The sequence below is a fragment of the Streptomyces sp. NPDC041796 genome (assembly GCF_055590785.1).
In genome coordinates this window covers 1-42,928 of sequence record NZ_JBVJAH010000026.1, presented here as the reverse complement: position 1 = coordinate 42,928, position 42,928 = coordinate 1, and the positions used below count along the sequence as shown (strand labels likewise).

Genomic DNA, 42,928 nt, shown 5'->3' with positions numbered 1-42,928 from the left:
GAGCATGAGCGCGGAGGGGCGAGCGTTGGTGCCGGTAGGGGAGGCAGGGGGGCTGCGGTGGGAGGGGCGCGGCGGAACCATGAACGCCGGCCGCGGGGGGGGGGGGGGGGGGGGGCCCCCCCCCCACGGCGGTCACTGGTCGGAGTAGCTGAAGTCCCCCACCGTCCAGGCGCTCACGTCCTTGATGGCGATCCGGTACATCCCGCCCGTCTCGGGGATGCCCACCTGGCCCTGGAGGATCCTGGCGACATGGAAGTGCAGATGGGTGGGCGTCCCGGCCGGCACCGAACCGGCGCCGCCGGGCGGCGCGAAGGTACCGGCGAACGGACCGAGCCGGTCCGAGTCCCTCAGGACCTCGGCGACCCGCTGCCGCCACACCGTCTCGGGCGCCAGCCGGCCCGTGATGACGGCCCCGTGGACCACGACGGTGAGGGACATCTGAGTGGTTTGCTCCGACTCCACCGTGGCGGCGATGTCAACGAGCAGTTCATCAGGGTTCGACATGGGCGCTGATTCTAGATCCCGGGGCGCTCCCGTGGACCGAGGAGGTCGTCACCGCGCACCGCCGCCCAGCAGAGCAGCCGCCGTCTCCAGGGGGGTGAGGACGGCCACGGGCGTGGCCGCGGGGTCGTGGCAGGTGAAGCCGAGCCGGGTCAGCGCCCTGGTCACCTCCTGGGAGGTGAAGTCGCGGCGGTCCTGCTTGGTGATCACTTCCCCGACCTGCTTGACAGGGTAGGTCCGGCGTCCGACGGTCACGGACGGGCCCGTGACGGGTTCGGGCCGGACGCCCTTCATCGCCTCCTGCACGTCGCTCTTGAACAGGTCGAAGGGGAAGTGGGCGATGACGCAGCGCATGGGGCCTCGGCAGGGTGGGAGGGACGGTCAGGGGGTGAGGGCCAGGACGCCCAGGGTGTAGCCGTGCTCGTCGACCACGGGCGACACGTCCAGGGTCCGCATCCGCATGGCCGCCTCGGCGTCGTTCAGGTGCGCGGCGGAGCAGGTGAACGGCCCCCGGTCGAGGGGGATGTCACGCAGCCGGGTGCGGTCGCTGTACCAGGAGCCGCCCCGGTGGGCGGCGAGCTGCGCCCGGGTGACCAGGCCCGAACAGCGGCCCGCCTCGTCCTGGACGAGCAGGTGATCGACGCGGGCGCTGATCAGTACGGACAGGGCCACGTCGACCATCATGTGGTCGTCGACCTGCGGGCCGGGCGCGTCCATGGCGTCACGCGCGGTGAGGCCCGTGCCGGGTGCTTCTCGGAGCCGTGTCCGAATCGGCGTCACATGCTGCTCCTCTTCGATTGTTCGACCATCGGGGACGGGGCGGTGACTACGCGGCGGTGCCGGAGGGTGCGCTGCGGCCCCACCGGGAGGGCCGGCGGCGACGCCCGCGCGCGGAGGCGCCGGAGCCCTTGGGCCGCTCGGCGGCCGGAGCGGTGATGACGACGGGTACGCCGGAGGGCGCCTGGGCGCCGGTGATGCGGTTCAGTTCGGCCTCGCCGGAGCGGACCCGGGTCACCCGGGCGGTGATGCCGGCGTCGGCCATCAGGCGTTCCATGCCGCGGCGTTGACCGGGGAGCACCAGGGTGACGACGGTGCCGGACTCACCGGCGCGGGCGGTGCGGCCGCCGCGGTGCAGGTAGTCCTTGTGGTCGGTGGGCGGGTCGACGTTGACGACGAGGTCGAGGTCGTCGACGTGGATGCCGCGGGCGGCCACGTTGGTGGCCACCAGGACCGTGACGTGCCCGCTCTTGAACCGGTCGAGGGTGCGGGTGCGCTGGGGCTGGGACTTGCCGCCGTGCAGGGCGGAGGCCCGCACACCGACGGCCAGGAGGTCCTTGGTGAGCCGGTCCACCGCGTGCTTGGTGTCCAGGAACATGATCACCCGTCCGTCGCGGGCGGCGATCTCCGTGGTGGTGGCGTGCTTGTCGGCGCCGTGCACGTGCAGCACGTGGTGCTCCATCGTGGTGACCGCCCCCGCGGAGGGGTCGACGGAGTGGACGACCGGATCGGTCAGGTACCGGCGGACCAGGGTGTCCACGTTCCGGTCGAGGGTGGCGGAGAAGAGCATGCGCTGGCCGTCGGGCCGCACCTGGTCGAGCAGATGGGTGACCTGCGGCATGAAGCCCATGTCGGTCATCTGGTCCGCCTCGTCCAGGACGGTGATGGCGACCTGGTCCAGTCGGCAGTCGCCCCGGTCGACGAGGTCCTTGAGCCGGCCGGGTGTCGCGACGACGACCTCGCTCCCGCCGCGCAGGGCGCCGGCCTGGCGGCCGATGGACATTCCGCCGACGACCGTGGCCAGCCGCAGGTGCAGCGACCGGGCGTAGGGGGTGAGCGCGTCGGTGACCTGCTGGGCCAGTTCCCGGGTGGGTACGAGCACCAGGGCGAGCGGCGTGCGCGGCTCGGCGCGCTTCCCCGCGGTGCGGGCCAGCAGGGCGAGGCCGAAGGCGAGCGTCTTGCCGGATCCGGTGCGCCCGCGGCCCAGTACGTCCCGGCCGGCCAGCGAGTTCGGCAGGGTCGCCGCCTGGATGGGGAACGGCACGGTCATGCCTTCGGAGCGGAGCGCGGCCAGCAGCCGGTGGGGCAGGCCGAGATCGGCGAACGCCTCGACGGGCGGCAGCGGCGCGGTGCCCCCGACCGGGAGGGCGAACTCGCCGTGGAGCGGGGCGGGTCGGCGTGCGGGCCCGCCGCCGGCGGCGCGGCGGTTGCCGGGCGCCCTGACGGCGGCGCCTCGGCGCGAGCGGTGGGAGCTGTCGTTGGTGCGCGCAGTGCGGTTCATGCGGAACCTTCCTCGATGCGGAACGTATCGAGGAATTCCTCCCGGCAGCCGGGAGGCCGCATGAGGATTCGCAAGAACGATCCGGGAAAAAGACGAAAAAAAATCCGGGCCGACAGGGGGGCCGGTTCGTCTTGGCCCGTCGTTCCTCCGACGGGCGGAAAAAGAGACGAGCCGGGGCCCGCACCCCATGGTGCGGGCCCCGGCTGCGTCGTTACGCGTCAGCGTCAGGCGGGAACGATGTTCTCGGCCTGCGGGCCCTTCTGGCCCTGCGTGACGTCGAAGTTCACCTTCTGGCCTTCCTGAAGCTCGCGGAAGCCGGAGGCGGCGATGTTCGAGTAGTGGGCGAACACGTCAGCGCCGCCGCCGTCCTGCTCGATGAAGCCGAAGCCCTTTTCCGCGTTGAACCACTTCACGGTGCCAGATGCCATATTGAATCTCCCTTTGGGGCAGTGCCCGGAGTACGCACCTTGCGAACCCGGAGTCGCTGGGATGATTTCCCCTCCGGAAAACACCGGAAATGAACTGTGAAAGTCTCTGGGAACCACAACTGCAACTGACATCACCGTAGCACGGGATCAGCGGACGAGGGCGATACGTTTTTCTGCCCGGCGTGGCGGGCGGGAAAAAACTGACCGCGCATTTCCTGTATTTCTGCAACGGCGGCAAGAGATATTCGCCGCCCGGCGTCGGCGGTCAGCGGCCGTCGTCCGTGGCGGAGGCTTCGGCGCGGCGGCGCATCTCCTCGTTGAGGCGCAGGGCCTCTTCGAGCTGGTCCTCCAGGATGATGATGCGGCAGGCGGCCTCGACCGGAGTGCCCTGGTCGACGAGCTCACGGGCCCGCGCGGCGAGGCGAAGCTGGTAGCGAGAGTAGCGGCGGTGGCCGCCCTCCGAGCGCAACGGGGTGATGAGCCGGGCCTCGCCGATGGCGCGGAGGAAGGCGGGAGTGGTGCCCAGCATGGCGGCGGCGCGCCCCATGGTGTAGGCGGGGTAGTCGTCGTCGTCGAGGCTGTCGACGACGGTGGGCTTCTCAGAGGGCATAGCACCTTCGTTTCGGGGACGCGTCGAGGGGCCCGGGTGTACTTCCACACCCGGGCCCCGAGGGGTTCCAACACCATCTACCGGTCCGCTCGCGGGACCGGCTCTCTGTATTCCGCAACGGCGCCCGGGAGGGCGGGGATGCGGGATCCTGAATACGCGACCGTGGACCACCTGCCGTTCGGGGTCTGCGGTACCCGGGCGGCGTGCGTGCCCGGGCGATCCTGGACGGTGTCGTCTCCTTGTCTCTCCGGGGCGGGCCCTGGCTCTGCCGAGGGCCCGTGGCCAACGTGTACGGAGGAAACCCTACGCCCCGCGACAGCGAAAATCTACCTTCGCCGGATACGTTTTTCTGTCGTCGCCGAGGGGGTGGTAGTCGTCGGTCAGCGCGCCGCGCCCAGCTCCGCCACGACAGCGTCCGTGAACGGCGGCCACGCCTCGATCGCCCACGGCCCGAAAGGCCGGTCGGTCAGGGCGACGCAGGCCGCACGGGCATCCGGGTCGATCCACAGGAACGTGCCCGACTGGCCGAAGTGACCGAACGTACGGGGGGACGAGGAGCCGCCCGTCCAGTGCGGGGACTTGCCGTCCCGGATCTCGAAGCCGAGCCCCCAGTCGTTCGGCCGCTGGTGCCCGTACCCGGGCAGGATGCCGGTCAGCCCCGGGTGGACGACCGACATGGCCTCCAGCACCGTGCGCGGGTCCAGCAGCCGGGGCGCCTGGACCTCGGCCGCGAACCGCACCAGGTCGTCCACCGTCGACACCGCGTCCTTCGCGGGCGAACCGTCCAGCGTCGTGTCCTTCATGCCCAGCGGCTCCAGCACCGCCTGGCGCAGGTACTCCGCGAACGGGATACCCGTGACCTTCGTGAGGTGGTCGCCCAGCACCTCGAACCCGGCGTTCGAGTAGATCCGCCGCGTACCCGGCGCCGCCATGACCCGGTGCTCGTCGAAGGCCAGCCCCGACGTATGGGCGAGCAGGTGCCGCACCGTGGACCCCTCGGGCCCGGCCGGCTCGTCGAGCTCGACCGCCCCCTCCTCGTACGCCACGAGCACGGCGTACGCGGCGAGCGGCTTGGTCACCGACGCCAGCGCGAACCGCCGGCCCGTGGGGCCGTGCGCCCCCACGACGGTGCCGTCCGCCCGTACCACGGCCGCCGCCGCCGTCTCCACCGGCCAGTTCTCGATCATCGCCACGCTTCGCATGCGTACGAGCGTATCCCCGGGCCCCACCGGAACCTCCCCGGGGAAGGGCTTGCTTGGAGTGCACTCCAAGGTCCTAGCGTGGAGGCCATGACGGTGATCGAGAGCACTCCCGTACCGACCGAGCGCCTCGCCGCCTGCGCATCCGCTCCGCCACCCCACCCGCGTCCCGACGGGCAGGACCGCTACACGATCAGCGAGGTGTCGGCCTGGACCGGACTCACCGCGCACACCCTGCGCTGGTACGAGCGGATCGGGCTGATGCCGCACGTCGACCGGTCCCACACCGGTCAGCGCCGCTTCACCAACCGGGACCTGGACTGGCTCGCCTTCGTCGGCAAGCTGCGGCTGACCGGGATGCCCGTGGCGGACATGGTGCGCTACGCCGAGATGGTGCGCGAGGGCGAGCACACCTTCGAAGCACGGCAGGAACTGCTGGAGGCCACGCGGCGGGACGTCCGGTCCCGGATCGCGGAGCTCCAGGACACGCTCGCCGTACTCGACCACAAGATCGACTTTTACGCGGGTGTCCGACGGACCCCGGGAAGGACCACATGAGCACGGAGAAGATCGCGACCGTACGCCTCGGCACGGAAGGCCCGCTCGTGGGCGTCCAGGGCTTCGGCGCCATGGGCATCAGCGAGTTCTACGGCGACACCGACGAGGCCGCCGCCCGCGACACCCTCGACGCCGCGCTGGAGGCGGGCGTCACGCTGATCGACACCGCCGACGTCTACGGGCGCGGCGCCAACGAGGAGTTCCTCGCGCCGTTCGTCGCCCGGCACCGCGACGAGATCACCCTGGCGACGAAGTTCGGCATCGTACGCACCGACGACCCCACCTACCGGGGCATCCGCAACGACCCCGCGTACATCAGGTCGTGCGTCGAGGGGAGCCTCCGCCGCCTCGGCGTCGACGTCATCGACCTCTACTACATGCACCGCCGCGACCCGGCCGTGCCGCTCGCCGAAACCGTCGGCGCCATGGCCGAACTCGTTCAGCGGGGGCTCGTCAAGCACCTGGGGCTGAGCGAGGTCACCGGCGCCGAACTGCGCGAGGCGCACGCCGTGCACCCGATAGCGGCCCTCCAGTCGGAGTGGTCGCTGTTCTCCCGGGACGTCGAGCGCAGCGCGGTGGGCGCGGCGGCCGAGCTGGGCGTGGCGTTCGTGCCGTACTCGCCGCTCGGGCGCGGATTCCTCACCGGGGCGTTCGCCGACGCGGCCCAGGACCTGGCGGAGAACGACTTCCGGAAGAACCAGCCGCGCTTCTCCGGCGAGAACGCCCGCCGCAACGGCGACCTGCTGGAGCCGGTACGGAAGATCGCGGAGGCGCACGGGGTGACGGCCGCCCAGGTCGCCCTCGCCTGGGTGCAGCAGCGGGCGCGGGTCCACGGTCTGACCGTCGTGCCCATCCCCGGCACCCGCAAGCGCGCCCGCCTGCTGGAGAACGCCGCCGCCACCCGCGTCACCCTCGACGAGCGGGAACTGGCCGCACTGGAACCGATCGCCGCCCAGGTGGCGGGCGACCGGTACCCGGACATGACGTTCACCTCGGCCGCCCGGGAGGCGTAGGCCGTGCCCCGGGCCGGCCGGGTCTAGCCTGGAAGGGGAGCAGGCAACCACAGCGACGACCCACGGGGCGTCCGCCGCTCGTCCGGCCGCGAGACCCTTCCGGCGGTGCGCCCGATCGGCAGGTGACACCATGACCAGCACGGCCGGCCCACCCCCTGATTACGACGTCATCGTCGTCGGCGCGCGCTGTGCGGGCGCGCCGACCGCGATGCTCCTCGCCCGCCACGGACACCGGGTCCTCCTGGTCGACCGGGCCACCTTCCCGAGCGACACCATCTCCACCCACCTGATCCATCCGCCCGGCCTCGCCGCGCTGGACCGGTGGGGGCTGCTGGAACGGGTGGTCGCGACGGGCTGCCCTCCCATCGACACCTACGCGTTCGACCTCGGACCCTTCACCATCACCGGCTCCCCGGCCGGAGAGGGCTACGAGGCCTCGTACGCACCCCGCCGCACCGTCCTGGACAAGATCCTCGTCGACGCCGCGGCGGAGTCCGGCGTGGACGTGCGCGAGGGGTTCACCGTCGAGCGGATCCTCTTCGACGGGGACCGGGTGACCGGGATCAGGGGTCACGGCAAGGACCGCAGGACCACCGACGCGCACGCACGGGTCGTCGTGGGCGCGGACGGGCTCCACTCGTCCGTCGCGAAGGCGGCGGGCGCCGCGGGGTACGCCGAGAAGCCCAAGATCAACGCCTACTACTACACGTACTGGGCCGGTCTGCCCATGCGCGGCATGTTCGAGGCCTACGACCGCGGCGACCGCGCCGTGGCCGCCTGGCCCACCAACGACGACCTGACCCTCGTCATCTGCGGCTGGCCCATGCGCGACTTCGAGGCCAACCGCGACGACGTCGAAGGCAACTACCACGCCACGCTGGCGCGGGCACCGGCCCTCGCCGAGCGGATTGCGGCGGGCACCCGGGCCGAGCGGTTCGTCGGCATGGCCATCCCCAACTACTTCCGCAAGCCCTACGGACCCGGCTGGGTCCTGGTCGGCGACGCCGGATACCTGAAGGATCCGATCACCGCCCAGGGCATCCAGGACGCCTTCCGGGACGCGGAGCGATGCGCCGACGCGCTCGACGACGCGCTGACCGGACGCCGGCCCTTCGACCGGGCCATGCGGGCGACGCAGGAGGCCAGGGACGCCCAGGTCATGAGCATGTACGAGTTCACCGCCCAGTTCGCGACGATGGAACCGCCTCCCCCGGAGATGCAGCAACTGCTCCAGGCGGTGTCCGAGAGCCCCGCGGCGCGGGACGCGTTCGCCAGGGTGACGGCCGGGGTGACGCGGCCCGAGGAGTTCTTCGCCTACATGGGCGAGCGGATGAGCCACCGGGAGCCGCACCCGGCCTGACCCGGGGGGCACGCCCTAGCCCAGCGCGTACACCGCGAAGCCGGCCGCCAGCAGCCCCGCCGCCGAGCGGCGGGCGGTGGACGCGTGCGTCCACGGCGTCTCGAAGCCGCGCGCGTACCGGCCGATCAGCAGCAGCATCCCCGCGAACAGAGGCATCCACGCCAGCCGCGCCAGGATCCAGCCGAACGTGTCGGGCGCGGTCGTCAGCCCCGCGACCGGCCCGAGGAAGGACGCGGGAACGGCCGCGACCAGCATCGCCGTCTGGTGCCAGCACAGGATCGTCATCGCCGACAGGTTGATGACGACGACGGGCGCCCACAGCGCCGGGCGCCGCAGCAGCCTGCCCAGCCGGTCGCGCAGCAGGATCGCGGCACCGCTCTGCGCGGCGGCGAGCGCGAGGACGAGCAGCGACGGCGGGTGGGAGTTGGTCCGGGCCTCCCCGGGGACGCCGACCATCGAGGCGGGGTAGTGGAAGGCGATCAGCAGCGCCGCGAAGAGGGCCGTACCACCGACGAGGAGGGCCCACGCCTGACGCCCGCCGAGCCTCTTCTCCCCCCAGGAGACGCCGAGTTGGTAGGCGAAGAGCCAGCCGGGGAGGATGTTCAGCAGGCCCAGCCAGGACGGCACCGTCTCGGCGTACGGGCCGTAGCGCAGGAAGTCGACCACCGCGACCAGGGCCATCAGTGGGGCGGCCGCCCACACGCCGAGCCGGCGGGCGGCGCGTACGCAGTACGGGGTGAGGGCGGTGACGACCGTGTAGACCCCGACGAACCACAACGGCTGGACGACGAGCGTCGATCCCGTGCGCAGGGTGTCGTTCGGGACGCCCACCGCGTACAGCACCGGGATCAGGACGGCCCAGACGGCGGTGACGCCGAGGACGGGACGGCCCAGCCGGGCGATCCGCCCCCGGAGCCACGCGCCCGTGGATCCTCTCCGCTTGTTGTACGACAGGACGGACGCGTACCCGCCGACCAGGAAGAAGATCCCCAGCATCTGGAGCACCCAGCTGACGGGGGCGAAGAACCCGAACGCGCTGAGCGGGCTGGCGTTGTGGATCGCCCCGTCGCCGTCGAGCGTGAAACCGCCGAGGAGCCAGTGGCCGGTGGGGACGGCGAGCAGCGCGAGGGCACGCAATCCGTCGACGGCACGGTCGCGGTGGGCGGGTGTCCGGGCTTCGATGCGTTCGGCGAGGTTCGCCGCACCGGCGAGCTTCCTCGGACCGGCGGGCTTCCTCGGACGGGCGGGCTTCATCCGGCTTCTCCCTGGGCGATGGCGGCGAAGGTACGGAGCGACTCGGTGCCCGGCGCGAAGTAGCCGGTGTGGCCGTGGGCGTCGGCTGCGGGCACGGGGCGGGCGCCGAACTCGGGGGCGGACGGGTCGGTGCCGTGGCCGAGGCCGAGGAGCTGGACGTTCGGCACCTTGGAGATCCAGTCGGACGGATCCTTGGCGGCCCACACGCGGGCGCCGGTCCTCAGCTCGGCGACGTTGTCGGCGCGCATGCCCGGCGAGCCGAGGACGACCAGGTCGCCGGCCCTCAGGCGGGGCGCGGCCAGGCCGCAGACGACGGAGCCGTAGCTGTGGCAGAACACGGCGGGCGCGGGGGCACCGGTGGCGGCGAGCCCGTCGGCGAACCGGGCCAGCCGCACGGCACCGGCCTCGGCGAGCTCGCCGGTGGCGGCGTCGAGGCCCACCCCGACGGGCGTGGTGTAGCCGGCCCACGCGATGACGGCCGTGCCCCGCGTGACGGCCCGCAACTGCCGCGCCATCCCGGCAGGGGTGCCGTACGGGTCGGTGGAGCGGTCGTACGTCCCGGCGTCGATGTCCGACCCGGGCACGACCACCGCCACGTGACGGGCGCCCGCCAGGTCCCCGTACACCTCGGCGACCTGACCCCGTCCGCGCGGGTCGAACGCCAGGATCCGCCGCCCGTGCCCGGCGAGGTGCGCGTACCGGGCGTCCCGGCGCAGGGCGGTCGCGTTCGCCTCGTAGCGGAGGGCGACCGGCGCGCCGTCGAGGTTGCCCACGACGGAAGGGTGCCGGCGCGCGAGGTCCCGCTGCTGGGCCGGGGTGAGGGTACGGAAGAAGGCGGCGACGGCGCGGGGTGTCGCACTCGCCGGGTCGGGCAGGGCGCGCCCCAGCGAGGTGTCGGCGCGCCAGGCCTCGCTGCCCGGCGGCGGCCCGGTCACGGGCCGCTGACCGGTCCCGGTGGCCCAGCCGGCGGTGGTCGCGACGACGGCGGTCGCGAGCGCGAGGGCGGTCAGGGTCCGGCGCAGCCGGCCGTTCCTTCCGCCCCTCCTCTCTCCGCGTCTCCGCCGCTGGCTCCGCTGCCGGCTCGACCCGTCGCTCTGCCCGATGCCCGGCCCGTCGTTCTGCCCGATGCTCGACCCGTCGCTCTGCCCGTCGCTCTTCCAACGGCGCATGACGCCCCCCTCTTCATTCCTCGTCCTGTGCGGCGAGAGGAAGGTAGGAGCGCGGTCCACGAGGGGACGTCACCCCGCGGAGCCAAGTGCGGGGTCATACCGGGGTAGGGGGTGGGCGAGACCGCCGTGTTACGCGTCGCCCGGGGTGACCAGGCCCGACTCGTACGCGAAGATCACCGCCTGTGCCCGGTCGCGGAGGTCCAGCTTCGACAGGACCCGGCCTATGTGAGTCTTCACCGTCTGCTCGGCGAGGACGAGGTGGCCGGCGATCTCCTGGTTCGACATCCCCCGGGCGATCAGCTCCAGAACCTCCGTCTCGCGGGGCGTCAGACCGTTCAGACGCAGCGAGCGGTCACGGCGCGGGGCCGGGCGGGAGGCGGCGAAGTCGGCGATCAGACGACGCGTCACGGACGGGGCCAGCAGCGCCTCGCCGGCCGCCACCACCCGTACCGCGGCGATCAGGTCGGCCGGCGGGGCGTCCTTCAGCAGGAACCCGGAAGCGCCGGCGCGAAGCGCCTCGTACACGTAGTCGTCCACGTCGAAGGTGGTCAGCATCAGCACCTTCGGGAGGTGGACGACTCCCGGGGGAGGCGACAGGATCTCCCGCGCCGCCGCCAGCCCGTCCATCTCCGGCATCCGCACGTCCATGAGGACCACGTCGGGGTGCGCCGAACGGGCCACCGCGACCCCCGCACGCCCGTCCGGTGCCTCGCCGACCACGTCGATGTCCGGCTGCGCCGACAGCAGGGCGGCGAACCCCGCGCGCACCATGGCCTGGTCGTCGACGATGATCACGCGGATGGTCACGCGGGTTCCTTCGTGTCGAGGGCGAGGGGCAGACAGGCGGCGACGCGGAAGCCGCCGTCCGGCAGCGGCCCGGTGTCCAGAGTGCCGCCGGTCAACCGTACGCGCTCCCGCATACCGACGAGCCCGTGCCCCGTACCGGACGTCTCCAAGGGGGAACCGGCGCGCTCCGAGGGCCCGTTGACGACCAGCACCGTCAACCGGTCACCGTCCGACGACACCGAGACCCGCGTCGCCGCATCCGGCGCGTGCCGCACCACGTTCGCGAGCGCCTCCTGCACGATCCGGTACGCGGACAGGTCCACCGCCTGCGGTACGGGGCCCAGCTCGGCCGGCATCGACAGTTCGGCCGGCACCCCCGCCCGCACCGTCGCCTCCACCAGTTGCTGCACCCGCTCCAGGCCGGGCTGCGGAGCCCGTTCGCCCTCCGCACCCTCGCTGCGCAGCACCGCCAGCAGCCGCCGCATCTCGGTGAGGGACTCGCGGGCGGACGCGGCGATCGTCGTGAACTCCTCACGCGCCGCCTCGGGCAGCCCCTCGATCCGGTACGGCGCCGAATCCGCCTGCACGGTGATCACCGACATGTGGTGGGCCACCACGTCGTGCAACTCACGCGCGATCCGCGCCCGTTCCTCCAGCAGCGTGCGCCGGGACCGCTCGGCCTCGCTGATCGTCTCCTGTTCGACCAGCCGCCGCTGCGCGTCACCGCGTTCCCGCAGGGTCGCGGTGAGCAGCAGCACGGCCCCGCTCAGGATGAACAACAGCAGATGGGTGCCGTCGCTGCGGTTCTGCGACAGCACTTCGAAGAAGAGACCGGCCCCGCCCGTCACCAGCCACACGCCCAGCAGCGTCCGGCGCGGCTCGCGCAGCCCCACCGCCACCATCAGCGCCAGGTAACCCACCACGATCATCGGCGTCCACGGCCACGGCCGGCCGGCCCCGCCGGTCGCCCCCAGCGTCACCAGCGCGCCCAGCACGTCGGCGGCCATGACGATCCACCACGCCTGCAGCGGACGGACCACGGCGAGCAGCAACGGCGCGGTCTGCGCGGTCGCCACGGCCCCGGCGATCGCGCCGTTCACCCTGTAGTCGCTGACGAGCACGGTCACGGTGACCGGCAGCAGCGAGGCGACGAACCCGAAGGCGACGACGTACGGGAGACGACGCAGCCACGGCGACGCCGCCCTCCCGAGCAGCGGCTCACCCGACTCGGTGGGCGTGGCGACGGCGAGCCCCAGCGCGCGCACCGAGGTGCGCAGCTGGGAAAGGGGGTGAGTGGTCGGCATGATCCCGCAGCCTAGGCACCACCGGACACGACGGCGTCATACCAGGGTGTCGCCCCGGTTCTCGTACCGCGGTATGACACCCCCGCCGACGCGACCGGGCCCGCCCGCGCCGCGCCGGGGCGGGGCGGGGCGGGGCCGGGCGCGCGAGCGGTCGCCGCTCTGCGGGGTCGCGGCCGCGTGGGCGGTGGGCTCTGGGGGTGTCGCGGTCCGGGCGCGACCCGCGCGGATCCGGCGCCGTGCGGGCCCGCGCCCGGGTCCGGCGGGCGGTCGCGGTCCGGTGGGAGCCGGGTCCGGCGGGCGTGGCGGTGCGGGGGCGGTGAGCTCTGCGGGCGTTGCCACCCGGTGGGAGCCAGGTCTCGCGGGCGTCGTGACCCGGTGGGCGGGCGGCTCCGACGGCGGCGCGGTCCCGTGGGCGTTCCGGGCCCGTGGGTGTTTCGGGGGCTGCCGGTCGCGGTGGGGCCCGGGCCTACAGTTCCGCGAGCAGTTGGGCCTTCTTCGCGGCGAACTCCTCGTCCGTGACCAGACCCGCCTGGTACAGCTCGCCCAGGTGACGTATCCGCTCCGCGATCACCGCCGGGTCCCGGCCGGCCGTCACCGCGGCCCCGACCGGTACGGGTGCCGCACCCGCGTTCCGTACCGCCGCGAGGACCGCGGCCGCGAACGGCAGCGACTCGTGCACCGGGCCGTAGCCGAGCCCGAAGACGACCGCCGCCGGGTCCTGGTCCGCCTGCGCCGGCTGCGCGCCGCCCGCGTGGCCGCGGCGCAACAGTCGCAGGTAGCCGTCGAAGACGTCGGGCGAGCGCCACTCGACGCCGCTCAAGTCCCGTACGGAGAAGGTCTGGTCGCCGGCCTTCCACTTGGCCGACGACGCGCCGGTCCAGAACCAGCGGAACGCCACCTGGCCGCCGTCGAAGGACGCCTTGCCGTCGTACGCCTTGAACTGCAGCGGCGCCTCGGGCGCGGAGACCAGGAACCGCTCGGCCGGCTCCGTCGCCTCGCGTCCGAGCCGCGCCCGCAGCTCGTCGGCGTAGTACTCGGCGAGGGTCTCCCGCTCGGCCGGCAGGACCAGCCGGTACGGGTCGCAGGCGTCCTTGAGCTGACCCACGGCCGCCTCCATCAGCGGATCGGCGCCCGCTCGCGGCACCACGTGCAGCACCACCGTGCCGCGTCTGCCCGGGGAGAGGGTCACCGACGCCAACGCTTCGTGCGGGATGCGTCGCTCGCGCAGCGCCTGGTAGAGCTTCGGTGCGCGGATCCCCCGTTCGAAGCGGATGAGCACGGCGTCGGGTTCGAACTCCCAGGTGGCATGAATTCCGGCCAGCACATCACCCATGCGCCTCATCGTATGCGGCGTGCGCCCGCGCGTCGCCCCCGGAGACTTATGAGCTTCGGAGGCCCTCCACGCGCCTCTACGCGCGTCAGAGGGTGCCCTCGCCGGAGATTCCCCTGCGGCAGGCGTCCTGGTCGCCCGCGCAGCGGACGGTGCGGTACGAGCCGACACCTATCTCGGCGAAGTTGCGGAGGCTCTCGGTGCCCGGTTCGAAGTACCCGGCGTGCCCGACCGCGCCCGCCGCCGACAGGACCCGCGCCCCGAACTCCGGGGTCACGGGGTCGGCGCCGTGGCCCAGTCCGCCGACGTCCAGGTACGGCACGTCGGCGATCCAGTCGTCGGCGTCGCGCATGGCCCACACACGGGCGCGGGTGCCGAGCCCGGCGGCGTTCTCGGCCCGCATCCCCGGGCTGCCGGCCACCGCGACGTCGGCCACCCTCGCGGGCAGCCGGCGGGCGGCGACCCCGCACACCACGGAGCCGTAGCTGTGGCAGAACAGCGCCACGCGGGAGTCGCCGGGCAGCGCGCCGGTGAGCGAGACCAGCCGGGCCGCCCCGCTCTCGGCGAGCCTGCCGATGGCCGCGTCCATGCCGACGCCGACGGGTGCCGTGTAGTCGGCCCAGGCGATGACGGCGGTACGGGCGGAGGGCGCGGCGGCGCGTTCGGCGGCGTACAGGGATTCGGCCATTCCCACGGGGGCCGTGTACTTGCGGGCGGTCTTCTGGAACGTCAGCAGATTGGTGTCGACGCCCGGGACGACCACCGAGACGTGCTGCGCCCGGTCGAGGTCGCCGAAGACCTCGGCGACGCGGCCCTTTCCGGACGGGTCGAAGGCGAGGATCTGCCGGTCCTGGCGCATCAGGGAGGCGAACCGGTGCGACCGGCGGACGGCCTCGTGGTGGCCGTCGGGCGACAGCCGGTTGTCCTCCACCCGGTCGCGCTCGGCGTCGTACGCGGCGCGCAGCGCAAGCCGGTTGGCGCGGTAGCGGAGGGTGACGGGGGCGCCGTCGAGGTTGCCGACGACGAGGGGGTGCTCGGCGGCGAGCCGGTCACGCTGACGTTCGGTCAGGGACCGGAAGAACGTGGCGATGACGTTCGGCGGCGACTCGGGGTCGGGGAGGTCCCGCGTACCCGCACGGCCGTCCCGCCACGCGGCGAGTGCGGCCTCGCGTGGCTCCCCCGGCCCGTGTTGATGGCGTATCGCCGTCCATCCGGTCGTCATGAGGAGGACGAAGACCACGGCGAGGGCGAGCAGCGCGCGCCACACCTGGGGCGTGGGGGAGGAGTCGAAGGAAGTCACTGCGGGACACCCTAGGAGACGTCTGAGGGGCACCGCGACGAGGGTGATGTACATCACGCGTGAGGGTGGCCGGTTGGGGGAAGTGCGGTTACTCCGGGTATGCGCCCGGCGTACGCTACGGCACGCTCCCGAGGGCCAGTTGGCGCAGGCGGCGCCGGGCCGCGGGGTCGCCACGGGCACCCCGGGGGGTGGGCCGCCCGGGTCGTGCGGTCCGCCTCCCGGGCTGCCCGGGCTCATGGCCGCCGGGGGTGCCACGCTCGCCCCGGATTCATGGCCGCCGGGGGCCACGCCGGCCCCGGGCTCACGGCCGCCCGGGGGCCACGCCGGCCCCGGGCTCACGGCCGCCCGGGGGCCACGCCGGCCCCGGGTTCATGACCGCCCGGGGGTGGTAGCGCTCATCCCGGGTTCATGGCCGCCGGGGGTAACACTCACCCCGGGCTCATGGCCGCCCGAGGCAACGCTCGCCCCGGGGCGGGTCACTCCGGCCCGGGGGCGCCGCGCCAGTCGGTGGCGAGTGCCGGGCCCAGGTGGTCCAGGTACGCCTCGGTGAGGGTGCGGATCGCCTCCAAGGACGGGTCCTCGCCCCGCCCCCACAGCTGGCCGGTGATCCGCATCACGCCACTGAACGCGGCGACGGCCACGCGCGGGCGCGGGTCGGTGTCCACGTCCAGGCCCTCGCGGTCGGCGATCAGCCGTGCGATGTTCTCCTCCATCTCGATCGAGCGCCGCAGGTGCACGGCGAGGAGCGCGGGTGTCGACTCGATCACCTGGAACGTGCGGAGGTACAGCTCGATCGGGACGACCTCCATGATGGCCTCGCCGATGGTGTCCCAGCCGGACAGGACGGCGTTGCGCATCGCCTCCAGCGGCGCCTCGTGGGCGGGGCGCGCGCGGAGGGCGGCCAGGAAGTGCCGCTCGACCATCTGCTGGACGGCGAAGGCGACCTCTTCCTTGCTGGCGAAGTAGCGGAAGAAGGTGCGCTGCGACACGTCGACGGCGTCGACGATCTCGTCGACCGTCGTCTGCTCGTACCCCCGTGTGGTGAAGAGCTCGAGCGCGGCGCGCAGCAGGGAGTCGCGGGTGCGCTGCTTCTTGCGCTCGCGCAGCCCGACGGGCGGCGCCGGCGTGCCGGGGGAGGTCGGCTGCTCGGCCGTCACTTCATGGTCCTCTTTCTGCCATTTCCGGCTGCTCAGGCTACCTGTGAGGGACGCGACAGTTACCGGCGTATGAATTGCTTTGTCAATTGTCAGTCGCTGACATTAGCCTCGCGGTATGACTAGTCAGACCACCGTCAGGAAGTCGCCGCAGGGCCCCGTGTCCGAGCCGGTACCGGCCAAGGGGCTCCGCGGCCACCCCTGGCTGACACTGTTCGCCGTGGCGGTCGGCGTGATGATGGTCGCCCTCGACGGCACGATCGTCGCGATCGCCAACCCCGCGATCCAGCGGGACCTCGGCGCGTCACTGGCCGACGTCCAGTGGATCACCAACGGCTACCTGCTCGCCCTGGCCGTCTCGCTGATCACGGCCGGCAAGCTGGGCGACCGCTTCGGTCACCGCCAGACGTTCCTCATCGGCATCGCGGGCTTCGCCGCCGCGTCCGCCGCGATCGGCCTGTCCGACTCGATCACCCTCGTGATCGCCTTCCGGGTGCTCCAGGGCCTGTTCGGCGCGCTGCTCATGCCGGCCGCACTCGGCCTGCTGCGCGCCACCTTCCCGGCCGAGAAGCTGAACATGGCGATCGGCATCTGGGGCATGGTCATCGGCGCCTCCACGGCCGGCGGGCCGATCCTCGGCGGTGTGCTCGTGGAGCACGTCAGCTGGCAGTCGGTGTTCTTCATCAACGTGCCGGTCGGCGTCCTGGCGCTCGTGATGGGTCTGGTGATCCTCAAGGACCACCGCGCGGAGAACGCGCCGCGGTCGTTCGACGTGCTCGGCATCGTGCTGCTGTCCGCCGCGATGGGGTCCCTGATCTGGGGCATCATCAAGGCCGGTGAGAGCTGGGGCTGGGGCAGCGCCAACACCTGGGGCTTCCTCGGGGGTGCGCTGGTGCTGTTCGCGGTGTTCGCCGTCTGGGAGACCAGGGTGAAGGAGCCGCTGATCCCGCTCGGCATGTTCCGCTCCGTGCCGCTGTCCGCCGGCACGGTCCTGATGGTGCTGATGGCGTTCGCCTTCATGGGCGGGCTCTTCTTCGTGACCTTCTACCTCCAGGGCGTCAAGGGGCTCAGCCCCGTCGACAGTGGCCTGCATCTGCTGCCGCTGACGGCCATGATGATCGTCTCCTCGCCACTGGCGGGCGCGCTCATCACCAAGTTCGGGCCTCGCGTCCCGCTCGTGGGCGGCATGGTCTGCACGGCGAGCGCGATGTTCGGCATGATCAGCCTCACCGAGGGCACCGGCACGCTCGCCATGTCCCTCTGGTTCGCCCTGCTGGGCCTCGGCCTCGCCCCCGTCATGGTGGGCGCCACGGAAGTCATCGTCGGCAACGCGCCGCTGGAGCTCTCCGGCGTGGCCGGTGGACTCCAGCAGGCCGCGATGCAGGTCGGCGGCGCGCTCGGTACGGCGGTGCTGGGCGCCGTCATGTCCTCCAAGGTGAGTTCCGACTTCGCGGCCAACTGGAAGGACGCCGGCATCCCCGTCCCGGCCGACCCGCGGCTGGAGCAGGCGGCGGAGTTCGGCATGGTCCCGGCGGAACTGGCGAAGGTGCCCGGTATGACGCCGGACCTGACGTCGAAGATCGGTGGAGTCATCCACGACACGTTCCTGTCCGGCATGGGCCTGGCCTTCACCGTCGCGGGTGTCGTGGCGGTCGTCGCGGCGCTGGTGGCCACGCTCACCAAGCGCGGCCAGAACGCGGAAGCGGGCGCGGGCGGCGCGCACATCTGACGCCGACGCGCGTCCGTCGGGCCGTCCGGTGGACGCCCGGGGCGACGAGCGGGCTCCGCGGCTGCGGCTGCGGGGCCCGCTCGTCGCGCTGTGTCACCCGTCCGGGTGGATCATCCAGGAGAACCTTCCCCAGAGAGTCACTCAGCGTCACCATGGTGGAGCGTGATCGTCACGCCGACGCACCACGGGGGTTCTCATGCGTTCCACGACCGTCCTCACCGCCGCTCTCACCACCGCTCTCACCGCCGGTGCCCTCGCCGCCGGCCTCCTCGGGGGCGCCGCGCCCGTGGCCGCGGCACCGCCCCGCCTCGGGCCTTGTGACACGGGGCAGTTGTGCCTGTGGGCCAAGGAGGGGTTCAGAGGCGCCCGGCACACCCACGAGCTGACCGACGTCGACATCGAGTCGTGCGTCCCGCTCCCGGCCGGGACGACCACGGCCGCCCTCGCCAACCGCACCGGACGACCCGTCACCACGTACCAGTCCGCCGAGTGCGCCGAGACGGGCGAGTTCGAGACGTATCCGGGCGGCGGCACATGGGTGCCCCAATCGCCTTACCAGGTACGGGCATTCAAGGTGTGGGAGACCTGAAGGAGGGCACCCGGGGGCCATGAACAGTTTCGGGTACACCTCGCGTTCGCGCAGGAGCCCCCGCTCACGCGGCCGGATGTGGTCGCGGACCGGGCCGGATCGCGCGACGCTCGGGATCGTCGGGCTGGTCTGCGCGGTCGCCGGATTCTTCGTACTGGGCATCATCCTGGGCCCGGTGGCGATCGTCTGCGGCTGGCTCGGCATGGGCCGGCGCTGGGCGAGTGATCGCATCCCCGCGCTGGTCGCGTTCGTTCTCGGGGCGATCGACACCGTCCTGGCCCTCGTCTGGCTGGCCGGTGCCGGCACCCCGGGCAACGGCATCCTCTAGGCACGCCTGTGCCACCGGGGCCGGGGCCGGGCCCGCTCCCGCGCCCCAGCCGCCCCACCCGTGACTGGCTCCCCAGGACCGCGACCCGCGACTGATACCCCAGTGCCGCGATCCGTGACTGATACCTCAGGGCCGCGCGTCCCGCACCGGACCCGCCCCCGGGACTTTGTCGCCCCGGATAGCCGATCCGGATCTTGCCGCCCCGGCCCGCCGGCCGGATCCGCCTCCGGAGCCCGCCGCCCGGCCGCTGCCCCGAGCCGCTGCCTGGCCTCCGGCGGTCCAGGCCCGCCGTACAGGCCCGTCGCCCGGCCCCCCGGCCGTCCAGGCCTGCCGCCCGGGCCGGCTGTCCCCAGCCGCCCGGCCTCCGGCGGTCCGGGCCCGCGGTCCGGGCCCGCGGTCCGGGCCCGCTGCCCGGGTCCGCCGCCCGGCCGTCTGGGCCTGCCGCTCGGGCCTGCCGCTCGGGCCTCGCCGGAGGCCGCTCACCGCACGGGTCCTAGGGCGCCCTCTCGGTGGTGGTCTGGGCCGGAACGGCCGGTGGGACAGGCACCGCAGGGGCGTTGCCCGACAGCCGGCCGACCTCCGCCCGAAGCTCCCGGACCTCCTGGGTCAGCGCCTCCAGCAGCGCGCTCTGGCGGCGTTCCTCCGCGTCGTCCCGCTCGAAACGGGAGATGAACCACGCCGCGATGTTCGCCGTCACCACACCCAGCAGCGCGATGCCGGACAGCATCAGGCCGACGGCCAGCAGCCGCCCCAGGCCGGTGGTCGGCGCGTGGTCGCCGTACCCCACAGTGGTCATGGTCGTGAACGACCACCACACGGCGTCACCCAGCGTCTTGATGTTCCCGTCAGGGGCGTCACGCTCCACGTGAAGGACCGCGAGCGAGCCGAACATCAGCAGACCCGCCACCGACCCCGCCACGTACGTCGTGAGCGTTATCTGCGACGCCATCCGGGCCCGTCGGCCCACCAGCAGCAGCGTCGAGACGAGCCGCAGCAGCCGCAGCGGCTGGACCAGCGGCAGCAGCACCGCCACCAGGTCCAGCGGGTGGCTGCGGACGAAGTGCCACCGCGACGGGGCGAGGACGAGCCGTACCGCGTAGTCCACGGCGAACGCGCCCCACACCACCCACTCCACCACCGTGCACAGCGAATGCACCCAGCGCTCGGCGTCGGGCATGACTATCGGCACCGCGTACGCGATGCCGAAAGCGAGAGCGAGCGCCAGGAGCGGCGTCTGGGTGCGTGCTTCCCAGCGTTCCTTCATGCCGGGAATGGTAGGCGGGGCGCACGGGGACGAAATCCCCCGCGCCCCGCCCGGCGGGCTACGCGTCGCCGCCCGCGGCGCCGGGGTCGGCCGCCGACACGTCCAGCAGCTGGTAGCGGTCCACGGCCTGCTTCAGCACCGAGCGGTCCACCTTCCCCTCGCGGGCCAGCTCCGTCAGCACCGCCAGCACGATCGACTGGGCGTCGATGTGGAAGTACCGCCGTGCCGCACCACGCGTGTCCGCGAAACCGAAGCCGTCCGCGCCCAGGGAGGTGTACGTCCCCGGCACCCAGCGCGAAATCTGGTCCGGAACCGACCGCATCCAGTCGGAGACGGCCACGAACGGACCCTCCGCACCGGAAAGCTTCCGGGTCACATACGGAACCTGCTGCTCCTCCTCCGGGTGGAGCAGGTTGTGCTCGTCCACCGAGACGGCGTCGCGGCGCAGCTCGTTCCAGGAGGTGGCTGACCAGACGTCGGCGCGTACGTTCCACTCGTCGGCGAGGATCCGCTGGGCCTCCAGGGCCCACGGGACGGCCACACCGGACGCCATGATCTGCGCCGGGATGGCCCCCGCCTGGCCGGTGCTGAAGCGGTACAGGCCCTTGAGGATGCCGTCCACGTCGACGTCCGCCGGCTCGGCCGGGTGCTGGATCGGCTCGTTGTAGACGGTGAGGTAGTAAAAGACGTCCTCGGCGTTCTCGCCGTACATCCGGCGCAGACCGTCCTTGACGATGTGCGCGATCTCGAAGCCGAAGGCCGGGTCGTACGCGACGCACGCCGGGTTCGTCGAGGCGAGCAGCTGCGAGTGGCCGTCCGCGTGCTGCAGACCCTCACCGGTCAGCGTCGTACGCCCCGCGGTCGCACCCAGCACGAAACCGCGCGACAGCTGGTCGGCCATCTGCCAGAACTGGTCGCCGGTCCGCTGGAAACCGAACATCGAGTAGAAGACGTACACCGGGATCAGCGGCTCGCCGTGCGTCGCGTACGCCGAACCGGCCGCGATCAGCGACGCCGTGCAGCCCGCCTCCGAGATGCCGTCGTGCAGCATCTGGCCGGTCGGGGACTCCTTGTACGCCAGCAGCAGCTCACGGTCCACGGCCTCGTACTGCTGGCCGAGCGGGTTGTAGATCTTGGCGCTCGGGAAGAACGAGTCCATACCGAAGGTGCGGTACTCGTCCGGCGCGATCAGCACGAACCGCTTGCCGATCTCCTTGTCCCGCATCAGGTCCTTCAGCAGCCGTACGAACGCCATCGTCGTGGCGATCGACTGCTGCCCCGAACCCTTCTTGACCGCCGCGTACGTCTTGTCGTCCGGCAGCGCGAGGGGCTTCGCCCGCACGACCCGGGTCGGGACGTACCCGCCCAGTGCCTTGCGGCGGTCGTGCATGTACTGGATCTCCTCCGAGTCGGGGCCCGGGTGGTAGTACGGCGGGGCGCCGCTCTCCAGCTGCTGGTCGCTGATCGGGATGTGCAGCCGGTCGCGGAAGCGCTTGAGGTCGTCGACCGTCAGCTTCTTCATCTGGTGCGTCGCGTTGCGGCCCTCGAAGTTCGGGCCGAGCGTCCAGCCCTTGACCGTCTGCGCGAGGATCACGGTCGGCTGGCCCTGGTGCTCGACGGCCGCCTTGTACGCCGCGAAGATCTTCTTGTGGTCGTGTCCGCCACGGCCCAGGTGCAGGATCTGGTCGTCGGTCATGTGCTCGACCATGGCCCGCAGCCGGTGGTCGTCGCCGAAGAAGTGCTCACGGATGTACGCGCCGGTCTCCGTCGCGTACGTCTGGAACTGGCCGTCGGGCGTGGTGTTCAGCTTGTTGACCAGGATGCCGTCGCGGTCCTGCGCCAGCAGCGGGTCCCAGGAGCGGTCCCACACCAGCTTGATCACGTTCCAGCCGGCGCCGCGGAACTGCGACTCCAGCTCCTGGATGATCTTGCCGTTGCCGCGCACCGGGCCGTCGAGCCGCTGCAGGTTGCAGTTGACGACGAAGGTCAGGTTGTCGAGTCCCTCGCGCGCCGCGATCGACAGCTGGCCGAGCGACTCCGGCTCGTCCATCTCGCCGTCGCCGAGGAACGCCCACACGTGCGACTTGGAGGTGTCGGCGATGCCGCGTGCCTCCATGTAGCGGTTCATGCGCGCCTGGTAGATCGCGCCGATCGGGCCGAGGCCCATGGAGACGGTCGGGAACTCCCAGAAGTCCGGCATCAGCCGCGGGTGCGGGTACGACGACAGCCCGTTGGGGAACTTCGACTTCTCCTGGCGGAAGGCGTCCAGCTGCTGCTCGGTCAGCCGGTCCAGGAGGAAGGCGCGCGCGTAGACACCCGGGGAGGCGTGGCCCTGGAAGAAGATCTGGTCGCCGCCGTCACCCTCGTCCTTGCCGCGGAAGAAGTGGTTGAAGCCCACGTCGTACAGGGACGCGGAGGAGGCGAACGTGGCGATGTGGCCGCCGACACCGATACCGGGACGCTGCGCGCGCGACACCATCACGGCCGCGTTCCATCGCGTCGCGTTCAGTACCTTGCGCTCGATCTCCTCGTTGCCGGGGAAGAACGGCTCGTCCCGGGTGGCGATGGTGTTGACGTAGTCCGTGCTGCGCATCTCGGGCACGGCCACGCGCTTCTCGCGGGCCCGCTCGATCAGGCGGAGCATCAGGTAGCGGGCCCGCTCGCGGCCGCGCTCGTCCACGGCGGCGTCGAGGGAGTCGAGCCATTCCTGGGTCTCTTCGGGATCGAAATCCGGGACCTGGCTGGGAAGGCCGCCAATGATGATCGGGTTGCGATCGGATCCGGAAGCCACGCTGTTCCTTCTGTTCGGTGGAGCCTACGGGGAGGGGAATGTCAGCAGTGCGGTCGCGCCGCCACCATCGTGTACCGCGAGGGCGTAAACGTCATCTTTACCGAGGGGTAACCCCCACGGGTCGCCGTATCCGGGCCCGGGTCCCCGGAAGGCGCTGGTCAAATCGCAACCTTACGCCCAACCCGGCCATGTGTTTCGTTCGGTCGTTCGGCCCCTACGGGCGCACGGAAGGAGTAGAAGCGAATAAAGTGGGTCAAGAGCCGTGGCGTGTAGCACGGGCGCGGGCGGGAAGGTGCCTGGAGTTGCGGCGAGACGGCCCCAAAAGTCACCGTTTCGGCGGTCTCGATCGCCGGGTACTTGCGCGATCCGCCCCGCACGTGTGGACTACGCCCAATGCCACGCGTACGCGCGCGGCCGAAGCACTTTCCAAAAAACGATCAGGAGGCAAGCCGTGAGCGCGACCGCGGACCACGCGGAGGAGCGGACCAACCCGGCGGCAAAGCTGGGGTTCGAGCCCGGACAGGTGGTCCAGGAGATCGGCTACGACGACGACGTCGAGCAGGAGCTCCGTGAAGGCATCGAGGCCGTCATCGGCCAGGATCTCGTCGACGAGGACTACGACGACGTCGCCGACGTCGTCCTGCTGTGGTTCCGTGACGACGACGGCGACCTCACGGACGCACTGGTCGACGCCATCGGTCTGATCGAGGACGGCGGGCAGATCTGGCTCATGACGCCCAAGACCGGCCGTGACGGTTACATCGAGCCCAGCGACATCAACGAGGCCGCGCAGACCGCCGGCCTCTCGCAGACCCGGAGCATCAACGCCGGCAAGGACTGGACCGGTAGCCGCCTGGCCACCCCGAAGTCCGCCAAGCGCTGAGCCGTTCCACAGCCGGCCCCCAGCCACCAGGGCCCCCGCCGACATCCGTCGGCGGGGGCCCTGTGCGTAGGGTGGGACCCCACGAACCCCAGGGGACCCAGCGAAGGGAATGCTTGCTGTCATGGCGATCGAGACGATCGAGACGACCGCGCCTGTCCAGGTCGGCACCAAGGCCCCGGACTTCCAGCTGAAGGACAACCACGGCCGCACCGTGTCGCTCGCGGACTTCCGCGGTGAGAAGAACGTCGTGCTCCTCTTCTACCCCTTCGCCTTCACCGGCGTGTGCACGGGCGAGCTGTGCGCGCTCCGCGACGAGCTGCCGAAGTTCGTCAACGACGACACCCAGCTCCTCGCCGTCTCCAACGACTCGATCCACACGCTGCGCGTCTTCGCCGAGCAGGAGGGCCTGGAGTACCCGCTGCTGTCGGACTTCTGGCCGCACGGCGAGGTCTCGCGCGCGTACGGCGTCTTCGACGAGGAGAAGGGCTGCGCGGTGCGCGGCACCTTCATCATCGACAAGGAGGGCGTCGTCCGGTGGACGGTCGTGAACGGCCTGCCGGACGCCCGTGACCTGAACGAGTACGTCGCGGCGCTCGACACCCTCTGAATCTTCGGCCCAAGTGCCTGCTCACGACGGGAACCGGTCACTAGGATCCAGTCGTTGATCCGATGCCAACGCACGACGGGGGCGCTGCCCCTGAAAACCAATGGAGGGACTCGTGGGAGTCAGCCTCAGCAAGGGCGGCAACGTCTCGCTGACCAAGGAGGCCCCGGGCCTGACGGCAGTCACCGTCGGTCTGGGCTGGGACGTCCGCACCACCACCGGAACGGACTTCGACCTCGACGCCAGCGCCATTCTGGTCAACGCCGAGGGCAAGGTCCGCAACGACCAGGACTTCGTGTTCTTCAACAACCTGAAGAGCGCGGACGGCTCGGTCGAGCACACCGGTGACAACCTCACCGGTGAGGGCGAGGGCGACGACGAGCAGGTCAAGGTCGACCTGGCCAACGTCCCGGCCGACGTCGCCAAGATCGTTTTCCCGGTGTCGATCTACGACGCCGAGACCCGCCAGCAGTCCTTCGGCCAGGTCCGCAACGCGTTCATCCGCGTCGTGAACCAGGCCGGCGGTGCCGAGATCGCCCGCTACGACCTGAGCGAGGACGCCTCGACGGAGACCGCCATGGTCTTCGGCGAGCTGTACCGCAACGGCGCGGAGTGGAAGTTCCGCGCGGTGGGCCAGGGCTACGCCTCGGGCCTGCGCGGCATCGCGCAGGACTTCGGCGTCAACGTCTGACCCACCCCCCGGGCGCCGGACACCCGCGCCCGACCGGCCCGGCAGCGTCACCCACGCCTCCGGCCGCCGGGCGGGGCGCGGCCCACGGGGCCCGCGGGGGCGGGCCGGCCCGTGGACCTTCGGGGGCCCGGGGCCGGCCGCCGCAGTTTCGCCCGGCGCCGCACGGTTCGTGCGGCGCCGGACGTGCCTTACCGTGCCTTACCACCCGCCTCGGGCGCGCGGTGACCTAGCCGGTGCCCGCGCCCGGGTCCGGGTCCGGGTCCGGGCACACCGGTCGGCCCGCACCAGGGCCGGGGGACCGGGGGCCGCCCCCGGGACAACGCAGCAGCAGATCTCAGGGGAGGATCCACGTCATGGGCGTCACGCTCGCCAAGGGAGGCAACGTCTCCCTCTCCAAGGCCGCACCCAACCTCACCCAAGTGCTGGTCGGACTCGGCTGGGACGCGCGCTCCACCACCGGAGCGCCCTTCGACCTCGACGCCAGCGCACTGCTGTGCCAGAACGGCAGGGTGCTCGGCGACGAGTGGTTCGTGTTCTACAACAACCTCACCAGCCCCGACGGCTCCGTCGAGCACACCGGTGACAACCTCACCGGCGAGGGCGACGGCGACGACGAGTCGCTGATCGTCGACCTCCCTCGGGTGCCGGCCGACGTGGACAAGATCATCTTCCCGGTCTCGATCCACGAGGCCGACAACCGGGGCCAGACCTTCGGCCAGGTCAGCAACGCCTTCATCCGCGTCGTCAACCAGGCCGACGGACAGGAACTCGCGCGGTACGACCTCAGTGAGGACGCCTCCACGGAGACGGCGATGATCTTCGGTGAGCTCTACCGGTACGGCGGGGAATGGAAGTTCCGGGCGGTAGGACAGGGGTACGCATCGGGGCTGAGGGGCATCGCTCTAGACTTCGGGGTCAATGTTTCCTAAAGCACGTCTCCGGGTTCGTTCAAAGCCCGGCGCGCACGGCGCGGGGGAGACCCGTACCCGTACTTAACACGATTGGGTAGCCAGTGGTTCTGAAAACCTTCGGCTGGTCGTTCGCCGTCACGGCGCTCGGCCTCGCTTTCGCCGCCTGGCAGTGGGGCTGGGAGGCGTTCGGGATCGTACTGATCCTGTCGATCCTCGAGATCTCGCTGTCGTTCGACAATGCGGTCGTCAACGCCGGAATCCTCAAGAAGATGAACGCCTTCTGGCAGAAGATCTTCCTGACGATCGGCATCCTGATCGCGGTCTTCGGCATGCGGCTGGTCTTCCCCGTCGTCATCGTCGCCATCAGTGCCCAGGTCGGCCCCATCGAGGCAGTCCAGCTCGCCATGGACGACCCCGAGCGGTACGAGGACCTCGTCACCGACGCACACGCGGCCATCGCCGCCTTCGGTGGCATGTTCCTGCTGATGATCTTCCTCGACTTCATGTTCGAGGAGCGTGACCACAAGTGGCTGAAGTGGCTGGAGCGCCCGGCGGCCAAGCTCGGCAAGGTCGACATGCTGTCGGTCTGCATCGCGCTGATCGTCCTGATGATCACCGCCATGACCTTCGCCACCCAGGCACACACCAGTACCGGGCACGCCGACAAGTCGGCCACCGTCCTGCTGTCCGGCGTCGCGGGTCTGATCACGTACCTGGTCGTCGGCGGCCTCTCCGGCTACTTCGAGGACAAGCTGGAGGAAGAAGAGGAACGCGAGCACGAGGAGGAGGAGAAGGCCAAGAAGGAGGGCAAGCCCGTCTCCGCGGTCGGCCTCGCCGGCAAGGCCGCCTTCTTCCTCTTCCTGTACCTCGAGGTCCTCGACGCCTCCTTCTCCTTCGACGGCGTCATCGGCGCCTTCGCCATCACCAACCACATCTTCTGGATGGCGCTGGGCCTCGGCATCGGCGCGATGTACGTCCGGTCGCTCACCGTCTACCTGGTCCGCCAGGGCACGCTGGACGACTACGTCTACCTGGAGCACGGCGCGCACTACGCCATCGGCGCGCTCGCCGTCATCCTGCTCATCACCATCCAGCACGAGATCAGCGAGATCATCACCGGTCTCGTCGGTGTCTTCCTGATCGCCGCGTCCTTCCTGTCCTCCGTGCGCCGCAACAAGGCGCTGGAGGCGGCGGGCGAGGACGACAAGACACACGTCTCCGTGTGACATTCGCCGGGGCCCGCCGGAGTGTGGCGGCCCCGGCATTGAGGAACGCTTCCGATGCGGGGCGGCCGGGAGCTCCCGGCCGCCCCGCCGCGTATCCGAGCGGATCCCGAGGGGAACCGGACGACTGGGGGTGGGGCATGGCCTTCTGGGACAACCTGTGGCGGAACAACGCCACGACGCAGTTCGACTCGGGCAGCGCATCGACGAACGCCATCGACCTGACCAAGCGCCGCCCGTCGGTCTCGCTCACCAAGCAGGGCGCGGCGACCGGCAACCTGCGCGTCAACCTCTCGTGGCGGATGCGCACCTCCGACATCGAGGGCCGGTCCCGGCACAGCGGCCGTCTGCTGCGGCACCCACTCAAGCTCTTCAAGCCCGACGTGGTCCAGGCGCACACGCAGGGCGTGGTCAATGTGGACCTGGACATCGGCTGCCTGTACGAGCTGAAGGACGGCACCAAGGGCGTGGTCCAGCCGCTCGGCAGCTTCTTCGGAGACCTCAACGGGCCGCCGTACGTGAAGCTCAGCGGCGACGACCGGTTCGGTGCGCCGTCCGGCGAGACGATCTTCGTCAATCTCGATCACCGGGACGCGATCAAGCGCCTGCTGTTCTTCGTCTACATCTACGACCAGACACCCGCGTTCGACCGTACGCACGCCACGATGACGCTCTATCCGAGCAACGGCCCGCGCATCGAGATCGAGCTCGACGAGCGCGCGCCCCAGGCCCGTTCCTGCGCGGTGTTCATGCTGGAGAACGTCAAGGACGAACTGGTGGTCCGCCGGGAGGTGCGGTTCGTCTACGGCTTCCAGGCGGAGCTGGACCGGCTGTACGGGTGGGGCCTGCAGTGGGGACGAGGCTTCAAGGCCGGCAAGGTCTGACCGCCCGACGTCCCTTCGCCGGGACGGGAGGTGTGAGTGCCGGACGGTGAGTGCCGGACGGTCAGTGCCGGGCGTGAGTGCCGGACGGTCAGTGCCGGGCGGTCAGGGCCGGACAGTCAGGGCCCGACGAGCGAGGAGGGACGGTCAGGGCCGGACGGTCAGGCCCGACGATCGGGAACGGACGGATGAGGGCCGGATGGATCAGGTCCGGACGCTCGGGTCCCGGACGCTCGGGTCCGGAGGGGTCCGGTCAGGACGGGTCGGGGAGTGGGCGGGCCGGGACCGGACGGGTCGGGATTGGGTGGAGGACTGGGCGGATCGGGACCGGACGGTCAGGTCCGGACGATCGGGTCCGGACGGGTCGACTGGGCGGGAGAGCGGACGGTCAGGTCCGGACGAACTGCGGGCCCATCGGGGGCAGCCGGAAGTTCGGGTCCGGCGCGGGCGCGGCGGCCGCGGCGGGCTGCGGATAGCCGTACCCGGGCTGCGCCGCACCGGGCTGCCCCGAACCGGGCCGGGCCGAGCCGTCCTGCGGGTAACCGTAGGCGGGCTGCGCCGTACCGGGCTGGGGGTAGCCGTACGCGGGAGGCGCAGTCGGCGCCGGAGGCACCGGGGGTGTCGCGGGAGCGGGGGGCGGCGGAGGCGCAGTGGCCACGGCACCCGCACTCCCACCCGCACCGGGCATCGCCGTGGTGGGTGCGGCCGCCGACACGTCCGTCGCCGCCGCGGTGGCCGACGACGCCTGCCCACTCGCCTCCCGGGCCTCTACCGCCCCGTCCGCGTCCTCGGCCTCGTCCACCGAGATACCGAACGCCGTGGCCAGGCCGATCAGCCCCGTCGGATACCCCTGCCCCACCGCGCGGAACTTCCAGCCCTCCCCGCGCCGGTACAGCTCGCCGCAGATGATCGCCGTCTCCTCGCCCGTCTCCGGCTTCACCTCGAAGACGGCCAGCGGCTCCGACGAGCCCGAGCCCGCGTCGTACAGCAGGATCCGCAGATCCCGTACGCGGTCGAAGGTGTCCCCGTCCGACGACGCGGCCAGCACCACCTGGTCCACCGACGCGTCCAGCGCGGCCAGATCGGCCTCGACCGTGTCGGTCAGCCCCTCCTGAACCCGCTTCTTCGACAGCCGCCGCACCAGACCCGACGGATGGCGCGGCTGGTTGTAGAAGACGAAGTCCTCGTCGGAACGCACCCGCCCGTCGGTGCCGAGCAGCAGGGCGGAAGCGTCCACGTCCGGCACCCCGGGGCCCGGGGTCCAGCACAGTACGGCCCGTACGGCCGCGGCGTCGAGCGGGACGTTCGAGCCCTTCAGCATGGCGTGCGTCATGTCCGACATCCTGCCTGGCCGCCCACGCCGGGGACAACGCGGGGGCCGCGCGGCAGGGGCGAGAAGCGGACGAGTTACCTGAAGTTCATGCCCGGGGGGAACCCGCGACACCGGTCCCTACGTACTATTACCGGCCACATGTCGTCAGGGCCGTCAAGGCAGTACGGGGGATACTCATGCGTCATTTCGGGCACATCCCGGCCACTGCCCGGGCCGGGCTCTTCCACCGGGAGCCGTGCGAGTTCAGCGCCGAGTCCCCGGCGCGGGTCCTTGCGGCCGGCCTCGGCGCCACGCTGTACAGCCCCGCCACCCGGCCGCGTCTCGCCGACGACGTGATGAAGCAGGTGGGGCGCGGGGTTGTGTCGATGGTGCTGTGCCTGGAGGACTCCATCGACGACGGTGAGGTCGCCGGGGCGGAGGAGAACCTCGTACGGCAGTTCGCCGACCTGCACCAGCGGGACGGCGAACCGCCGCTGCTCTTCATCCGTGTCCGTGAAGCGGGGCAGATCGCCGACCTGGTACGACGGCTCGGGCCGTCGGCGCGGTTGCTGTCCGGATTCGTTCTGCCCAAGTTCACCGAGGAGCGCGGCGGGCCCTTCCTGGAGGCGCTGACCGTGGCCGAGAATCTCTGTGGGCGGCGGCTGTTCGCCATGCCCGTGCTGGAGTCGCCCGAACTCCTCCACCTGGAGACCCGGCACGAGACGCTCGCCGGGATCGGCCGGATCGTCGACAAGTACCGGGAGCGGGTCCTCGCGCTGCGCCTCGGCGTCACCGATTTCTGCTCCGCGTACGGGCTGCGCCGGTCGCCCGACATGACGGCGTACGACGTCCAGATCGTCGCCGGAGTGATCGCGGACGTCGTCAACGTGCTGGGCCGGTCCGACGGCACCGGCTTCACCATCACCGGACCGGTGTGGGAGTACTTCCGCCTCCAGGAGCGCATTTTCAAGCCACAGCTACGCCGCAGCCCCTTCATGGAGCAGCGCGCCGACGAGCTGCGCACCGCGCTGATCGAACACGACCTGGACGGGCTGCTGCGCGAGATCGAGCTGGACCGGGCCAACGGGCTGCTCGGCAAGACCTGCATCCACCCCTCCCACGTGCTGCCGGTGCACGCGCTGTCCGTCGTCAGCCACGAGGAGTTCAGCGACGCGCAGGACATCCTCCGGCCGGAACGGGGCGGCGGCGGGGTGCTGCGCAGCGCGTACACGAACAAGATGAATGAAGTGAAACCCCACCGTGCGTGGGCCGAGCGGACCCTGCAGCGGGCGGAGGTCTTCGGCGTCGCGAAGGAGGACGTCGGCTTCGTGGAGCTACTGGCCGCGGGGCTGGTCAAGTGACGTCAATGCCGTCAATGCCGTCGAAGTGGTCGAATTGTTCGAAGTGGTCGAGGGAGAACGAGAACGTGGTGGTCTGGTCGGGTACGTGGGTGTCGGAGCGGCTCGGTGTCGAGCTGGCCGGCGACCGGCGGCTGCGTGAGCTGCTGGGCCTGGCGCTGCGGCGCAACCCGAAGCGGGCACACCTGCTCGTCTCGAACGTGCTGGGCAAGCACGTGCCGCAGAGCCCGGGCGTGGTGTGGCGGTCGGGTTACGACCTGGGCGTACGGGTACGGGAGCTGCTCGGGCCCATCGACGCGGGGCGGGCGGTGGTGCTCGGGTACGCGGAAACGGCGACCGGTCTCGGCCACTCGGTCGCGGACGGCCTCGGGACGGCCCCGTACCTGCACTCCACGCGCCGCCCGGTGCCCGGGGTCGCCCGGGCGGGCGGCTTCGAGGAGTCCCATTCGCACGCCACCTCCCACCTCCTGCTCCCGGAGGACCCGGCGCTCCTGGCGGCGCCCGGGCCGCTGGTGCTGGTCGACGACGAGTTCTCCACCGGCAACACGGTGCTCAACACCGTGCGGGCCCTCCACGCGCGCTACCCGCGCGAGCGGTACGTGATCGTCGCGCTCGTCGACATGCGCTCGGCCGCCGACCGGGACCGGCTCGCGGACTTCGCCTCCGAGATCGGCGCCCGCATCGACCTGGTCACCCTGGCGGCAGGCACGGTCCGGCTGCCCGAGGGCGTCCTGGAACGCGGCCAGGCACTGGTGGCCGAGTACGAGGCCCGGGACGCGGGCGCCCACGTGGGTGCGGGCTCCGGTGCGGGTGCCAGTGCGGGTGCGGCCGGAGGTGGCGGTGCCGCTTCGGGTGCCGGCGAGGCCGGGGGCGGCGGTGCGGGCTCGGGTGCCGGTGAGGCGGCCGTCCAGGCGCCGACCCCGTCCGTGCGGCGCGTCGAGCTGGGGTGGCCCGACGGCGTACCCGACGGTGGCAGGCACGGCTTCACCCCGGCCCACCGCGCCCGGCTGGACGCGGCGCTCCCCGCCATGGCCGCACGCGTCGCCGACGCGCTGGGTCTCCCCCCGGCCGCCTCCGGGCGGGACACCCCGCCGCGCGTGCTCGTGCTGGGCTGCGAGGAGCTGATGTACGCGCCGCTCGCCCTGGGCGTCGCCCTGGAGAACCGCGGCGGCGCCGACGTGCGGTTCTCGACCACCACCCGCTCGCCCGTCCTCGCCGTCGACGACCCCGGCTACGCGATACGCACCCGGCTGGTCTTCCCCGCCCACGACCAGCCCGCCGACGGGCCCGGCGACCGGTACGCCTACAACATCGCGGGCGCCGGCTTCGACGCCGTCGTCGCCGTCGTCGACTCGGCCGCCGACACCCCCGCCCTCCACGCCCCGGACGGCCTCCTCGCCCAGCTCGCCGCGCACATACCGCAGGTGCTGCTCGCCGTCGTCCCGTCCTACGTCCCCGCCGAAAGGCCCACCATGCTCCCCGAGCCTCTCCGAGGCCCCGCCTTCTCGTCCTACGCCCCCGAGGAGGTCGGCTGGCTCCTCCAGGACCTCTCGGACGTCGAGCTGGAGGCCCCGACCGAGGAGCGCGAGGAGGCCATCCAGAGCGGCGGCGCCCACTACGCCGAGTCCCTGCCCGTCGAGTACCAGCCCAGCGACCGCTACCAGGCCCTCTTCCACGCCGCTCTCGACACCTCCGCCGCCCGCATCGCCCGCGCCGTCGGCACCGTCACCGAGACGGTTCTCGCCGAGCGGTCCCCGCGCCCCGTGCTGGTGTCGCTGGCCCGCGCCGGCACCCCCGTCGGCGTCCTCATGCGCCGCTGGGCACTCCACCGTCATGGCCTCGACCTCCCCCACTACGCCGTCTCCATCGTGCGCGGCCGGGGCATCGACGCCCACGCGCTGCGCTGGCTCCAGCAGCACCACGACCCCGCCGACGTCGTGTTCGTCGACGGCTGGACCGGCAAGGGCGCCATCACCCGCGAACTGGCCGCCGCCCTGGAGGACTTCCCCGGCTTCGACCCCGAGATCGCCGTCCTGGCCGACCCGGGCTCCTGCGTCCGCACCTACGGCACCCGCGAGGACTTCCTCATCCCCTCCGCCTGCCTCAACTCCACCGTCTCCGGCCTCATATCGCGCACCGTGCTGCGCGCCGACCTCGTCGGGCCGAACGACTTCCACGGCGCGAAGTTCTACCGCGAACTCGCCACCGCCGATGTGTCCACCACCTTCCTCGACACCGTCGCCGCCCACTTCGACCAGGTCACCGGCGTCGTCGACGCCGATGTGAAGGAACTCCTCTCCGCCGACCGCACCCCCACCTGGGACGGCTGGGCCGCCGTCGAACGGATCAGCGAGAAGTACGGCATCCACGACGTCAACCTGGTCAAGCCGGGCGTCGGCGAGACCACCCGCGTCCTGCTGCGCCGCGTCCCCTGGAAGATCCTCGCCCAGCGCGGCGCGGGCGCCGACCTCGACCACGTACGACTGCTGGCCGAACAGCGCGGCGTACCCGTCGAGGAGGTCGACGACCTGCACTACACCTGCGTCGGCCTCATCCACCCGAAGTACACCAAGGGCGCGACGGGCGCCGACGGCAAGGCGGTGACCAGCCGATGACCGTGACCTCGCTCGTCGCCAGCGACCTCGACCGCACCCTCATCTACTCCTCCGCCGCCCTCGGCCTGACCATGCCGGACCCCGAGGCGCCGCGCCTGCTGTGCGTCGAGACGTACCAGCACAAGCCGCTGTCGTACATGACGGAGACCGCCTCCGCCCTGCTCACCGAACTGCCGCGCCACTGCGTCTTCGTACCCACCACCACCCGCACCCGCGAGCAGTACCACCGCATCCGGCTCCCGGGACCGCCGCCGCGGTTCGCGATCTGCGCCAACGGCGGGCACGTGCTGGTCGACGGCGTCTCCGACCCCGACTGGCGGCGCACGGTCGCCGCCCGCCTCGCCGACGAGTGCGCCACCCTCGAAGAGGTCCGCACCCACCTGCTGGCCGTCGCCGACCCGGCCTGGCTGCTGAAGGAACGCGTCGCCGAAGAGCTCTTCGCCTACCTGGTCGTCGAGCGCGCCCTGTTGCCCGACGGCTGGATGAAGGAGCTCGCCGCATGGGCGGCGCCGCGCGGCTGGGCCGTCTCCCTCCAAGGACGCAAGGTGTACGCCGTTCCCCAGCCGCTCACCAAGAGCGCCGCGGTCCGCGAAGTCGCCCGCCGGGCCGGGGCGGACCTGGTGCTCGCGGCCGGCGACTCGCTGCTCGACGCCGATCTGCTGCTCGCCGCCGACCGGGGCTGGCGACCCGGCCACGGAGAGCTCGCGGAGACGGGCTGGAGCGCCGACCACGTCGACACGCTGCAGGAGCGCGGTGTGCTGGCCGGCGAGGAGATCCTCCGCCGGTTCAGCTCCGCCGTGCGCCCGTCCCCGGCCTGAACATCCGGACACCCACGAACGCCAGCACCGCGCCGACCGCCACCACCAGCACCACCTTGGAGTACAGCGACACATAGTGGGTGACCTGCTCCCAGTTGTCTCCCAGTGCGTAACCGGCCAGGACGAACACGGTGTTCCATATCGCGCTGCCGAGCGTCGTCAGCCCGAGGAACACCGGCAGCGGCATGCGCTCGATGCCGGCCGGGACGGATATCAGACTGCGGAAGATCGGAATCATCCGCCCGAAGAACACCGCCTTGGTGCCGTGCCGCCCGAACCACGCCTCGGTGCGCTCGATGTCGGCGACCTTCACCAGTGGCAGCCTGCTCGCGATGGCGATCGTCCGCTCCCGGCCGAGCAGCGCCCCCACCCCGTACAACGCGAGCGCGCCGATGACCGAGCCGGCCGTCGTCCACAGCAGGGCGGCGATCAGGTCGATCCGGCCGGTCGCGGAGGCGAAGCCCGCCAACGGCAGGATGACCTCGCTCGGTAGTGGCGGGAAGAGGTTCTCCAGGGCGATGGCGAGTCCGGCCCCGGGCGCGCCCAGGGTGTCCATGAGGCTGTTGATCCAGCGTTCCATGGCTCCAACGCTAGAGAAACGCAGCTGAAGGCACACTGAAGGCCGCCGCAGACTTCTCCCTGTGGTTTTCCTCAGTGTGCGGGTGGGGCGCGGTCGCTAGCGTGACGGATCATGGGAGAACCGCATGACGCAGGGGCCTGGCGCGGGCCGCGTGAGGAAGGCCGGACGCGGCAGGCCGCCGCGAAGTGGGCCCGGCAGGTGACCGGCCTGGCGCTGGGCGCCGCCACCGCCGTCCCCGGGCTGCTCCTGGCGCTGGCCGCGGTGCTCGTCGTGCTGCCCGTCGCCGCGTGGCCGCGGGGCCGGCGCGTGGCGCTGCGCCCGTTCCGCTCGGCCGCGTCGAGGGCGGCGGGTCTGGAGGTGCACCGGCTCGCCCGCTTCCACGGCATACGGATCCCCGGCGTGACCGAGGCCGGCGAGGACGGGCGGGCCCTGCGATACGCGGCGGCGCGCGGGCCGCTCGGGCTGCTGGGCGCCGTGGTGCTCGGCTGTCTGGTGATCGGCGCCGGGTACGGCACGTTCATGCTCTACGGCTGGGCGATCACGGACGTCCGCCACCTGTGGGCGGTCCTCGCAAGCAGCCTGGCCGGGCTGTTCCTGCTGTTCCTCGCCGTCCAGGGCGTCTTCGGCGTCGCCGCGCTGGAGGGACAGGCGGCTCGCCATTTCCTGAACCGGAGTCACCAGGACGAACTGGAGCGGCGCATCGCCCATCTGACCGCCAGCCGCGCGGAAGTCATGGACGCCGTCCACGACGAACGACGCCGGATCGAACGCGACCTGCACGACGGGGTCCAGCAGCGGCTCGTCGCCCTCGGCATGCTGATCGGCCGCGCCCGGCGCCACCGTGACCCCGAGCGCGCCGGTGAACTCCTGCTCCAGGCCCACGAGGAGAGCCGGCGCGCCCTGGCCGAGCTGCGGGAAGTGGCATGGCGCGTCCACCCGGCGATCCTCGACGAGGCGGGGCTGCGGGCCGCGCTGGAATCGGTCGCCGAACGCAGCCCGCTGCCGGTCGCCCTGGACTACGAGGTGGCACGTCCGCTGCCGAAACAGCTGGAGACGGTGGTGTACTTCCTGGCGTCGGAGGCGGTCACGAACGTGGTCAAGCACGCGGGGGCAACGCGTATGGACGTACAGGTATCACTGGTCGGGACGGCACTGACGGTCACGGTGACGGACGACGGCAGCGGCGGGGCGGACCCGCGGGGCAGCGGGCTGACGGGGCTCGCCAGCCGGGTGGCGGCGCTGGACGGGCGGTTCGGCGTGGACAGTCCGGCCGGTGGGCCGACCGTCGTCACCGCGGAGCTGCCGTGCGAGTGATCCTTGCGGAGGACCCGACGCTGCTGCGGGAGGGCCTGGTGCGGCTGCTCGCCGAGGAGGGGCACGAGGTCCTCGCGGCGGTCGGCGACGCGGAGCAGCTCCTGGCCGCCGTGGACGCACAGCCTCCGGATGTGGTGGTCGCCGACGTACGCATGCCGCCGACGCACACGGACGAAGGACTGCGCGCAGCCCTGACGATCCGCCGACGCCGGCCCGAGGTGGGCGTCCTCGTCCTGTCTCAGTACGTGGAGAACCGCTGTGCCACGGAACTCCTTACCGGAGACTCGGAGGGCGTCGGCTACCTCCTGAAGGACCGGGTGGCGCAGGTCGACGAGTTCCTCGACGCCCTGGAACGCGTCGGTCAGGGGAGAGCGGCCTTCGACCCGGAGGTCGTCCGCCGCCTCCTGGCCCGCTCGACCCGCACCGACCCTCTGTCCCGCCTGACCGCCCGGGAACGGGACGTGCTGGCCGAAATGGCTCAGGGCCATACGAACGCGGCGATCGCCCAGCGGTTGTTCGTCTCGCAGAGCGCGGTCGAAAAGCACATCAACGCGATCTTCGACAAGCTGGAACTCAGCGCCGCCGGAACGACCGGCTACAGCCGCCGCGTGCTGGCGATCCTGCGCTACCTCGGCAGCTAGGGCGTGCCTTTCCGCACCTGCCGGAGCCGCCCCCGCCGCAGTGGTTCCCTCCCTGATCCCGCCCGCCCCGAGGACACGCCCCGGGCCCGGGCGACAGGGTGCGGATCAGCCGCAGCACCCGCCGCCGCAGCATCCGCCGCCACCGCCCTGGGACGGTGCGGGCGCACCGCCCTTCGCCGTGCCGCCCACCGCGACGGCGGACAGCAGCTTGACGGTGTCGTCGTGCCCGACGGGGCAGGCCGCGGGCGCGGACGACTCCGCCATGGGACGGTTCAGTTCGAAGGTGTCTCCGCAGGTGCGGCAGCGGTACTCATAGCGAGGCATGGCCCCAGATTAACCGCGCGGTCAGTGTCCGCCGCCCCGCTCTTCCCTGATCATCTCGACGACACGCGCCACGGCGGCCCGCACCGCTCGCGTTTCGGTCAGGAAGTGCCAGTAGTCGGGGTGGCGTCCCTCCAGACCCGTGATCGCCCGCTCCAGCCGGGCCACCGACTCGTCCAGGGGACGGGCGTGGCGGGGGTCGGGAGTGTGACGACCGTCCATGGCGAGCCGCTGGGCGTCCCGGATGGCGAAACGGGTGCGCTGGATCTCGGCCTGCGGGTCCTTGGAGACGGCGTTCAACCGGCTGAGCCGGTCACCGGCGGCCGATACGGCCTCGTCGGCGCCGTTCAGCAGGGCCCGCACCGTCGAGAGCAGCGCCGTCGCGTCGGCCCAGCGCTGCGCCTCCCGGGCCTTGGCGGCCTCCTGGAGCTTCTCCTCGGCCTGGTGGACACTCTGCGCGGCCTGCTCGGGAACGTGCTGGAGATCCTGCCAGCAGGCGGCGCTGAACCGGCGGCGCAACTCACTGAGGACGGGCTCGACCGATGCGGCACGGTTGCCCAGGGCCTGCGCGCGCGTCCGGAGGGACACCAGCCGCTTGTCCGTCTCGACGGCGCGCTCCGGCAGCCGTTCCGCCTCCATGCGCACGGCCTCGGCGTCCCGGAGAACCCGGTCGGCCCGCTGCAGCGTCTCGGCCACGCCGTGCTGCCCCGCACCCTGGTTGAGCTTGGTCAGCTCAGGGCCGAGGGCGGCGAGCCGCGCCGCGAGATCGTCCGCCCGCAGACCGGAACCCCGTACCGCGTCGAGAGCATTGCTTGCGGAAAGGAGCGCCGCTCTCGCCCGCTCCACGGCGGGCGCCAACCGTGCGAGCTGGGTCTCCGCCTTGTCCAGCAACGGCCCCAGCCCCTGCTCGAACCTGTCCAGCTCCCCCTTCACACGGACGAGGTCGTCCTTGGCACGGTTCAGCTCACCTCGCGCCCGAGTGGCGACGGAGGCCTCCAGATCGTCCCGGTCCAGGTCATACGCGTCGACCGCGGTGATGTACGCATGACTCACCTCGTCAATGCGTCGCCCCAGCGCGGCGAAGTCCTCCACCGCCCGGTGCGCCCCCGGCGACGCGTCAACCGCCGAGATGGTCTCGATCGAGATCCGCAAGTCCCGCTGGGCGGTGTCCAACTCGTAGAACGCCGCCGCGGCCGCGTCCTTCGCCGCCTGGGCGTCCGCCCGCTGACTCTCTCCCCGGCCACCGAACCAGCGCCGCGTACCGCCCCCGGCGAAGGCCCCGGGCAGCACGGCGACCACGAGCGGCACCGGCAGCAACATCAGCGCGAGCACATCCTTCACGTACCGCCGCGCGTGTGTCGCCGTCACATCCGCTCCCGTGCCGTGTGTCCGCCCCTGACCGGTTCATTCTCCCACCTGGTAAGGACGAACACACGAGCCCGTTAGTTCGCGTCCCGCACGGTGACTTGCCCATTGTCACTGCGCGCCTTCACCACGTGCCCGCTGCCTGCATCGGTCGGCACCGCCACATCCACCTCCCCGTTGTCGCTCCCCGCCTCCACCGCGTACCGGGTGCTCCCGCTTGGCAGTTCGACGGCGATGTCCCCGTTGTCGTTCATGGCCTCGACCTGGTCCGGCACCGCCCCGAGCGCCAGGCGTATCTCCCCGTTCCCCGAGCGCGCCACCACGCTCTTCGACGTACCGCCCTCCACCCGGACGTCCCCGTTGTCACTCCGCAACTCCAGCGGCCCGCCCGCGTCCCGCACGGTCACCCTGCCGTTCCCCGACGTGACCTTGAGTGCCGTCTCGAAACCCTCGGCGGTCACATCCCCGTTGTCGCCCTCCACCGTCACCGCCACCCCCCGCGGCACCCGCACCTCATGCCGCGCCGCGCAGTCGCTCACCAGCGCGTCGCACTCCACCCGGAGCGTCAGCCTGTCGCCCTCCAGCCTCCACACCGGCTCGGGCCCGCTCCCCATCACCACCCACCCGTCGACCTGCCGGGTCACCTCCACGTCCTTCACATCCGCCGGCACCAGCACCAGCTCCGAATCATCCGCGTCCACGACCAGCGACTCGCCCCGGAACCCGAACGCCTTCCGCTCCACCGGCGCCCCCTCGGCCTCGGCACCCCCACACCCCACGAGCCCCAGCGCTCCCAGCACCACCCCGCCGACCACGACGACGGCCCGCATCCGGCGCACACCCACGATTGGCTCCCCCGCTAGATCACTGCTTCTCACCCCTCACGCTACGTATCCACCCCACCCCGCCGCGATCCGGCCACCCACCCTCCCCCTGGTAGGGCTACCCCCCGCCCCCTAGGCCCGGGAGACGGGGCAGGTCCTGGGTTTGCAGGATCCACGGGTGGGCCATGTACGCTGTTCACTCACTCCACGGGTGCGTAGCTCAGGGGTAGAGCGCTGCTCTTACAAAGCAGATGTCGGCGGTTCGAAACCGTCCGCGCCCACCAGTGCAAAGGCCCCCGCAGCGTCTGCTGCGGGGGCCTTTGACGGTAGTAGCTGACGGCAGTCGCTCACTCAGGCCGGCGCCGCCGCAGCAACCGGTCCATGTGCCGCATCGCCTCCCTCCGATGATCGTCGGAGACGTGGGTGTAGATGTTCATCGTGACGGCGATCTGCGAGTGCCCCCAAGATCTCCATCACGACCCGCGCGGCACGCCCGCAGCGAAGAGGAGCGTCGCGCACCCGTGCCGGGCGTCGTGCAGCCGGATCCGGGGGAGCCTCGCCGCCTCCGTGATCCGCTGAAACGAACGGCTGAGGTTCCTCGGCTTGACCGGGCGGCCCGTACGCGTCGTGAAGACGTAGTCACTGTCCTGCCAGTCCTGCCCCGCCGCGTCCCGCTGCGCGGCCTGCCGGAGACGCTGCCAGCGCAGCGGCGGCACGCACATGAGGGGGAGAGAGACGGCGCGGGTCCGCCGGTTCTTCGTCCGGCTGATGAGTTCCTCCCGGCAGGCGGCGCTCAGCGCGCTGCGCAGGACGCGGTGCGACTCCTTGGCCGTGGCCGGCGATGCCTGGGCCGAGACGACGGCGAGCATCCGGCGTACATCCGCTGTCCCCAGGTTCTCCAGGCGGCTAGTCCCGATGTTGGGCAACAAGAGAGGCGCACGTGGGTCTCGTACTTGGCGTACGTCGTTTTCTTGCGGTCGTCCTTGACGCACTCCTCCAGCCAGTACGGCAGCCATTCGGAGAGCTCGGCCAAGCGGGTTGGGGAGCAATTGCCGATAGTGGTGGATCGGTTGACGCGTAATCAGGCTGCGGCGATCTCCTCGCGTTCGACCATGACGCCGTTCTCGAACTTGGCGCCGGAACGGAGCCAGCGCGACCAGGTGGGCTCCGGTAAGTCCGCGCCAGCGGTCCTGCGCGGACTCCACCAGCTTGAACACCATCGCCAGGGCCGCGGCCGGACTGCCGGCCCCGCCATGACGCGGGTGCGACGGGCGCCTACCATCCGAGCGGCGGATCGGCGACGCATTGGTCGTAGTACTCCCAGCAGGCCTGGCTGCACCGCTGCCACTCGTCGAAGTTGTCCGCCAGGGGTTCGCAGTCGCGCAGGCAGTTGTCCACGCGCTGGTTGCAGAAGATCAGCTGTTGACGCTCCTCCTCGGTGAAGCTAGGCACGATCCGCTCGGCGGCGGCGAGGCGCAGGCTCCGGGTGGGCCGGCTTGTCGTGTACCGGCCGGAGATCCGGCGGACGGCCGCCTCGGCGTGGAAACCGGGGATGGTCATGGTTTCGCTCCCGTCAGGGTGATCCGGACGAGCAGGCCGCGCCGACCGCAGGTCGGCCGACGCCCCCGAGCGAGCAGCCCTCACTGTCCAGGCTACGCGCAGGGTGCGCGCGCCAAGGTGCACGACGGAGCGGGCTGGCGCAGTCTGGAATCAGCGCGAGTGTGTGTGAGTCCTCGTGCCCAACTGCCCATCCCCCACCACTGTTCGTCACTGTCCGTTCCCGGATCTCCGGTTGCTACCCGGTCGCTTCCGGCAGTTCTCCCGGCCGGGCTGCCGCGGACCGCGACCGCCCGCCACCCGAGGGGTGAGAAGGATGACCGAGGGTGAGAAGCAGGACGGCACCGCCCGGGCCGGCGAACACCGCCCGCACCGGGTGCGCCTTCCCGGCTTCGTCACGGACGAGTCCATCGGCCTGGGGGACGCCGTCAAGCGCGTGACGAGCACGATGGGGGTGAGGAAGCCCTGCGGCGGCTGCGAACAACGCGCGGCCGCGCTCAACCGATGGCTGGTGTTCTCGACGGGTCGCGGTCACCGATCGTGAGGCCCACGGCCCGTACGGCATGAGCCCCGCAAGGCACAAGGAGTCACCCATGGACCACCCGAAGGAACCCGCGGCGGACCTCCCGACAAGTCCCCCGACAGATATCCCGGCGGACCTCCCGACCGGTCCCGCGACGGACTCGCCGGTCGCCCAGGGACACCCAGTGCATCCGGACCCGGTCCTCGCGCTGGCCGCCGCCGACACCGCCATCGTCCCGACCTGTGCCGAATGCGGGGCCGCGCGGACGGAGCAGGTCGAACCGGACACCGCCAACAACTACGTGTACGTGCTCGGCCAGGTCGACTTCCGGGCCCCGAGCCTGGCGGTCGAGAAGGAGGTCGCCCAGGCGGTGGCCCGGACCGCGAACGCGAACCTGACGGACCGGCAAGCCGTCTGCGCGGCCATCACGCGGCCGGAGAACCGTTACCTCGCACGGCAGTTGTGCTACGTGCTGAGCGTCCAGGGCATGGAGACGTACATCCTCCGGCCCCGGGATCCCGTGGACTTCGACCGGCTCGTCGAAGCCGTCCGCCCCGAACCCAAGGGCACCGACCTGGATGTGGTCATCGGACACCGGGGGCCGCTCGCCCCGCCGTCGCTCTGCAACGGCCTGACCCTCCCGGTCGTGGCCTTCGAGCAGGTCTACTCCTTCGCAAGCGACGAGCTGATCGCGGAGATCGGCAAGCCGGAGGGGACGAGCGACGAATGGTTCACCCGCTCGTCCAACGAACTGTTGCGCCGTGTCATGCAGTTGGGGGACAACGCGGGCGACACCGACGAGCACCGCGCCATCAACTACCTCGCGGTCCGGTACCCCCGCATCTATGAGAAGACCGTGGAGGCGTTTGCCGCCGACGCGAGCCTCACCGGGGTCGTCTTCCGCGAGTCCCGGCTGAGCGGTGCCCGCCGGGTCCTCGACGTCGTGCTCTCCTACACGGGCCGCCAGACGGACGTGACCGAGAAGTTCTTCGTCCGGGTGGACGTGACCGAAGTCTTCCCGTTCCTGGTGAACAAGCTTGCTCCCTACTACGACCGTTGATCCGTGCCGCCCGACCGGCGCGGGACCAAGGAGGTGTGAGAGATGAGTGTTCCGGGCTTCACCGCCGAATCGGCACTCCAGCGGACCGGTGGACACTATCGGACATCCGGCGGTGGCCGTGCCGGCCGCCGCCTGTCCGCCGTCATCCCGCAGGACGATTCGGCGGGATTCTGCAGCATGGTGGAGTGCCCCTTCATCTGCCGCTCGTCGTGCCGTGGCAACCCCTCCGGCTTCCGGTGCCAGGAGTGCCTGAAGAACTGCCGTCATGAGTGCAACAATCCCGGCTCCGACGGACCGTTCACGCGTCGCGTCGCCGTGACCGTCTGGTGAGGACGGCCCAAACGGCCCGAGGATGACGACACACCGAGGACGGTGCGATGGCGGAACCGCTGGAACAGACCGGGCTCGGGGGGGGGGGGGGGGGGGGGGGGGGGGGGGGGGGGGGGGGGGGGGGGGGGGGGGGGGGGGGGGGGGGGGGGGGGTGGGGGGGGGGGGGGGGGGG

Annotated in this window: 42 protein-coding genes, 1 tRNA gene and 1 pseudogene; 21 read left to right on the top strand and 23 right to left on the bottom strand. The window is 71.7% G+C overall.

Features of this window, described 5'->3' with window-relative positions:
- Positions 1–132 precede the first annotated feature (132 nt).
- From ACZ6C1_RS34270 to ACZ6C1_RS34240, 7 genes are all read right to left on the bottom strand, one after another.
- Positions 133–504 (bottom strand): hypothetical protein, encoded by a 372-nt coding sequence (locus ACZ6C1_RS34270; protein WP_469246537.1) that lies wholly within the window; start codon positions 502–504, stop codon positions 133–135.
- Positions 505–552: 48 nt separating this feature from the next.
- Positions 553–855: an SCO5918 family protein gene (locus tag ACZ6C1_RS34265; RefSeq protein ID WP_469246535.1), complete on the bottom strand. Its 303-nt coding sequence runs from the start codon at positions 853–855 to the stop codon at positions 553–555.
- Positions 856–882: 27 nt separating this feature from the next.
- Positions 883–1,218 carry a CBS domain-containing protein gene (locus tag ACZ6C1_RS34260; RefSeq protein WP_469246616.1) on the bottom strand — a complete coding sequence of 112 codons (336 nt, stop codon included), beginning with the start codon at positions 1,216–1,218 and terminating at the stop codon, positions 883–885.
- 109 nt (positions 1,219–1,327) lie between these two features.
- Positions 1,328–2,779 carry a DEAD/DEAH box helicase gene (locus tag ACZ6C1_RS34255; protein WP_469246533.1) on the bottom strand — a complete coding sequence of 484 codons (1,452 nt, stop codon included), beginning with the start codon at positions 2,777–2,779 and terminating at the stop codon, positions 1,328–1,330.
- A 224-nt stretch (positions 2,780–3,003) separates the two neighbouring features.
- Positions 3,004–3,207 (bottom strand): cold-shock protein, encoded by a 204-nt coding sequence (locus ACZ6C1_RS34250; protein ID WP_033176054.1) that lies wholly within the window; start codon positions 3,205–3,207, stop codon positions 3,004–3,006.
- A 265-nt stretch (positions 3,208–3,472) separates the two neighbouring features.
- Entirely contained in the window at positions 3,473–3,817 is a 345-nt protein-coding gene (locus tag ACZ6C1_RS34245) for a MerR family transcriptional regulator (RefSeq protein ID WP_469246530.1), read from the bottom strand.
- A 380-nt stretch (positions 3,818–4,197) separates the two neighbouring features.
- Complete coding sequence (locus ACZ6C1_RS34240) at positions 4,198–5,019, bottom strand: serine hydrolase domain-containing protein (protein WP_469246528.1); 822 nt, start codon at positions 5,017–5,019, stop codon at positions 4,198–4,200.
- An 87-nt stretch (positions 5,020–5,106) separates the two neighbouring features.
- Between ACZ6C1_RS34240 and ACZ6C1_RS34235 the strand changes: the two genes are divergently transcribed.
- The 3 genes from ACZ6C1_RS34235 (at position 5,107) to ACZ6C1_RS34225 (ending at position 7,947) form a co-directional block, all read left to right on the top strand.
- Positions 5,107–5,574, top strand: coding sequence for a MerR family transcriptional regulator (locus ACZ6C1_RS34235; protein ID WP_469246525.1), 468 nt, complete (start codon positions 5,107–5,109; stop codon positions 5,572–5,574).
- A complete protein-coding gene (locus ACZ6C1_RS34230) occupies positions 5,571–6,587 on the top strand; it encodes an aldo/keto reductase (RefSeq protein ID WP_469246523.1) in 1,017 nt (338 codons plus the stop codon). Before ACZ6C1_RS34235 ends, ACZ6C1_RS34230 begins: the two co-directional genes overlap by 4 nt.
- 130 nt (positions 6,588–6,717) lie before the next feature.
- Complete coding sequence (locus ACZ6C1_RS34225; RefSeq protein WP_469246520.1) at positions 6,718–7,947, top strand: NAD(P)/FAD-dependent oxidoreductase; 1,230 nt, start codon at positions 6,718–6,720, stop codon at positions 7,945–7,947.
- Between the two features lie 15 nt (positions 7,948–7,962).
- Here ACZ6C1_RS34225 and ACZ6C1_RS34220 read toward each other — a convergent pair whose 3' ends face one another.
- From ACZ6C1_RS34220 to ACZ6C1_RS34190, 7 genes are all read right to left on the bottom strand, one after another.
- Positions 7,963–9,201: an acyltransferase family protein gene (locus tag ACZ6C1_RS34220; protein WP_469246518.1), complete on the bottom strand. Its 1,239-nt coding sequence runs from the start codon at positions 9,199–9,201 to the stop codon at positions 7,963–7,965.
- Positions 9,198–10,370, bottom strand: a complete 1,173-nt coding sequence (locus tag ACZ6C1_RS34215; RefSeq protein ID WP_469246516.1) for an alpha/beta hydrolase — start codon at positions 10,368–10,370, stop codon at positions 9,198–9,200. Before ACZ6C1_RS34215 ends, ACZ6C1_RS34220 begins: the two co-directional genes overlap by 4 nt.
- A 129-nt stretch (positions 10,371–10,499) precedes the next feature.
- Entirely contained in the window at positions 10,500–11,177 is a 678-nt protein-coding gene (locus tag ACZ6C1_RS34210) for a response regulator (RefSeq protein ID WP_469246515.1), read from the bottom strand.
- Positions 11,174–12,460: a sensor histidine kinase gene (locus ACZ6C1_RS34205; protein ID WP_469246514.1), complete on the bottom strand. Its 1,287-nt coding sequence runs from the start codon at positions 12,458–12,460 to the stop codon at positions 11,174–11,176. The genes ACZ6C1_RS34210 and ACZ6C1_RS34205 overlap by 4 nt, the downstream gene beginning before the upstream one ends.
- A gap of 466 nt (positions 12,461–12,926) precedes the next feature.
- Positions 12,927–13,793, bottom strand: coding sequence for a DUF4429 domain-containing protein (locus ACZ6C1_RS34200; protein ID WP_469246513.1), 867 nt, complete (start codon positions 13,791–13,793; stop codon positions 12,927–12,929).
- Positions 13,794–13,878: 85 nt separating this feature from the next.
- On the bottom strand, positions 13,879–15,090 hold the full coding sequence (locus tag ACZ6C1_RS34195; protein WP_469246512.1) for an alpha/beta hydrolase: 1,212 nt from the start codon (positions 15,088–15,090) through the stop codon (positions 13,879–13,881).
- Between the two features lie 476 nt (positions 15,091–15,566).
- Positions 15,567–16,247: a TetR/AcrR family transcriptional regulator gene (locus ACZ6C1_RS34190; RefSeq protein ID WP_469246511.1), complete on the bottom strand. Its 681-nt coding sequence runs from the start codon at positions 16,245–16,247 to the stop codon at positions 15,567–15,569.
- 115 nt (positions 16,248–16,362) lie between these two features.
- On the opposite strand from ACZ6C1_RS34190, the gene ACZ6C1_RS34185 reads away from it, so the two are divergent.
- From ACZ6C1_RS34185 to ACZ6C1_RS34175, 3 genes are all read left to right on the top strand, one after another.
- Positions 16,363–17,973 (top strand): MFS transporter, encoded by a 1,611-nt coding sequence (locus ACZ6C1_RS34185; RefSeq protein ID WP_469246510.1) that lies wholly within the window; start codon positions 16,363–16,365, stop codon positions 17,971–17,973.
- A gap of 196 nt (positions 17,974–18,169) precedes the next feature.
- On the top strand, positions 18,170–18,562 hold the full coding sequence (locus tag ACZ6C1_RS34180; RefSeq protein WP_469246508.1) for a peptidase inhibitor family I36 protein: 393 nt from the start codon (positions 18,170–18,172) through the stop codon (positions 18,560–18,562).
- Between the two features lie 19 nt (positions 18,563–18,581).
- Positions 18,582–18,890, top strand: coding sequence for a small hydrophobic protein (locus ACZ6C1_RS34175; RefSeq protein WP_469246507.1), 309 nt, complete (start codon positions 18,582–18,584; stop codon positions 18,888–18,890).
- Between the two features lie 493 nt (positions 18,891–19,383).
- Here ACZ6C1_RS34175 and ACZ6C1_RS34170 read toward each other — a convergent pair whose 3' ends face one another.
- On the bottom strand, positions 19,384–20,154 hold the full coding sequence (locus ACZ6C1_RS34170; RefSeq protein WP_469246506.1) for a potassium channel family protein: 771 nt from the start codon (positions 20,152–20,154) through the stop codon (positions 19,384–19,386).
- 58 nt (positions 20,155–20,212) lie between these two features.
- Positions 20,213–22,945, bottom strand: a complete 2,733-nt coding sequence (gene aceE / locus ACZ6C1_RS34165; RefSeq protein WP_469246504.1) for a pyruvate dehydrogenase (acetyl-transferring), homodimeric type — start codon at positions 22,943–22,945, stop codon at positions 20,213–20,215.
- Positions 22,946–23,396: 451 nt separating this feature from the next.
- On the opposite strand from aceE, the gene ACZ6C1_RS34160 reads away from it, so the two are divergent.
- The 6 genes from ACZ6C1_RS34160 to ACZ6C1_RS34135 all read left to right on the top strand — a co-directional run bounded on the left by ACZ6C1_RS34160 (position 23,397) and on the right by ACZ6C1_RS34135 (position 28,141).
- Positions 23,397–23,828, top strand: a complete 432-nt coding sequence (locus tag ACZ6C1_RS34160) for a DUF3052 domain-containing protein (protein ID WP_469246501.1) — start codon at positions 23,397–23,399, stop codon at positions 23,826–23,828.
- A 121-nt stretch (positions 23,829–23,949) separates the two neighbouring features.
- Entirely contained in the window at positions 23,950–24,435 is a 486-nt protein-coding gene (locus ACZ6C1_RS34155) for a peroxiredoxin (RefSeq protein ID WP_469246499.1), read from the top strand.
- Between the two features lie 112 nt (positions 24,436–24,547).
- Positions 24,548–25,123 (top strand): TerD family protein, encoded by a 576-nt coding sequence (locus tag ACZ6C1_RS34150; RefSeq protein WP_064071174.1) that lies wholly within the window; start codon positions 24,548–24,550, stop codon positions 25,121–25,123.
- Positions 25,124–25,476: 353 nt separating this feature from the next.
- Positions 25,477–26,052 (top strand): TerD family protein, encoded by a 576-nt coding sequence (locus ACZ6C1_RS34145; RefSeq protein ID WP_469246496.1) that lies wholly within the window; start codon positions 25,477–25,479, stop codon positions 26,050–26,052.
- An 83-nt stretch (positions 26,053–26,135) separates the two neighbouring features.
- Positions 26,136–27,260: a DUF475 domain-containing protein gene (locus ACZ6C1_RS34140; protein ID WP_469246494.1), complete on the top strand. Its 1,125-nt coding sequence runs from the start codon at positions 26,136–26,138 to the stop codon at positions 27,258–27,260.
- Positions 27,261–27,397: 137 nt separating this feature from the next.
- A complete protein-coding gene (locus ACZ6C1_RS34135; protein WP_469246491.1) occupies positions 27,398–28,141 on the top strand; it encodes a TerD family protein in 744 nt (247 codons plus the stop codon).
- Between the two features lie 385 nt (positions 28,142–28,526).
- Here ACZ6C1_RS34135 and ACZ6C1_RS34130 read toward each other — a convergent pair whose 3' ends face one another.
- The gene (locus ACZ6C1_RS34130) at positions 28,527–29,480 is read right to left on the bottom strand and encodes a TerD family protein (RefSeq protein ID WP_469246488.1); all 954 of its coding nucleotides are present in this window, start codon (positions 29,478–29,480) and stop codon (positions 28,527–28,529) included.
- A 167-nt stretch (positions 29,481–29,647) separates the two neighbouring features.
- Here ACZ6C1_RS34130 and ACZ6C1_RS34125 point away from each other — a divergent pair, with 167 nt between their 5' ends.
- Genes ACZ6C1_RS34125 through ACZ6C1_RS34115 form a run of 3 tightly spaced genes read left to right on the top strand, consistent with a single transcriptional unit; the run spans position 29,648 to position 34,241 of the window.
- Positions 29,648–30,811, top strand: coding sequence for an HpcH/HpaI aldolase/citrate lyase family protein (locus tag ACZ6C1_RS34125; RefSeq protein WP_469246486.1), 1,164 nt, complete (start codon positions 29,648–29,650; stop codon positions 30,809–30,811).
- 14 nt (positions 30,812–30,825) lie between these two features.
- Positions 30,826–33,423 (top strand): phosphoribosyltransferase, encoded by a 2,598-nt coding sequence (locus ACZ6C1_RS34120; RefSeq protein WP_469246484.1) that lies wholly within the window; start codon positions 30,826–30,828, stop codon positions 33,421–33,423.
- Positions 33,420–34,241, top strand: coding sequence for an HAD family hydrolase (locus ACZ6C1_RS34115; RefSeq protein WP_469246481.1), 822 nt, complete (start codon positions 33,420–33,422; stop codon positions 34,239–34,241). The genes ACZ6C1_RS34120 and ACZ6C1_RS34115 overlap by 4 nt, the downstream gene beginning before the upstream one ends.
- Here the strand turns inward: ACZ6C1_RS34115 and ACZ6C1_RS34110 are convergent.
- Positions 34,210–34,821 (bottom strand): DedA family protein, encoded by a 612-nt coding sequence (locus ACZ6C1_RS34110; protein ID WP_469246465.1) that lies wholly within the window; start codon positions 34,819–34,821, stop codon positions 34,210–34,212. The two genes, ACZ6C1_RS34115 and ACZ6C1_RS34110, sit on opposite strands and share 32 nt — an antisense overlap.
- Positions 34,822–34,932: 111 nt before the next feature.
- Between ACZ6C1_RS34110 and ACZ6C1_RS34105 the strand changes: the two genes are divergently transcribed.
- Both ACZ6C1_RS34105 and ACZ6C1_RS34100 read left to right on the top strand, forming a co-directional pair.
- Positions 34,933–36,135 (top strand): sensor histidine kinase, encoded by a 1,203-nt coding sequence (locus ACZ6C1_RS34105; RefSeq protein ID WP_469246455.1) that lies wholly within the window; start codon positions 34,933–34,935, stop codon positions 36,133–36,135.
- Positions 36,126–36,776 carry a response regulator transcription factor gene (locus ACZ6C1_RS34100; RefSeq protein WP_469246451.1) on the top strand — a complete coding sequence of 217 codons (651 nt, stop codon included), beginning with the start codon at positions 36,126–36,128 and terminating at the stop codon, positions 36,774–36,776. Before ACZ6C1_RS34105 ends, ACZ6C1_RS34100 begins: the two co-directional genes overlap by 10 nt.
- Positions 36,777–36,881: 105 nt before the next feature.
- On the opposite strand, the gene ACZ6C1_RS34095 is transcribed toward ACZ6C1_RS34100, so the two are convergent.
- The 3 genes from ACZ6C1_RS34095 to ACZ6C1_RS34085 all read right to left on the bottom strand — a co-directional run bounded on the left by ACZ6C1_RS34095 (position 36,882) and on the right by ACZ6C1_RS34085 (position 39,292).
- A complete protein-coding gene (locus tag ACZ6C1_RS34095; protein WP_156694592.1) occupies positions 36,882–37,100 on the bottom strand; it encodes an FmdB family zinc ribbon protein in 219 nt (72 codons plus the stop codon).
- Positions 37,101–37,121: 21 nt separating this feature from the next.
- Positions 37,122–38,465: a hypothetical protein gene (locus tag ACZ6C1_RS34090; RefSeq protein WP_469246446.1), complete on the bottom strand. Its 1,344-nt coding sequence runs from the start codon at positions 38,463–38,465 to the stop codon at positions 37,122–37,124.
- 74 nt (positions 38,466–38,539) lie between these two features.
- Entirely contained in the window at positions 38,540–39,292 is a 753-nt protein-coding gene (locus ACZ6C1_RS34085) for a DUF4097 family beta strand repeat-containing protein (RefSeq protein ID WP_469246615.1), read from the bottom strand.
- Positions 39,293–39,495: 203 nt separating this feature from the next.
- On the opposite strand from ACZ6C1_RS34085, the gene ACZ6C1_RS34080 reads away from it, so the two are divergent.
- Positions 39,496–39,570: transfer RNA gene (locus ACZ6C1_RS34080), tRNA-Val, on the top strand.
- A gap of 63 nt (positions 39,571–39,633) precedes the next feature.
- Here the strand turns inward: ACZ6C1_RS34080 and ACZ6C1_RS34075 are convergent.
- A pseudogene (locus ACZ6C1_RS34075) lies at positions 39,634–40,328 on the bottom strand (tyrosine-type recombinase/integrase); the annotation flags it as partial.
- Positions 40,329–40,561: 233 nt separating this feature from the next.
- Complete coding sequence (locus ACZ6C1_RS34070; protein ID WP_469246443.1) at positions 40,562–40,846, bottom strand: hypothetical protein; 285 nt, start codon at positions 40,844–40,846, stop codon at positions 40,562–40,564.
- A 313-nt stretch (positions 40,847–41,159) separates the two neighbouring features.
- Here ACZ6C1_RS34070 and ACZ6C1_RS34065 point away from each other — a divergent pair, with 313 nt between their 5' ends.
- From ACZ6C1_RS34065 to ACZ6C1_RS34055, 3 genes are read left to right on the top strand one after another with little or no spacing between them, the layout of a single operon-like run.
- Complete coding sequence (locus ACZ6C1_RS34065; protein ID WP_384149285.1) at positions 41,160–41,387, top strand: hypothetical protein; 228 nt, start codon at positions 41,160–41,162, stop codon at positions 41,385–41,387.
- A gap of 49 nt (positions 41,388–41,436) precedes the next feature.
- A complete protein-coding gene (locus ACZ6C1_RS34060) occupies positions 41,437–42,426 on the top strand; it encodes a cyanobactin maturation protease PatG family protein (RefSeq protein ID WP_469246421.1) in 990 nt (329 codons plus the stop codon).
- Between the two features lie 42 nt (positions 42,427–42,468).
- The gene (locus ACZ6C1_RS34055; RefSeq protein WP_469246420.1) at positions 42,469–42,756 is read left to right on the top strand and encodes a hypothetical protein; all 288 of its coding nucleotides are present in this window, start codon (positions 42,469–42,471) and stop codon (positions 42,754–42,756) included.
- Positions 42,757–42,928: the final 172 nt, after the last annotated feature.

Excerpts from the sequence above, each read along its gene's own strand:
- ACZ6C1_RS34180 (WP_469246508.1), top strand. The coding sequence starts at position 18,170 with ATGCGTTCCACGACCGTCCTCACCGCCGCTCTCACCACCGCTCTCACC.
- ACZ6C1_RS34070 (WP_469246443.1), bottom strand. The coding sequence starts at position 40,846 with ATGACCATCCCCGGTTTCCACGCCGAGGCGGCCGTCCGCCGGATCTCC.
- ACZ6C1_RS34135 (WP_469246491.1), top strand. The coding sequence starts at position 27,398 with ATGGCCTTCTGGGACAACCTGTGGCGGAACAACGCCACGACGCAGTTC.
- ACZ6C1_RS34185 (WP_469246510.1), top strand. The coding sequence starts at position 16,363 with ATGACTAGTCAGACCACCGTCAGGAAGTCGCCGCAGGGCCCCGTGTCC.
- ACZ6C1_RS34215 (WP_469246516.1), bottom strand. The coding sequence starts at position 10,370 with ATGCGCCGTTGGAAGAGCGACGGGCAGAGCGACGGGTCGAGCATCGGG.
- ACZ6C1_RS34250 (WP_033176054.1), bottom strand. The coding sequence starts at position 3,207 with ATGGCATCTGGCACCGTGAAGTGGTTCAACGCGGAAAAGGGCTTCGGC.
- ACZ6C1_RS34240 (WP_469246528.1), bottom strand. The coding sequence starts at position 5,019 with ATGCGAAGCGTGGCGATGATCGAGAACTGGCCGGTGGAGACGGCGGCG.
- ACZ6C1_RS34110 (WP_469246465.1), bottom strand. The coding sequence starts at position 34,821 with ATGGAACGCTGGATCAACAGCCTCATGGACACCCTGGGCGCGCCCGGG.
- ACZ6C1_RS34130 (WP_469246488.1), bottom strand. The coding sequence starts at position 29,480 with ATGTCGGACATGACGCACGCCATGCTGAAGGGCTCGAACGTCCCGCTC.
- ACZ6C1_RS34155 (WP_469246499.1), top strand. The coding sequence starts at position 23,950 with ATGGCGATCGAGACGATCGAGACGACCGCGCCTGTCCAGGTCGGCACC.
- ACZ6C1_RS34145 (WP_469246496.1), top strand. The coding sequence starts at position 25,477 with ATGGGCGTCACGCTCGCCAAGGGAGGCAACGTCTCCCTCTCCAAGGCC.
- ACZ6C1_RS34205 (WP_469246514.1), bottom strand. The coding sequence starts at position 12,460 with ATGCCGACCACTCACCCCCTTTCCCAGCTGCGCACCTCGGTGCGCGCG.
- ACZ6C1_RS34270 (WP_469246537.1), bottom strand. The coding sequence starts at position 504 with ATGTCGAACCCTGATGAACTGCTCGTTGACATCGCCGCCACGGTGGAG.
- ACZ6C1_RS34225 (WP_469246520.1), top strand. The coding sequence starts at position 6,718 with ATGACCAGCACGGCCGGCCCACCCCCTGATTACGACGTCATCGTCGTC.
- ACZ6C1_RS34230 (WP_469246523.1), top strand. The coding sequence starts at position 5,571 with ATGAGCACGGAGAAGATCGCGACCGTACGCCTCGGCACGGAAGGCCCG.
- ACZ6C1_RS34265 (WP_469246535.1), bottom strand. The coding sequence starts at position 855 with ATGCGCTGCGTCATCGCCCACTTCCCCTTCGACCTGTTCAAGAGCGAC.
- ACZ6C1_RS34095 (WP_156694592.1), bottom strand. The coding sequence starts at position 37,100 with ATGCCTCGCTATGAGTACCGCTGCCGCACCTGCGGAGACACCTTCGAA.
- ACZ6C1_RS34120 (WP_469246484.1), top strand. The coding sequence starts at position 30,826 with ATGCCGTCGAAGTGGTCGAATTGTTCGAAGTGGTCGAGGGAGAACGAG.
- ACZ6C1_RS34170 (WP_469246506.1), bottom strand. The coding sequence starts at position 20,154 with ATGAAGGAACGCTGGGAAGCACGCACCCAGACGCCGCTCCTGGCGCTC.
- ACZ6C1_RS34060 (WP_469246421.1), top strand. The coding sequence starts at position 41,437 with ATGGACCACCCGAAGGAACCCGCGGCGGACCTCCCGACAAGTCCCCCG.
- ACZ6C1_RS34085 (WP_469246615.1), bottom strand. The coding sequence starts at position 39,292 with ATGCGGGCCGTCGTCGTGGTCGGCGGGGTGGTGCTGGGAGCGCTGGGG.
- ACZ6C1_RS34235 (WP_469246525.1), top strand. The coding sequence starts at position 5,107 with ATGACGGTGATCGAGAGCACTCCCGTACCGACCGAGCGCCTCGCCGCC.
- ACZ6C1_RS34125 (WP_469246486.1), top strand. The coding sequence starts at position 29,648 with ATGCGTCATTTCGGGCACATCCCGGCCACTGCCCGGGCCGGGCTCTTC.
- ACZ6C1_RS34115 (WP_469246481.1), top strand. The coding sequence starts at position 33,420 with ATGACCGTGACCTCGCTCGTCGCCAGCGACCTCGACCGCACCCTCATC.
- ACZ6C1_RS34260 (WP_469246616.1), bottom strand. The coding sequence starts at position 1,218 with ATGGACGCGCCCGGCCCGCAGGTCGACGACCACATGATGGTCGACGTG.
- ACZ6C1_RS34255 (WP_469246533.1), bottom strand. The coding sequence starts at position 2,779 with ATGAACCGCACTGCGCGCACCAACGACAGCTCCCACCGCTCGCGCCGA.
- ACZ6C1_RS34175 (WP_469246507.1), top strand. The coding sequence starts at position 18,582 with ATGAACAGTTTCGGGTACACCTCGCGTTCGCGCAGGAGCCCCCGCTCA.
- ACZ6C1_RS34220 (WP_469246518.1), bottom strand. The coding sequence starts at position 9,201 with ATGAAGCCCGCCCGTCCGAGGAAGCCCGCCGGTCCGAGGAAGCTCGCC.
- ACZ6C1_RS34065 (WP_384149285.1), top strand. The coding sequence starts at position 41,160 with ATGACCGAGGGTGAGAAGCAGGACGGCACCGCCCGGGCCGGCGAACAC.
- ACZ6C1_RS34200 (WP_469246513.1), bottom strand. The coding sequence starts at position 13,793 with ATGGGTGATGTGCTGGCCGGAATTCATGCCACCTGGGAGTTCGAACCC.
- ACZ6C1_RS34245 (WP_469246530.1), bottom strand. The coding sequence starts at position 3,817 with ATGCCCTCTGAGAAGCCCACCGTCGTCGACAGCCTCGACGACGACGAC.
- ACZ6C1_RS34055 (WP_469246420.1), top strand. The coding sequence starts at position 42,469 with ATGAGTGTTCCGGGCTTCACCGCCGAATCGGCACTCCAGCGGACCGGT.
- ACZ6C1_RS34105 (WP_469246455.1), top strand. The coding sequence starts at position 34,933 with ATGGGAGAACCGCATGACGCAGGGGCCTGGCGCGGGCCGCGTGAGGAA.